We start from the raw sequence: 56913 nt of genomic DNA, 5'->3' as shown, positions 1-56913 counted from the left end.
CCGATGATGGTGTCGACGGTGAAGTAGAAGTCAGCGCCGAGCTTGTCCATCTTGTTGACGAAGCAGATGCGCGGAACGTTGTACTTGTCAGCCTGGCGCCAGACAGTCTCGGACTGCGGCTCCACGCCTTCCTTGCCGTCGAACACAGCAACCGCACCGTCGAGGACGCGCAAGGAGCGCTCAACCTCGACCGTGAAGTCGACGTGTCCGGGGGTGTCAATGATGTTGATCTGGTTGTTTTCCCAGAAGCAGGTCACGGCGGCAGACGTGATGGTGATGCCGCGTTCCTTTTCCTGTTCCATCCAGTCAGTCGTCGAAGCGCCGTCGTGCGTTTCGCCGATCTTGTGGTTCACACCCGTGTAGAACAGGATGCGCTCGGTAGTGGTGGTCTTGCCGGCATCGATGTGGGCCATGATGCCGATGTTGCGGACCTTGCTAAGGTCGGTAAGCACGTCCTGTGCCACGGTGTCTCCCTTTCGGATGGACTGCACGTTCGCCGCCGGCTCTGTTGAGCCGGCGGCGTCCGGGAAGTATTACCAGCGGTAGTGTGCGAAGGCCTTGTTGGACTCGGCCATCTTGTGGGTGTCTTCGCGACGCTTCACAGCGGCACCGAGACCGTTGGAGGCATCCAGGATCTCGTTCTGGAGGCGCTCGGTCATCGTCTTCTCGCGGCGGGCCTTGGAGTAGCCAACGAGCCAGCGGAGGGCGAGGGCGGTGGAGCGGCCCGGCTTTACTTCAACCGGAACCTGGTAGGTGGCGCCACCGACACGGCGGGAGCGGACCTCGAGGGAAGGCTTGACGTTCTCCATGGCCTTCTTGAGGGCTGCAACCGGGTCGCCGCCGGACTTGGCACGGGCGCCTTCGAGGGCACCGTAAACGATGCGCTCTGCGGTGGACTTCTTGCCGTCAACCAGCACCTTGTTGATGAGCTGGGTGACCAGCGGGGAGCCGTAAACGGGATCTAGAACTAGCGGCCGCTTGGGGGCCGGACCCTTGCGAGGCATATTACTTCTTCTCCATCTTTGCGCCGTAGCGGCTACGAGCCTGCTTACGGTTCTTGACACCCTGGGTATCGAGGGCACCACGGACGATCTTGTAGCGGACACCCGGAAGGTCCTTAACCCGGCCGCCACGTACGAGCACAATGGAGTGCTCCTGGAGGTTGTGGCCTACACCGGGGATGTAAGCGGTGACTTCAACGCCACCGTTGAGGCGCACACGTGCAACCTTACGAAGGGCCGAGTTCGGCTTCTTCGGGGTGGTGGTGTAGACGCGGGTGCAAACACCGCGGCGCATCGGGCTGCCGTTAAGCGCGGGGGCCTTGGTCTTCTTGACCTTAGGCGTGCGGCCCTTGCGGACCAGCTGGTTAATCGTAGGCACTCTCGTGTTCTCCGTTTTATCCGGAGCGGCCGTTGGCGGCCGCTCTCTTGTCGCTGCGCCCCGCCGCTCGAGCCTTGAAATTCTGTCCAGAGCAGCAGAGGCGAAGCCTTAATAGTCGGACCGCACGCCGGGACCAACGGACTTCCATCCTGGACTGCCCCTAGGCATGCGAAAATGTGGCATACGTTGCACAAGAACCCTGCAAACCGGAAACGTCGTCCTGGTCCAGCCTCTCGGCTGCAACCGGCGCACTCATCCACTGCCACAATAACAATTAGTCTCTACTCTAACACGGACGGGTCCCAGCCCTTAATCGGCGGGGTTTACAGCGGGAAGGGCCCCGCCTTAAACAGCCCGCCTTAAGCAGCCCCGCCTTAAACAACAACGGGGTCACCTTGAGCCCAATCCATCAGGTGGATTGGGCCGTAGGTGACCCCGCGTTGCTTCACGAAGGGTTAGCGGAAGTCGCTGCCCAGGTCGTAGTCATCCAGCGGGATGGCGTGGAACTCAGGAGCTCCGTCGCCGCCCAGGGAATCGTAGGAGAAGTCGCTGAAGGCGCTGGGGCCGGTGAAGAGATTGGCCTTTGCTTCCTCAGTCGGCTCCACCGTGATCTCGGTGTAGCGCGGGAGACCCGTGCCGGCCGGGATGAGCTTGCCGATGATGACGTTCTCCTTGAGGCCGAGCAGCGGATCGCTCTTGCCTTCCATGGCCGCCTGCGTCAGGACGCGGGTGGTCTCCTGGAAGGAAGCTGCGGACAGCCAGGACTCGGTCGCCAGGGACGCCTTCGTGATGCCCATGAGCTCGGGACGGCCGGAGGCCGGCGTCTTGCCCTCGGAGACAACGCGGCGGTTGGCATCCTCGAAGCGGCTGCGCTCGGCGAGCTCGCCGGGCAGCAGATCCGAATCGCCGGACTCGATGACCGTGACGCGGCGCAGCATCTGGCGGACGATAACCTCGACGTGCTTGTCGTGGATACCGATGCCCTGGCTGCGGTACACGCCCTGGACCTCGTCCACCAGGAACTTCTGCGCGGCGCGGGGGCCCATGATGCGCAGAACCTGCTTGGGGTCGACCGGGCCGTTGATGAGCTTCTGTCCGACGCTGACGTGCTCGCCGTCTTCGATCAGAAGACGTGAACGGCGCAGCACCGGGTAGGCGATCTCTTCGGATCCGTCATCCGGGGTGATGACCAGGCGCATCTGGCGCTCGGACTCTTCGATGGTGATGCGGCCGGCTGCTTCAGCAATCGGTGCGACACCCTTCGGAGTACGGGCTTCGAAGAGCTCCTGGATGCGGGGCAGACCCTGGGTGATGTCGTCGCCACCACTGGAGGAAACAGCACCACCCGTGTGGAACGTACGCATGGTCAGCTGGGTGCCCGGCTCACCGATGGACTGTGCGGCGATGATGCCCACTGCCTCACCGATGTCGACGGTCTTGCCGGTGGCCAGCGAACGGCCGTAGCACAGGGCGCAGGTGCCGACGCTGGACTCACAGGTGAGTACGGAGCGGACCTTGACCTCGGTGATGCCGGCTGCGAACAGTTCGGCAATGACGACGTCGCCGCAGTCGGTGCCGCCGGCAGCCAGGATCTTGCCCTTGGAGTCAACGACATCCACGGCCAGGGTACGGGCGTACGCGCTGTTCTCGACGTTCTCGTCCAGGACCAGTTCACCGTTGGCGTCAGCCACGGCGATGGCCGTGACCAGGCCGCGCTCGGTGCCGCAGTCCTCTTCACGGACAATGACGTCCTGCGAGACGTCCACCAGGCGACGGGTCAGGTAACCCGAGTTGGCGGTACGCAGCGCGGTGTCAGCCAGACCCTTACGGGCACCGTGCGTGGCGATGAAGTATTCCAGCACCGACAGGCCCTCACGGTAGGAGGACTTGATCGGACGCGGGATGATCTCACCCTTAGGGTTGGCCACCAGGCCACGGATACCCGCGATCTGCCGGACCTGCATCCAGTTACCACGGGCACCGGAGGACACCATGCGGTTGATGGTGTTCATCGGGGACAGGCTGTCACGCATCGCCTGGGCGATCTCGTTCGTTGCCTTGTTCCAGATCTCGATCAGTTCCTGGCGACGCTCGTCGTCGTCGATCAGGCCCTTGTCGTACTGGCCCTGGATCTTGGCAGCCATGGTCTCATAGCCGGCGAGGATCCGCGGCTTGTCCTTGGGCACCTCGATGTCGGAGATGGCGACGGTGACGCCGGACCGGGTGGCCCAGTAGAAACCGGCGTCCTTCAGGTTGTCCAGCGTTGCCGCTGTGATCACCTTCGGGTAGCGCTCGGCGAGGTCGTTGACGATCGTGGACAGCTCGCCCTTGTCCGCAACGTTCTCAACCCACGGGTAGTCTGCGGGCAGGGTCTCGTTGAACAGGACCTGGCCCAGGGAGGTCTGGACGAGCACGGTCTGACCCGGCTCGTAGCCTTCCGGGGCTTCCCAGCCGGGGTAAGGGACGAAGCCCTCAAGCCGGATCTTGACCTGGGAGTTCAGGTGCAGTTCGTGCAGGTCGTACGCCATGATGGCTTCCGCGACGGAGGAGAAGATCCGGCCCTCGCCAGCTGAACCGACACGCTTGGTGGTCAGGTGGTAGAGGCCGATGATCATATCCTGCGAAGGCAGCGTCACCGGGCGGCCGTCGGACGGCTTCAGGATGTTGTTCGAGGACAGCATCAGGATGCGGGCCTCAGCCTGGGCTTCGGGGCTCAGCGGCAGGTGGACTGCCATCTGGTCGCCGTCGAAGTCAGCGTTGAAGGCGCCACAGACCAGCGGGTGAAGCTGGATTGCCTTACCTTCAACAAGCTGGGGTTCGAACGCCTGGATGCCGAGACGGTGCAGGGTAGGTGCACGGTTCAGCAGCACGGGGTGCTCGGTGATGATCTCTTCGAGGACATCCCAGACCTGCGGGCGGTAACGCTCGACCATACGCTTGGCCGACTTGATGTTCTGTGCGTGGTTGAGGTCAACCAGGCGCTTCATCACGAACGGCTTGAAGAGCTCCAGGGCCATCTGCTTCGGCAGACCGCACTGGTGCAGCTTCAGCTGCGGGCCGACGACGATCACCGAACGGCCGGAGTAGTCAACGCGCTTACCCAGGAGGTTCTGGCGGAAACGTCCCTGCTTGCCCTTGAGCATGTCGCTCAGGGACTTCAGCGGACGGTTGCCCGGTCCGGTGACCGGACGGCCGCGGCGGCCGTTGTCGAAGAGGCTGTCAACAGCTTCCTGAAGCATGCGCTTCTCGTTGTTGACGATGATCTCCGGAGCACCCAGGTCAAGCAGGCGCTTGAGCCGGTTGTTGCGGTTGATCACGCGGCGGTAGAGGTCGTTGAGGTCGGAGGTCGCGAAGCGGCCACCGTCCAGCTGGACCATCGGGCGCAGTTCCGGCGGGATCACCGGGACGGCGTCCAGCACCATGCCGAGCGGGCTGTTGGTGGTCGTCAGGAAAGCGTTGACAACCTTGAGCCGCTTCAGGGCGCGGGTCTTGCGCTGGCCCTTGCCGTTGGCGATGATGTCGCGCAGCATGTCCGACTCGGCCTGCATGTCGAAGTTCTCAAGACGCTTCTTGATGGCCTCGGCACCCATGGAGCCTTCGAAGTACATGCCGTAGCGGTCGCGCAGTTCCCGGTACAGGCCTTCGTCACCTTCGAGGTCGGCGACCTTCAGGTTCTTGAAGCGGTCCCAGACCTGCTCGAGGCGCTCGATTTCCGCATCCGCGCGCTTGCGGACGTTGGCCATCTGGCGGTCAGCGGAGTCGCGGGCCTTCTTCTTGTCGGCAGCCTTGGCGCCTTCGCCTTCGAGACGGGCGAGCTCGTTCTCCAGGTCGCGGGCGATCGTGGCGATGTCCGAGTCGCGGTTGTCGATCAGCTGCTTCTTCTCGATGTCGTGCTCAACCTGGAGGTTGGGCAGTTCTTCGTGGCGGCTGTCGGCGTCGACGCTCGTGATCATGTAGGCGGCGAAGTAGATGACCTTTTCGAGGTCCTTCGGTGCCAGGTCAAGGAGGTAGCCCAGGCGGGACGGAACACCCTTGAAGTACCAGATGTGCGTGACCGGGGCGGCCAGCTCGATGTGGCCCATGCGCTCACGGCGGACCTTTGCACGGGTGACCTCAACGCCACACCGCTCGCAGATGATGCCCTTGAAGCGCACGCGCTTGTACTTACCGCAGTAGCATTCCCAGTCGCGGGACGGGCCGAAGATCTTCTCGCAGAAGAGGCCGTCCTTCTCAGGCTTGAGCGTGCGGTAGTTGATGGTTTCCGGCTTCTTAACCTCGCCGTAAGACCAGCCACGGATGTCTTCCGCGGTGGCGAGGCCGATCTGCATGAGGCCGAAGGAGGATTCGCTGGACATATGGTCCCTGTTCTCTCTTGTTCTCTAAATTCTGAAGTCTTGGGTTACGGGAAGAGGGAGGAATCCGGGAAAGGCAGCGCGGCGGCGCCGTCTGCCTTTCCCGGGCCCCTGCTAAACCTCTTCTACGGAACTGGGCTCTGCACGAGACAGATCGATGCCCAGTTCTTCCGCAGCCGTGAAGACTGCGTCATCAGAGTCACGCATTTCAATTGTGGTTCCGTCCGTGGAAAGCACTTCCACGTTCAGGCACAGCGACTGCATTTCCTTGATCAAGACCTTGAAGGACTCAGGAACGCCCGGCTCCGGGATGTTCTCGCCCTTGACTATGGCTTCGTAGACCTTCACACGACCATGGATGTCATCCGACTTGATCGTGAGGAGTTCCTGGAGCGTGTAGGCGGCGCCGTAAGCCTCTAGCGCCCACACTTCCATTTCACCGAAGCGCTGGCCACCGAACTGTGCCTTACCACCCAGCGGCTGCTGCGTGATCATGGAGTACGGGCCGGTGGAGCGTGCGTGGATCTTGTCGTCCACCAGGTGGTGGAGCTTCAGGATGTACATGTAGCCGACCGAGATCGGATCCGGGAACGGCTCGCCGGAGCGGCCGTCAAACAGGCGGGTCTTGCCTGAGGAGTTGATCAGGCGGACGCCGTCGCGGGTGACGTTGGTGGAATCGAGGAGACCAGTGATTTCCTCTTCACGCGCACCGTCGAAGACCGGCGTTGCAACAGTGGTCGAGCCACTCTCGCGCGGCAGGTTCGGCAGCTGCTTGACCCATTCGGGCTCGCCCTCGATCTTCCAGCCGGTCTTGGCAACCCAGCCGAGGTGCGTTTCCAGCACCTGGCCGACGTTCATACGGCCCGGAACACCCAGCGGGTTCAGGACGATATCAACGGGGGTACCGTCGGCAAGGAAGGGCATGTCCTCGATCGGAAGGATCTTGGAGATAACACCCTTGTTGCCGTGACGGCCGGCGAGCTTGTCGCCGTCGGTGATCTTGCGCTTGGCAGCGACGTACACGCGGACCAGCTGGTTGACGCCCGGGGGCAGCTCGTCGTCGTTGTCGCGGTCGAAGACGCGGACACCGATCACGGTGCCGGACTCGCCGTGCGGAACCTTCAGGGAGGTGTCGCGCACTTCGCGGGACTTCTCACCGAAGATGGCGCGCAGCAGGCGCTCTTCCGGGGTCAGCTCGGTCTCGCCCTTGGGAGTGACCTTGCCGACCAGGATGTCGCCGGCTTCAACCTCGGCGCCGATGTGGATGATGCCACGCTCGTCCAGGCCTGCCAGGACTTCCTCGGACACGTTCGGGATGTCACGGGTGATTTCCTCGGCACCAAGCTTGGTGTCGCGGGCATCGATCTCGTGCTCCTCGATGTGGATGGAGGAAAGAACGTCCTCAGCCACGATCCGCTGGGACAGGATGATGGCATCCTCGAAGTTGTGGCCTTCCCATGACATGAATGCCACGAGCAGGTTTTTACCGAGGGCAAGTTCGCCCTGGTCCGTTGCCGGGCCGTCAGCGATGATGCCGCCGACCTCCAGGCGCTGGCCTTCGCTCACCAGAACGCGGTGGTTGTAGCAGTTGCCCTGGTTGGAACGGGCGAACTTGTTGATCCGGTAGTTGGTTTCCGTACCGTCGTCGTTGAGCATGATGACCAGCTCAGCGGAGACCTCGGTGACCACGCCTGCCTTCTTCGCGATGACAACGTCACCGGCGTCGACTGCAGCTGCGCGCTCCATGCCGGTACCGACGAACGGTGCCTCGGAGCGGACAAGCGGCACGGCCTGGCGCTGCATGTTGGCACCCATGAGGGCGCGGTTAGCATCGTCATGCTCGAGGAACGGGATCAGGGCGGTGGCCACGGACACCATCTGGCGCGGGGAGACGTCCATGAACTCGACCTCGGCGGCGGGAACCAGCACGGGCTCGCCTCCACCACCACGGGCACGGACGAGGACGGTCTCTTCGGCGAACTTCTTGTTCCCGTCCAGCGGAGCGTTGGCCTGCGCGATCAGGACCTCGGCCTCGTCGTCGGCCGTGAGGTACTGGACCTCATCGGACACGACGCCCTCGGACACGAGACGGTAAGGCGTCTCGATGAACCCGAACGGGTTGATGCGTCCATAGGAAGCCAACGAACCGATCAGGCCAATGTTCGGGCCTTCAGGAGTTTCGATGGGGCACATACGTCCGTAGTGGGACGGGTGAACGTCCCGGACTTCCATGCCTGCACGGTCACGGGACAGACCACCCGGGCCAAGCGCAGAAAGACGGCGCTTGTGGGTCAGACCCGAGAGCGGGTTGTTCTGGTCCATGAACTGTGACAGCTGGGACGTTCCGAAGAACTCCTTGATGGCTGCCACAACGGGACGGATGTTGATCAGCGTCTGCGGCGTGATGGCCTCGACGTCCTGGGTCGTCATACGCTCGCGGACAACGCGCTCCATCCGGGACAGGCCGGTGCGGACCTGGTTCTCGATGAGCTCGCCGACGGCGCGGATGCGGCGGTTGCCGAAGTGGTCGATGTCATCGATCTCAACGCGCAGCTCGTGGTCCTGGCCGTCGCGCTTGCCCGTGAGGGTCTTCTCGCCGGCGTGCAGTGCAACCAGGAACTTGATCATGGCGACGATGTCTTCAACGTGCAGGACAGACGCTTCCTTGTCACCAAGGGAGCGGTCGATGCCGAGCTTGCGGTTGATCTTGTAACGGCCGACCTTGGCCAGATCGTAGCGCTTGGAGTTGAAGTACAGGTTGTCCAGCAGGGACTGGGCAGCCTCGACGGTGGGCGGCTCGCCCGGTCGCAGCTTCCGGTAGATGTCCAGCAAGGCGTCTTCGCGGGTTTCGGTGGCGTCCTTCTCCAGCGTTGCGCGCATGGAGTCGTACTGGCCGAACTCTTCGAGAATCTGGCCTTCGGTCCAACCGAGGGCCTTCAGCAGCACCGTGACGGACTGCTTGCGCTTGCGGTCGAGGCGAACGCCGACCTGGTCGCGCTTGTCGATCTCAAGTTCGAACCAGGCGCCGCGGGACGGGATGATCTTCGCGGTGAAGATGTCCTTGTCACTGGTCTTGTCCGCGGTGCGCTCGAAATAAGCGCCCGGGGAACGGACCAGCTGGGAGACAACAACACGCTCGGTGCCGTTGACGACGAAGGTACCCTTTTCGGTCATCAGCGGGAAGTCACCCATGAACACGGTCTGCTGCTTGATTTCGCCCGTGTTGTTGTTCATGAATTCGGCCTTGACGTACAGCGGCGCCGAGTACGTAGCGTCCCGGTCCTTGCACTCAGCCATGGTGTACTTCGGATCAGCGAACTCCGGCTCGGAGAAGCTCAGGGACATGGTGCCCTGGAAGTCCTCGATCGGGGAGATCTCTTCAAAGATGTCAGAAAGACCGGAGGAGGTGGCGACGCTGAGGTCGCCTTCTTCGGTGGCCTTCGCTACGCGGGCCTGCCAGCGTTCATTTCCGACCAGCCAGTCGAAGCTGTCCGTTTGCAGGGCAAGCAGATTCGGAACATCAAGAGGTTCGTGAATCTTAGCGAATGAGAGCCGCCGGGTTGCACCGTCGGTGCTTTCGGCATTGATAGCGGTTGCAGCGTTGTTTACATTAGAGGTGCTCGAGGCGACCAAGAGGGATCCTTCCACAGACCTTCAGGCGTTTTCAGATCTCCCCCGCTATGCACCCTGCGGAATGACTCCGCAGTGCTACCAGTCCGGTTCCGCTATATGACCCGGGACCCGCGCTGTCCATATTGGTGCACGTGGTAGACGGCACATTGATGGCGCAGCTGCCAGGCTAAGCCCACCGCTATATGAAGGCTGAAGGTAAACAGGGAAGACGCAAATATCTACGATACGGCAAAGCAACCTACTTGTCTACCCCACTTCCGTTCCGATTGCAAGCACTGCCGTGCGGACCGCTTCCTTGGGCCTGCTCGAGTTCGCCGGCTTTCGAGGCCGCGCATGCCGGCGCCTGCCCGCGCCTGCCCGCGCCTGCCCGGCCAATGGCGGCAGGCTCAAGGCCGGGAATGGATCAGTGACGGGGCTCACGATAACCTAGGCATACATCGTTAATGATCGGAAGAGAAAACAATGAGCAACTCCGCGGACAACAATGATGTTGTCATCCTTGCCGCCGCCCGCACGCCCCAGGGCCGTCTCAACGGCCAGCTGGCGAGCTTCACGGCCGTAGAGCTCGGCGCCCACGCCATCCGGTCAGCCCTGGCGGCCAGCGGGGTGAAGGCCGACCAAGTGGACGCCGTGGTCATGGGCCAAGTGCTCCAGGCCGGAGCAGGCCAGAATCCTGCCCGCCAGAGCGCCATCGCGGCCGGCATCGGCTGGAACGTCCCCACCGTCACCATCAACAAGGTCTGCCTCTCGGGCCTCACCGCAGTGATTGACGCAGCCCGGATGATCCGCAGCGGCGACGCCACCGTCGTCGTCGCCGGCGGCCAGGAGTCCATGACCCGGGCCCCGCACATCCTGCCGGGTTCCCGGCAGGGCTGGACCTACGGCACTGTCCAGGCGCTGGACGTCGCCGCCCACGACGGCCTGACGGATGCCTTTGACGGCCAATCCATGGGTTTGTCGACGGAGAGCAAGAACCTCACCCTCGGCATCGACCGTGCCTCCCAGGACGAGGTCGCGGCCAGCTCGCACCAGCGCGCCGCCAGGGCAGCGAAGGACGGGCTGTTTGACGGCGAGATTGCGCCGATCAGCGTCAAGCAGCGCAAGGGCGATCCGGTGGTCGTGGCCAAGGACGAGGGCATCCGCCCTGACACCACCGCCGAGTCCCTCGCGGGCCTGCGCGCCGCGTTCGTCACGGACGGAACGATCACCGCGGGCAACTCTTCTCCCCTCTCCGACGGTGCCGCTGCCCTCGTGCTCTCGTCGCGGAGATTCGCCGAGGACAACGGGCTGGAGTACCTTGCCGTGGTCGGCAAGCCCGGACAGGTGGCCGGGCCCGATAACTCGTTGCACTCCCAGCCCTCCACTGCGATCAGGAGCGCACTGGACAAGGCCGGCTGGTCCACCGCGGACCTGGACTTCATCGAGATCAACGAGGCGTTCGGCTCCGTGGCGGTCCAGTCACTCAAGGACCTGGACTACCCGTTGGAGAAGTGCAACATCCACGGCGGCGCCATCGCGCTGGGACACCCGATCGGCGCCTCCGGTGCCCGGCTCGCCCTGCACGCAGCGCACGAACTGAAGCGCCGGGGCAGCGGCAAGGCTGCCGTTTCGCTGTGCGGCGGAGGCGGCCAGGGCGAAGCCCTCCTGCTCTACCGCGACTGAGCCGGCCGTGACGGACAAAGAGCCGGCCGGCGCCGTCGAACTCCGGTCCGACGGCGGTGCTGGCGCGTCCGGTGTCGGCCGGGAGCGCTTCCTGGCCGACGCCGCGGCGCGCGGGCTTGAGGTCCGGGTGGTCGAGCGCCTCGCCGCAAACAGCCTCGAGGAGGCGGCGCAGATTCTGGGGATCCAGCCGGTGGACATCGTAAAATCGCTCGTCGTCAAACACAAGGACGGCAGCTTCCTGTTCGCCCTGATTCCCGGCGACCGGCAGATTTCCTGGCCCAAGCTCCGGGCCTTGGTGGGCGTCAACAAGTTGTCGCTGCCGACGGCGGACGTCGCCCTGGCGGCCACGGGCTACGCGCGCGGAACCATCACGCCGCTCGGCAGCACTGCAGCGTGGCCGGTATACGCCGACCGGACCATCACGGGCCGGCGCATTTCGATGGGTGCCGGGGAGCACGGCTACAGCGCCTTCGTCGACGCCGACGCCCTGACGGCGGCCCTGGGCGCCGTCGTCGCGGACATCTCCGAGCCTAACTAGTCCTCATTTTCGTTACTTCGTCGGGGGTTGAGGCCTAGTCTTCGCGCCCGGGAGGACATGTCCAGTGTTCGCCCCGGGGGCCGGGCATGACCGGAATATGTCCATCCGCCGGCCCCGGCGCGGGGCATGTCCTGATCCGGGGGCACGTGCAGTGGCTCAGCTGGGGGCGTCGGGCCACTTCCCCGGGAGGACATGTCCAGTCTTCGCCCCGGGGACAGGGCATAACCGGAATATGTCCATCCGCCGGCCCCGGCGCGGGGCATGTCCTGATCCGGGGGCACGTGCGGTGGCTCTACTGGGGGCGTCGGGCCACTTCCCCGGGAGGACATGTCCAGTGTTCGCCCCGGGGGCCGGGCATGACCGGAATATGTCCATCCGCCGGCCCCGGCGCGGGGCATGTCCTGATCCGGGGGCACGTGCAGTGGCTCAGCTGGGGGCGTCGGGCCACTTCCCCGGGAGGACATGTCCAGTGTTCGCCCCGGGGACAGGGCATGACCGGAATATGTCCATCCGCCGGCCCCGGCGCGGGGCATGTCCTGATCCGGTGGTCATTTTCGCTTAGGCCGTCGGGGTCAGGCTGCCGGTGCGTGCTCGTGGCTGCTCAGGCGTAGCAGCTGGCCGCTTACAGTTGAGGCCGGTGGTGTATTCCGGTCGACCCGGCCGGCTGGTCGAGGACCTTGAAACCGCCGCCGGTGATGGCCTGGCGCGACACCGCCTGCGGCCTCTACCTCAACGACCCCACCGCCTGGACCTGACCCCCGATGAACTAACGAATAAGCCCACTGGCGCTGGCGGGCTAACTCCTCCGGCCCAACGGACAACGCGGGGTCACTTTGCGCCCATCCCGGTGCCGGGATGGGCGCAAAGTGACCCCGCGTTGCTGCCCGGAACGCAGGAAACCCCGCCCACCGGAGTGGACGGGGTTTCCCTGAACAGACTGGGAACGGGACGTTTCCGCCCACTCCCGGAGCAGCGTGTTACTTGAGGGTAACGCGGGCGCCAGCTTCTTCGAGCTGTGCAACAGCCTTCTCGGCAGCTTCCTTGGTGACGCCTTCGACAATAGCCTTGGGAGCGCTGTCAACCAGGTCCTTGGCTTCCTTGAGGCCCAGGGAAGTGATTGCGCGAACTTCCTTGATGACTGCAATCTTCTTGTCGCCCGGGTGTTCCAGGATGACGTCGAATGCCGTCTGCTCTTCTTCTTCTGCAGCACCACCGGCAGCGGGGCCAGCAACGGCAACGGCAGCGGCGGTAACTTCGAAGGTCTCTTCGAAGAGCTTTACGAACTCAGAGAGCTCGATGATGGTCAGTTCCTTGAAAGCTTCAATGAGCTCTTCGTTGGTGAGCTTCGCCATGGTGTGGCGTCCTTCCTATAGTGGTGTTCGGCGGCCCTGGGGCATGCCATCACACCGGAGTCTGATGTGAAAGAGAGTTAGTTCTCTTCGGGGGCTGCGGCTTCGGCCGGAGCCTCAGCTGCTGCATCTGCTGCCGGAGCGTCAGCGTCGGCCGGGGCTTCTTCAGCGGCAGGCGCCTCGGCTTCTGCCGGCGCGCCGTTCTCTTCTTCAAGCTTGAGGCGCAGGGCGTCGATGATGCGGACAGCGGCGGCAGCAGGAGCCTTGAGGATGCCTGCAACCTTGGCGAGCTGCAGCTCGCGGGACTCGAGTGCTGCCAGGGCAGCGACTTCGCTGGCGTTCAGTGCCTTGCCCTCGAAGTAACCGGTCTTGATAACCAGCTGCTTGTTGGTCTTGGCAAAATCCGTCAGGCTCTTGGCAGCGGCAACTGCGTCACCCTTGATGAACGCGATTGCAGTGGGGCCGGCGAGCTGACCGTCGAATGCTTCGACACCAGCTTCCTTGGCTGCAATGGCGGTCAGGGTGTTCTTGACGACCGAGAACTTGGTGTCCTGGCCGAGAGAGACACGCAGCTGCTTGAGCTGTGCAACGGTGAGCCCGCGGTATTCGGTCAGGACAGCGGCGTTCGATTCCTTGAAATCGTTAGTGATCTCAGCTACTGCTGAAACCTTGCTAGGCGTTGCCATAACCCTCCTTCCGGGGATAGTGCCGGTGATTCCCGGTCCCCGCTCAACAGAGCTAAAACTAAAAAACGCCCCGCGCAGATGCACGGGGCTTGTCTCGACGCGGTCAATGACTGCGGAGCTTTGCTTCGTTCACCTGCGCCGGCCGCCCTATGTTCAGGGTCCTTCGTCTGGAGATCCACTGGCTCTCCCCGGCGCGACTGCAGAAGTGAGTCTTGCTTGGGAGAGTGGATTTCCAACAACCGACGGTCTTTGGTCCTCCAAGCGTACGGGACGCGGTGCGTGTGCTGCAAATCGGGGCGCAACAGGTTCAGCCGCCCGGTGTTCAGCTGATGCTTGGCCCGAAGTCCGGCAGTTCTTTTTGCCAGATCCCCGTCACGCCCGCAGTGGTGAAGCCGAGCTGCTGGTTGACCTTGAGCAGGTACCGGTTTTCCGGGGCGTTCCAGGTGTAGAGGACCCTGGCGTCCGGGAATTGTTCGGTGAGCCGTTCCATGTTGGCAACCTTGATCAGCAGGCCGAGCTTATTGCCGCGGTGCTCCTGCAGGACCACCGTGTCATCCTGGAACACGACGTCGGGGCGCAGCCCGAGGACGCTGATGGTGGTCAGGCCAACGAGCTCACCGCTGGCGATGTGTTCGACGGCGGTGACTACCGTCCGGCGGCCCTGCGCGATGGCGACTTCTTCGGCCTCGCGGAGGATGCCGCCGTCGAACACCATGTCTTCAGCTTCGGCGCCCGGCACCCCGTCCTCGCCCGCCCGGTTTTCCAGCGCCGCCACGGCTTCGAGCCACTGGTCCGGGCACCGGTCCGTCCAGTGGTGCAGGCAGTAGCGGCCCCCGTTGGCTTCCTCGGCCTCGGCCTCCAGCTCGGCGACGAGCATGCTGTCCAGCGGAAGGGCGCAGGAACTGAACTGTTCGATGTGCTGCAGGGTGTAGCCGGTGTGCCGGGCGAACTCCACCTCGCGGCTGCCCAGCGGAACGAAGCCGAGGCCGCTGCCGGGCACGAGCTGCCCGGCCTCGCTGTCGCCCAGCGACGCACCCGGATGGTTGGTGTCGATCAGGATGGTGTGCCGGCCCTCGTCGCGGGCGAAGTGTTCCGCGGCCTCGAGCAGTTGCCGGCCCACGCCCTGGCCCTGGAACTCCGGCAGGATGTCGAGAGTGAATTCGGCGAGGTCGAGGTTGTCCGCAAGCGGCAGCGCGATGTCGACGGTCCCGACGATCTCGCCGCCGATCCTGGCCACGAGGATCACCTGGCGTTCATAGGGGTCCGCCATTTCGAGCAACTTTTCCTGCGGGGCGTACGCGAGGTCGTCGCTCCCCCAGGTCTGCATGCGCACCTTGCGGCCCACTTCGATGGCGGCCAGGAAGTCGGCCGCGTCCGGCCCGTCCACGGAGTCCGGGATCCACAGCTGCTCAATCCGCACATCGTTTGCCATAGAGGACATCATCTCAGCCGTTCTGCCATCCACTACGGGTGCCGGAAACCCGGCTTAGCCCGGGCTTCAACCGCCAGCATATGCCGGTTTGGTCCGCCGTTCCATGGGTTGCTTCCTGCGCCTCTGACCGGCGTCACTCGCGGGGCCCGCGGCCGTCCGGGCCGGCGGCCGCGACGACCCGCTGCCATTCGCCGTCGTACCCCGCGGGCCGGAAGCCGAGCGCGATGTTGATCGCCAGCATGTGGTCGTTTTCCTCGGCGTTGAACGTGATCACGCGTTCCACTCCCGGGTACTCGGACCGGAGCCGGCGCAGGTTACGGATCTTGACCAGCAGGCCCAGCCGGTGCCCGCGGTGGCTGGCTGCCACCAGGGTGTCGTCCTGATCGGCCAGCCACGGTTTCATCGGCGAGAGCTGCAGTACCGAGTACGCGGCCAGTTCCCCGCTGCCGCGGTGCCTCGCGGCCGCCACGAGGGTGGTCAGGCCGGCCCGCTTCCAGGTGTCTTCGACGTGACGGACCCGTGCCACGTCCCACCGCTCCGGGTCATAGCTGAGCTCTCCGGTGGGCGCGTCCGTGCTCATCTTGGACATCAGCACGGCCAGCTGCTCGGCACGACCGTCCGGGCAGCGGTCTGTCCAGGACTCCAGCTCATACTCGTCCCCCGCCCTGGTTAGCGCCTCCCGCTCCAGGCCATCCCAGGTGGCGGCGTGTTGCGGCACGTCCAAGGCACTGAAGCGCTCCACCTGCTCCAGGCGGTAGCCGGCCTTCACCGCAAAGCGGACGCCCCGCGCCTCAGCGGGCAGCGCTCCGGATCCGGTGGCGGGCCTCAGCACGGCCGGCCCGTCGACGTCGAAATCGGCGGGGTGCTCCGTGAAGCTCTGCAGGATAGTGCGTCCCTCCGCGAGGGCCAGTTCCTCTGCGTGCCGGAGTAAGGTCCTGCCGATCCCCCGGCCGCAAAACTCCTTGAGTACTTCGACGTGGATCAGGGCGCTGCCGAGGTTTTCCTGCTGTTCACACCGGACCCACGACCGGCCCACCATCCGGTCGTCCTGCCGCACGAAAAAGAGCCGGATCTGCCGGTAGGAGTGGTCCCGCCAGAAGTGGAGCCGGGCCGCGGGCGGTGTTGCGCGGTCCAGGTTGCCCCACGCGGCGAGCGTCATGGCGTCGCACAGTTCCCCGAGTTCCAGGAAATCGCCGGCGTCGGCGGAATCCACGGCGGCCGGGAGGACGAGGGGTTCGATGAGGTACGGCGCAGTCGTCACCGGGCCAGCCTAACCGGCTCACTGAATGCAAGAAAGACCGCCCCGCGGATGCGGGACGGTCTTTTCTGCTGCTTACTGTAAGACAGGTGAGGCTTAGACCTCGGTCAGGACCTTGGTGACGTTGGGGTCAACCGAGATGCCCGGGCCAAACGTGGTGGCGACGGTAGCCTTCTGGATGTAGCGTCCCTTGGAAGCGGACGGCTTGAGGCGAAGGACCTCTTCCAGAGCGGCTGCGTAGTTCTCGGCCAGCTTCATGGCGTCGAACGAAACCTTGCCGATGATGAAGTGCAGGTTCGAGTGCTTGTCGACGCGGAAGTCGATCTTGCCGCCCTTGATGTCGTTGACGGCCTTGGCGACGTCAGCGGTCACGGTGCCAGTCTTCGGGTTCGGCATCAGGTTACGAGGACCCAGGACCTTACCGAGGCGGCCAACCTTGCCCATGAGGTCAGGGGTGGCGACGGCAGCGTCGAAGTCGGTCCAGCCGGCTGCGATCTTTTCGATCAGGTCATCGGAACCAACGAAGTCGGCGCCGGCAGCGATTGCTGCCTCGGCCTTGTCGCCCGTCGCGAAGACGAGGACGCGGGCGACCTTACCCGTGCCGTGCGGCAGGATAACGGTGCCGCGGACCATCTGGTCGGCCTTGCGAGGGTCAACGCCCAGGCGGAAAGCAACCTCAACGGTGGCGTCGAACTTGGACGGGTTGGTGTCCTTGGCCAGCGTCACTGCCTCGAACGGCGCGTAGAACTTCTCCGCGTCGATCTTGGCGGCGGCTGCCTCATATGCTTTGCTGCGCTTTGCCATGCTGCTTATTCTCCTTGTGCAGTTGTGGTCTGCGGACCGCGCTGGGCCCTGCCACAGTCGGATTTCCGGCTGTTTTATCCGGACCGGATTTCCGACATTTCAATGTTTAGGTGGTGCCGGTTGCCCGGCGGTGCTGGACGGCGTCGACGCCGGTTGCCCGGTTCCGGTGCCGCATCAGCGGAAAGGCAATCAGCCTTCGACGGTGATACCCATGGAGCGGGCGGTGCCGGCGATGATCTTCGCGGCGCCTTCCAGGCTGGTGGCGTTGAGGTCTTCCATCTTGGTGGTGGCGATCTCGTTGACCTGGGCCTGGGTCAGCTTGGCAACCTTGACGGTGTGCGGGGTGGGTGAACCCTTGGCAACGCCTGCAGCCTTCTTGATGAGTTCCGCGGCTGGCGGGGTCTTGGTGATGAACGTGAATGAACGGTCCTCGTAGACCGTGATTTCAACCGGAATAACGTTGCCGCGCTGGGCTTCCGTCGCAGCGTTGTACGCCTTGCAGAATTCCATGATGTTGACACCGTGCTGGCCAAGCGCAGGACCGATCGGCGGGGCCGGGTTAGCGGCACCTGCCTGGATCTGCAGCTTGATGAGGCCGGTGACCTTCTTCTTGGGAGCCAATGTAGGGTCCTTCTCTCAATTACGTCCTGGGACACAGGAGCGTGCCTCAGGTTGGTGGCCGCCATGGCGAGGCGGCCGGCCGCCTCGGGCTGCTAAGCGGGCAGTCCGGTGCGAATTCTGTGCGGAAAGCTAGATCTTGCTGACCTGGTTGAACGCCAGGGTGACCGGGGTCTCGCGCTCGAAGATGGAGACCAGCACCACGAGGGTCTGGGAATCCACCTTGATCTCGGAGATCGTGGCAGGAAGGGTCTCGAAGGGGCCCTCCTTGACGATGACCGACTCGCCGACCTCGAAGTCGACGTCGACGTGCGCGGCGGCGTGCTTGACGGGTTTGCCCTTCTCGGCCTGCTCTTCTTCGAAGACCGGGGCGAGCATGGAGAAGACCTCGTCGAGGCGCAGCGGAACCGGGTTGTGGGCGTTCCCCACGAAGCCGGTAACACCGGGCGTGTGGCGGACGGCGCCCCAGGAGGCATCTGTCAGATCCATGCGGACCAGGACGTAGCCGGGGATGCGGACACGGTTGATAACCTTGCGCTGGGCGTTCTTGATCTCAACGACTTCCTCCATCGGAACCTGGATTTCGAAGATGTAATCTTCCATGTCCAGGGTCTGGATGCGGGTCTCAAGGTTTGCCTTGACGCGGTTTTCGTAACCTGCGTAGGAGTGGATGACGTACCAGTCACCCTCCTGGCGGCGCAGCTTGGCCTTGAACTCATCGGCCGGGTCCACCTCGGCGGCAGCAGCGGCGGCAACCAGAACGTCGCCGGACTCGTCTGCTTCTTCGTCGGTTGCTTCCGCGCCGGACTCGCCTGCTTCGTCGTCGGTCTCTGCGTCGCCGGACTCGTCTGCTTCTTCGTCGCCGGTTGCTTCCTCGCCGGACTCGCCGGCTTCTTCATCGGCTACAGCCTCGTCGGCGACGTCGGATTCGGGCGCAGCAGACACAGCCTCGGACTCTTCCCCGGCTTCCACCGCGGCGTCCTGGCTCTTATCCAGCTCAGTCTCGGTTACCTCGAGCTCCTGCTCAGACACTTGGTCTCCTGCTTCCTCATTGCCTAACATGCCTATTTAAATGACTCAATTCCGCACACTCCGCGGACGCTCCCGTTACCCGGGAAATTCCACGCAGTCTGCGGACCGGTCGCGTCAGCGGTCCGTGGCGCCCTTACCGCCGAAGACCCAGCTCACTCCGGTCCCGAAGGCCAGGTCCAGCAGGGTGACGATGAGCATCATGATGACCACGAACACCAGCACCACGAGCGTGTAGTTGATCAGTTCCTTGCGGGTCGGTGCGACGACCTTCTTCAGTTCGCCGATTACCTGGCGGACGAAGAGCGCAATGCGAGCGAAGAAGCCAGCCCTGGCGGCATTCTTGGCGGGGCGGCCCTTGGAGCTGCTGGCAGCTGTTTCGGTCACCTGGTCCTCACTCATCCTCGCAATGTCGGATACCCGGCTCTAAACTGAACCATGGTTGCTGCGCCTGCTCCGGTTCACCCGGAACAGCTTGCGCAGGGCAGACAGGACTCGAACCTGCAACCTGCGGTTTTGGAGACCGCTGCGCTACCAATTGCGCCACTACCCTATGGATCGAAAACCCATCCGACTGCGCTTACCCCAGACTTTCCTGAGGCGCAGACCATCATCGTGTTTTCAACACCGGAGAACCAGTCTACGCAACAACTGCGCCTACGTCGAACCGGGCTCTTCCGGACACCCTGGCGTGTCTGCGAAAAGCGCCTGACTCACCTGCAGTCACACTTCCACGCCGTCACCCCGGGCGATCCGCTGAACAGCATAGAGTAGATTTCGTCGAATCCCACAAGCAGCCCTCCAGCTCCAAGCGAAGAATGGACCCGCCATGCCTGCCGCCCGCATTTCACAGCGCATTTCCGCCATTGCCGAATCCGCCACACTGGCCGTCGATGCCAAGGCGAAGGCGCTGAAGGCGGCCGGCCGGCCGGTCATCGGCTTCGGCGCCGGGGAACCCGATTTCCCGACCCCCGGCTACATTGTGCAGGCCGCGATCGACGCCGCCAGCCAGCCGAAGTACCACCGCTACTCCCCTGCCGCCGGGTTGCCCGAGCTGAAGCAGGCCATCGCGGACAAGACCTTCCGGGATTCCGGCTACAAGGCCGAGGCTTCCCAGGTGCTGGTCACAAACGGCGGCAAACAGGCGGTCTACAACACCTTCGCTACCCTGCTGGATCCGGGCGACGAGGTCATTGTCCCGACGCCGTTCTGGACCACTTATCCGGAGGCCATCCGTCTTGCCGGCGGCGTGCCCGTCGAGGTGTTCGCCGGGCCGGAACAGGACTATCTGGTCACCGTGGAGCAGCTGGACGCCGCCCTCACGGACCGCACCAAGATCCTCCTCTTCGTCTCCCCGTCCAACCCCACCGGTGCCGTGTACTCGCCCGAGCAGGTCAGGGCAATCGGCCAGTGGGCTGCCTCCAAGGGACTGTGGGTGGTCACCGACGAGATCTACGAGCACCTGACCTACGACGGCGTGCCCTTCACCTCGATCGCCACTGCCGTCCCGGAACTGGGCGACAAGGTGGTCATCCTCAACGGCGTGGCCAAGACCTACGCCATGACCGGCTGGCGGGTGGGCTGGATGATCGGCCCGGCCGACGTCATCAAGGCCGCCACGAACCTGCAGTCGCACGCCACGTCCAACGTCTCGAACATCCCGCAGGTTGCGGCCCTCGCGGCGGTCTCCGGCCCGCTGACCGCCGTCGACGAGATGAAACTCGCTTTCGACCGCCGCCGCAAGGCTATTGTCGCGGGCCTGAACGCCATCGAGGGCGTTGAGTGTCCGACGCCGAAGGGTGCGTTCTACGTCTACGCGGACGTCCGCGCCCTGCTGGGCAAGGAATTCCCGTCCGCCAACGGACCGGTCCGGCCCGCGACGTCCGCCGAGCTGGCCGCGCTGATCCTGGACGAGGTCGAGGTTGCAGTGGTTCCGGGCGAGGCGTTCGGCCCCTCCGGCTACCTCCGCCTGTCCTACGCCCTGGGTGACGAGGACCTGGCCACCGGCGTCGCCCGTCTGCAGGACTTCCTCGGCAAGGCCAAATAGGATCCTCCGGGTCAGAGGAGGCGGCGTTCGGCCGCCCAGCGGGTCAGTTCGTGCCGGCTGGAGAGCTGGAGTTTGCGCAGCACCGCCGAGACGTGGGTTTCGACCGTCTTGATCGAGATGAACAGCTCCTTGGCGACTTCCTTGTAGCTGTAGCCGCGGGCAATCAGCCGCATCACCTCGAGTTCCCGGCCGGAGAGCCGGTCCAATTCGTCGTCGGCGATGTCCGCGGGTGCGGTGCCGAAGGCGTCCAGGACGAAGCCCGCGAGCCGGGGCGAAAAGACGGCGTCGCCCCCGGCGACCCGGCGGACGGCGTCGGAAATTTCCGCGCCGGAAATGGTCTTGGTGACATAGCCGCGCGCGCCCGCCCGGATGACCGAGACGACGTCTTCCGCCGCGTCGGAAACACTCAGGGCCAGGAACCGCGTGCTGCCCAGCAGCGGGACGGAGCCGGCAATCACCTCCCGGCCGCCGCCGCCGAGACCGCCGGGCAGGTGGACGTCCAGCAGCACGACGTCGGGGCGCACCGCGGCGATGACCGCAATGGCTTCGTCGACCGTTCCGGCTTCCCCCGCGACGACGATGGCGGTGTCCAGGTCGGCCTTGAGACCGGACCGGAAGATGGCGTGGTCATCCACGATGACGACACGGATTGCCCGGGGCGCCCCTCCTGTATCTGCGTTGCTCACAGTTTTACCTCTCCGTTGTCGGCGGTGGCCGTGCTGGCGGCCGTGGCGGCGGGCAGTGGCAGCCGGAGCCGGACCTCGGTGCCGTCCGGGTTGCTGCTGATGGCGGCGGTGCCGCCGTGCCTGATCATCCGGCCGATGATCGATTCGCGGACGCCGAGCCGGTCGGCGGGGACCGAATCCGGATCGAACCCGGGCCCGCGGTCCTTCACAAAGACTTCCGCGGCGCCGTCGGTCACTTCCAGGTAGACGGACACGGCGCCTCCGCCGTGGCGGGCAGCGTTGAGCATGGCCTCGCGGGCTGCCTGCACCAGGGCCTCGTGCCGTTCAGTCATGGCGCAGTCCCCCACACTCACGACTTCGACGGCGTGGCCCAGCGCATCTTCCACGTCCGCCGCGGCCACCTTGATGCCTTCCGACAGTTGCCCGGCTTCCTTGCCCGGGTCCCGGTACAGCCAGCCCCTCAGCTCGCGTTCCTGGGCGCGGGCGAGCCGCACGACGTCGTGCTCGTTGCCGGCGCGCCGCTGGATCAGCGCCAAAGTCTGGAGCACCGAGTCGTGCAGGTGGGCGGCGATCTCGGCCCGTTCCGTGGCTCGGACGCGGCCGGCGCGTTCCGCCTCGAGGTCGCGCCAGAACTTCAGCCCCCAGGGCAGTAGCACCAGGGCCACACCGCCGAGCACCGCGACGGAGGCCAGCAAAGCCAGCCAGGTCTGCTCCCACGAACCCGAGCCGGAGACCATCACCAGGACACCGGCCACTACCAGCGCGAGTCCGGCCGCGAGCCGGGCCCAGCCGCCGGCCTGGTCGGCCTTGGTCTTGTCCACGAGTCCCGCCCGGCGGGTCTCGTCCAATTGCATCCAGGCGATGGCGGCGCCGCCCAGAATGGCGGCCACCGGGATAAGGGTCCCCAGCGGAACATCCAGTCCGAGCAGCCGGGCGATCAGGATTCCCGCGGCCAGCAGCAGGCCGGATCCAAGCAGGATCTCCTTTCCGTACGGCATGCTCCGGACCCGGTTCGGCCAACGCCCCATAGCCGCAGTGGACGCAGCGGCCGCAGCGGCCGGGCCCCGGGTCGGTGCCGGAGCGTCCTGCGCCCCAGGGTCCCCCGCGAAGAAGGGGCCCGTGGACTGCGACGGCAAATCCGGGGGTGCCCCGTAGCCTGCAGGCGCGGGGCCCTGGTAAGCACCCGGGTAAGGGTCGACAAACGGCGCGCTCACCGCCGGGGCAATGGGCGACGCCGGAAGGCGGGCATTGCGCTTGGCGCTTTCGTCCGCCGTGGGGACCATGATCCAGAGCCAGGCGTAGAACGCGACGCCGGCGCCGCCGGCGAGCGCCGCGACCACCATGCCGATCCGGACCATCCGCACCGGCCAGCCCAAGTGATTGGCGAGGCCCGCGCACACGCCGGCAATCACACGGTCGCCGCCGCGGACCAGCGGCGGGCGGGGAACGGCGGTTGTCATGCATCAATCCAAGCACGGATCAGGGTTCCCCGGACCGGTTTTCGCCCCCGACCAGGGATGACTCAGGGACAGTTCAGGGTATCCCCCAGTAGAGCGGAAACGCCGCGAACGGGAGGATCGAAGTATGAATCCGCACACTCCGCACCCCGATGAAAGCCAGGACCCGTCCAGCCCCGCGGCGGGCAGTGGACCCTCCGAAGCCTCTTCCGCCGCCTCGGAGACTCCGGCCTCCCCTCCGGCCGGCACTTCCCCGACCATCCCGTTGGATTTTCCGGCGGACGCCGGCGCCCAGAGCGCACCGGACGTTCCGCGCAGCGGTCCCACTCCGGAGGCCCCGCCCTTGTACCCGCCCTACTACGGCGCCACACCTCCGCCGGCCGGTACCCAGTCGCAGTCTTTTTTCGACTGGGTCCGGAGCCAGGGAATCCACCGCGGACGTGACCGCTGGGTAGGTGGCGTTGCCAACGGCATCGCGCAGCGGCTCGGCGTCGACCCGCTGATCGTCCGCGGCATCTTCATTGTCCTGGCCATTTTCGCGGGCGTCGGCGTGCTCCTTTACGGTCTCGCCTGGGCTCTGCTGCCCGAACCCGACGGTCGGATCCACGTGCAAGAGGCCGCCGCAGGCCGGTGGAGCGGCGGGATGACCGGCGCACTGATCACCACGCTCATCGGCCTGCCCGGCCTGGGCAGCGGCGTCTGGGGCTGGGACCGCCACGACTTCGGCGGTTTCATCTGGACCGTCGTCTGGCTGGGCGGCATCGGCTACCTCATCTACTACCTGGCCCGACGCCATAAGACCCGGAACGGAACAGACGGTATATCCTCGCGCGCCCATCCCGGCGGCCCGGCAAGCCATGCAGCCCCGGCCGGCCAGCCCAGCTACGGCCAGTCCGGGTATGACCAGTCAACGGTGCCCGGCCCGGCCTGGGGCGCACCGCCGCCGTCCGGCCCGACGCCCCCACCCGGTGGCGGTTACCGCCCCGGCCCCGGCGGGGATCCTGTCCCCCCGGCCAAGCCCCGCAACCTTGGCCCCGGCGCCCCGGCCGTGGCAGTAACGGCCGGGCTCGCCCTCCTCGTCGGCGGCGGCCTCAAGGCGCTCGACGCCGCCCACGTGATCGGCCTCGGCGACTCAAGCAACGCCGTCGTGTGGGCAAGCGGGGCGGCTGTCCTGGGCCTCGGGATCCTCGTCGCAGGGCTCCGCGGACGCACCTCTGGCATCCTCGGGTTCTTCGCCGTGGTGGCCTTGATCATCGGCGGCATCTTCAACGTGGTCCCGAACGGCGACAGGTTCCGCTTCCAGAACGCCGACTGGTCCCCGGCCAGCATCGAGCAGGCGCGGGGCGGGTTTGAGATCACCGGCGGCAGGGGCACCGTTGACCTCACCAGGCTGGCACTCAACCCGCCGCTGGGCTCCGACGTCGTCGTCCCCGTCGACGTCACGGCGAGCAATGTGACCGTGATCATCCCGCAGACCGTGCCCGTGCAGATCCAGGCCGACATGACTATGGGCAACCTCAACGAGGGCGGCCGGAGCCACGGCGGCATGACCACCCAGCAGAACGACTACAACACGGGCCAGCCCGGGGCGCGGCTGATCCTCAGGATCTCCGGCACCGTGAGTAACGTGACGATCCAGGAAGGAAACTGACATGAGCAGCTATGAATCAGCGGCAGGCAAGTCGACAAGCAGCGCCGCGGGCAGCGTGCCGACCACTGCGCTGCAGCCGGCAGAGTCGGAACCGCGGAACGGTTCCCCGGCCCGCGTCGGGACCATCGTCTGGGGGCTGATCGTGCTGGCCCTCGCCGCGCTGATCATCGTCTCCAGGCTTGGTTTGGTGGCCCTGAACGGCACCTATGTCTTGATCGGCCTGATGATCGGAGCCGGGGCCGCACTCGTGATAGGCGGGCTGCTCTCAGCCCGCGGACGTGACAAAGATTCATCAACAGGGAAGTCTTGAACCATGGATAAATTCTTCAGCACCGTCAGGGGCCTTGGCCTGAAACGTGGTCCGCAGCGCTGGTTGGGCGGGGTCTGCGGCGGGATCGCCGCCAAACTGAACGTCGACGTGGCGTTCGTCCGGATCGCATTCCTGCTTTTCGCCCTGCTCCCCGGCCCCGCTTTCGTCTTCTACCTCGCGGCGTGGCTGATCCTTCCGGACCAGCGGAACGCAATCGTGCTCGAGTCCTTCCTCGAGAAGCGCTCGACCCGGCCCTGAGGTCGTCCGCTGAGCCGGGCCCGGTAGCCGGACCCGGTAGCCGGACCGATCCCGAAGTGCCACTTCCAGTGCCCCCGCCTTAACGGTGGGGGCACTTCGCCGTAGTAACCGTTTGTGTCCTGCCCCACATCCGCCATTAGACTCTAGGGTGAGCTCAGCGTGGCGCTCTGCCTGTATACCTTCGAACCAGGATTTGAGCAGAGACATGAAAATTGGAATCCTCACCAGCGGCGGAGACTGCCCCGGGCTGAACGCCGTCATCCGTGGCGCCGTCCTGAAGGGCATCGCCGTCCACGGCCACGAATTCGTGGGATTCCTGGACGGCTGGCGCGGCGTCGTCGAGGGTGACATCATCGACATCCCCCGGACCCTGGTCCGCGGCATCGCCAAGCAGGGCGGGACCATCCTTGGCACCTCCCGCACCAACCCCTTCGAAAACAACGGCGGCCCCGAGGTCATCAAGGCCAACATGGACCGCCTCGGTATCGACGCCATCATCGCCATCGGCGGCGAAGGAACCCTGGCAGCGGCCAAGCGGCTCACGGATGCCGGGCTGAAGATCGTGGGAGTCCCCAAGACGGTCGACAACGACCTCGACGCCACGGACTACACCTTCGGCTTCGACACCGCCGTGGAGATCGCCACCGAGGCGATCGACCGCTTGCGCACCACGGGAGAATCCCACCACCGCTGCATGATCGCCGAGGTCATGGGCCGCCACGTGGGCTGGATCGCGCTGCACGCCGGCATGGCCTCCGGTGCCCACGCCATCCTGATCCCGGAGCAGAAAGCCTCGATGCAGCAGATCGCGGACTGGGTCCAATCTGCCCACGACCGTGGCCGCGCTCCCCTCGTGGTCGTGGCGGAGGGCTTCGTCCCGGACGGCCAGGAGACGCCGCACTCCGAACGCGGCATGGACACCTTCGGCCGGCCCCGTCTGGGCGGCATCGCCGAACGCCTCGCCCCCGAACTCGAGGCCCTGACGGGCATCGAGACCCGCGCCACCGTCCTCGGCCACATCCAGCGCGGCGGTGTCCCGACGGCGTTCGACCGCGTGCTGGCCACCCGCCTGGGCATGGCTGCCATCGACTCGGTAGTGGAAGGGCGCTGGGGAACCATGGTGTCCCTCAACGGCACCGACATAGTCCACGTGGCCTTCGACGCCGCCCTCGGCAACCTGAAGACCGTCCCGCAGGACCGTTATGACGAGGCTGCTGTCCTCTTCGGCTGAGCCGTGTCCGGCTGCGAGGGATTCGTGACGGCCTCCCGGCCGCGCCGCCGGTGCTGCCGCCGGTAGGTAGGGTTGAGTCATGAGTCTTGAGCCCGGTTCCGCTGACATTATCCATCTCGCGTGGGCGCGCCACCTGGGATTCGCCGACGCCGACCTCGCCGCTTCCGCCGGCGAACGCCTCACCCGGGCGGACGAGTCCCGCCGCACGGTCGACTTCGTCCGCCTGTTCGGCGCCTCCGCCCTGGTGGGGCCGCACTGGGTACTGGATGCCGCCGTCGGGATTTCCGATGAGGAACTCGCCCAGCACGTCACCCTCCTCACCCTTACCCGGCCGCATGGCGGCCACGGCCTGGGCGCGGCAGCACTCTTTTTCGCGGACGAATTGCCCCTGCTGCAGCCCGCCGAGGAGCTCACCGTCTCGCACGGGAACCCGGACGCCGTGGAGCTGGAAGGCCGCTGCCCGCCGGACGACGTCAACGAGGTGCGGTTGTCCGAGCTGCCGCACCGCTACACGATCATGCGCGACGACGACGGCCGGTCCGTTCCCGTCGCGTGCGGGGCGTACGCGGAGTGGGAGGGGATCCTCGCCGACGTCCGCGTCCTGGTGGATCCGGAGTGGCGCCGCCGGGGCCTGGGCTCGCTGGCGGCCTCGATCGCCGCCCACGAGGCGCTCGCCTCCGGCCTGACGCTCCAATGGCGCTCCGACGTCAGCAACAAGGGCTCCCTCGCCATCGCCCGGAGCGTGGGCTTTGCCGCCGGCGGCATCCAGACCAGCGTGCTGCTGGGCTGATCCGGATGCCGGCTGACGTCAGCGCCGCCTGGCCGCGGACTGCTCACCGGCTGAGGCCTGCGCCGGCGAGGACCCGGGGGCGCCGCCCCAGCCGTGCGTCGGCTGGGGTTTGGCGAAGAACAGCGCCACCGCGGCACCGAGCAGGATGACCGCCGCGGGCAGCAGGATGGACTGGCCCATCGCCGTCGAGAAGCCCTCGTGCAAAGCCGCCGGCAGGGTGCCGCCAAACGACATCGGGCTGGCGTCCCCGGACCCTCCCGGAGCTGCCGGGAGCTCCGCCGCGAGCCGGGCCTGGATCAGCACCGCGATGGCGGCGCTGCCAAGGACCGCGCCGATCTGGCGCGTGGTGTTGTAGACGCCGGCGCCGGCTCCCGCCTGCCGGGGCGGCAGGTTCCGGGTGGCGGTGGTGCTCAGCGGCGCCCAGATCCCGGCGTTGGCGAAGCCGAGCACGGCGCTGGGCAGCAGGAACAGCCAGATCGGCGTATCCGGGTGCATCAGGGCTGCGTTCCAGAACAGCGCCACGGACATCAGCAGCAGGCCTGACGCGGTGATGTATTTCGGGTTGACCCGGTCGATGATCTTGCCGACGACGGGGGCGAGGCCGCCCGAGATCAGCGCCATCGGGACCATCATGAGCGCGGACTGGGTCGGGGTCAGGCCGCGGACGATCTGGTAGTAGAAGATCAGCGGCAGGGTGAAGGCCGTCACCGTGAAACCGACCGTGGTGATGCCGATGTTCGCCAGGGAGAAGTTGCGGTCCTTGAAGAGTGAGAGCGGCAGCAGCGGCTCACCCTTGTTGTACCGCTGCCACTCCACGAAGGCCGCCAGGACCACCAGGCCGGCGATGATGAGCCCCCCGACCGTGATGGGTCCGGTGATGGTCCCCCAGTTGTAGGTCTCGCCCTCCTGGATCCCGAAAACCAGCAGGAAGAGCCCGACGGCGCTGAGCAGCACGCCGGGGATGTCGAACTTGTGCGGGTGGGTGCTGAGGGCCGGAACGTAGCGCAGGGCCAGGATGAAGCCGACGATGCCCACGGGGATGTTGATGAAGAAGATCCATTCCCAGCCGAGGCCGTCCACGAGGACACCGCCGAGGATCGGTCCCACCAGGGTGGCGACGCCGGCTGTGGCGCCCCAGATGCCCATCGCGGCCCCGCGGCGGTCCGGCGGGAAGATCCGGGTGATGACAGCCATGGTCTGCGGTGTCATCAGCGCTGCGCCGAAGCCCTGGAGCACCCGGGCCTCGATGAGTGTCTGGACGTCGCCGGACAGACCGCACCAGAGCGAGGCCAGCGTGAAGACCACGAGCCCCGTCAGGTAGAGCTTTTTCGGGCCGAAGCGGTCACCCAGCCGGCCGGTGATGAGCAGCGGCACGGCGTAGGCGAGCAGGTAGGCGCTGGTCACCCAGATCACCGCGTTGATGTCAGCGTTCAGGCCTTCCATGATCTTGGGGTTGGCCACCGAGACGATGGTCGTGTCGATCAGGATCATGAAGAAGCCGATCACCAGGGACCAGAGTGCCGGCCACGGCCTGGCTACGTTTTCCATGGATTCCTTAAGTGCTGATGGGTGGGTTGATAAGAATGCGGAAGGGGCGGACCCGCTTCCGGAAGGGGCTACCAGTGCAACTGTCCGCCACCGAGCTGGTCCTGGAGGTTCCGGATCCAGCCGATCTCGGCGCGCAGCATGGTCTGCTGGTACGCCAGGTCGATCCAGTACTTGCGCTCGACGCCTTTCGCCTGGACCCGTTCCTCCGCGGCGACGAGGAAGTTCAACTGCCCCTGCAGGTCCGCCAGACGCAGGCCGAGCAGTTCAACCACGACGCCGGCCGGCAGGTTGTACGCCTCCGAGATGGCCAGCGGGAACGAAGGGTACTCGTTGACAGGCTTGGCGAGCATGTCCTGGAGCCTTTGGATCAGGGCTTCCCGGCCCGCCTCGGAGATCTCATAGGTGGTGCGTTCGGGACGGTTGCCCTCACGGTCGGTGCCCGTGGCCTCGACCAGCCCCTGCTCTTCCAGCCGTCCGACAGCATGGTAGAGCGTTCCCGGGCGGACCTTGACGAGCCGGTCTTCGTGCCGGGCCATCAGGAGCTGGTACATCTCGTAGGGATGCATCGGCTCCTCCACCAGCAGGGAGAGTGCGGCGACGCCCAGGGCCGTCAGAGGCGTGGCTCGGGCCATGGTGCAGGGTCCTTCAGTGCAGGGTCCATCAGCGCAGGGTCCATCAGCGCAGTCCTTCAAAGCAGCGGCTATTCCACAAGAACTATTCCACAGGGAGTATTAGGACGCAAGATGCCCCGGAAGCCGCCCGGCGCGTGCTCAGCCGAGCAGCGCGATAATGTCCGTGCGCGCGAACATCTGCGCGGCGGCCCGCGCGGAGGGCGTGCCCGCATCGGGATCGGCTCCCGCCTCCACGAGCGCCTCCACGACATCGGAGTAGCCCTTGAACACGGCTCCGGCGAGGGGCGTCTGGCCACGGTCGTTGGCGGCATTGGCGTCACCGCCGTGCTGCAGGATCAGCCGGACGGTGCCGGCATGGCCGTGGTAGGCCGCCAGCATCAGCAGGGAGTCCCCGCCGGAGTTGGTCAGTGTTGCGGGCGCCCCCGCGGCGAAGTAGCTGCCGAGGAGCGCATTGTCCCCGTCCCGGGCCGCATCGAAGAGCTTATGGGCCAGGGCGAGCGTCTCGTCATCCGGCGCGGCGGTCCCGCCTGTCACCGGGTCCCCCTCAGGAATCCGGTCTGCCGTCCGACGACCTGGCCGGCGTCCGGAGCCACTATGACTTCCTGCGCCGCGGTGTAGGGCTCGTCGCCGTCGAGGACGGTCAGGACTTCCTCCGGTGCCACGGAGCGCTTGATGACGGCGAGGGCCACCGGCCCCATTTCGTAGTGCTGCGCCACGGAGGTCACGGTGCCGATCCTGCGGTCACCCACGCGGACCTCGCTGCCGGCGGCGGGCAGGGTGTGTTGCGAGCCGTCGAGCTGCAGGAAGACCAGCCGGCGCGGCGGGTGTCCCAGGTTGTGGACGCGGGCCACGGTTTCCTGGCCCTTGTAGCAGCCCTTGTTCAGGTGCACGGCGGTGCGGAGCAGGTCGAGTTCGTGCGGGATGGTCTTGTCATCGGTTTCGGCACCCCAGCGGGGCCGCCACGCGGCGATGCGCAGCGCCTCGGCTGCCCAGACGCCGGCAAGCGGCCGTTCTCCCACTGTGGCTCCGAGCTCCGTTGCGGGGACGAGGTATTCGAACCAGGGACGTTCCAGCCCGGGATGGGCGTCCTCGCCCACGACGGCGTAGGAGTAGCCGCCGGTGCCGACGTGCGGCCAGGGATCCTCCCAGACCTGCAGCCCGGACCACTCCGGGACCGGGCGGGTGGCGCCCAGCACGGCCCAGTCCGCCGAAACGTCCGTGATCTCGACCCGGAGCATGAACTTCATCCGGTTGAGCCATTCGGCCAGCGGCGCGGCCTCGGCCGCCTCCACGATCAGCCAGGTGGTCGCGCCGTCGTCCACCACGTGCGCGTCGAATTCAATCCTGCCCTGCACGCTGAGAAGCAGCAGTTCGGTGGACTGGCCGGCCGGCAGGCTGGTCACCTGTTGGGAGGACAGGGTGTTGAGCCAGCTCAGCCGGTCCGGCCCGCTCACCGTGACCACCCCGCGCTGGGAGAGATCGACGACGGCGGTGCCGGCGGCCAGCGCCCGCTGCTCGCGCAGCGGCTCACCGTAGTGGGAGGCGACGCCCGCGTCAGCGCCGCCGGCTTCGACCGCGCCCGGGCGCGACAACAATGGGCTCGTGTAAGTCATATCTAGTAGAAGTCCTCAGGGTCTAGCGGTATTCCGGATTTTCGAAGTCGTAACGGGTACCGGCCTTCCAGGCCTCGGGCAGGTTCCCGTAGGCCGGGATGCCGCCGGCGTCCTTGAGCATCCGGGCCAGGTGCAGCAGGTTCCACGTCATGAAGGTGGTGTTGCGGTTAGTGAAGTCGCTTTCCGGGCCGCCGGAGCCTTCGTCGAGGTAGCTCGGCCCGGGCCCGACGGCGCCGATCCAGCCGGCGTCGGCCTGCGGGGGAATGGTGAAGCCGATGTGCTGGAGGCTGTAGAGGACGTTCATGGCGCAGTGCTTGATGCCGTCCTCGTTGCCGGTGATGAGGCAGCCTCCCGCCTTGGGGTAGAAGGCCCACTGGCCCTTCTCGTTCAGCTGGCCCGAGTGCGCGTAGAGGCGTTCGATCAGCTTCTTGGTCTGCGAGGAGTTGTCGCCCAGCCAGATGGGTCCGGCTATGACGACGATGTCTGCTTCCCGGACGGCGGGGTAGAGCTCGGGCCATTCATCGCTCTGCCAGCCGTGCTCGCGCATGTCCGGATACACGCCGCTGGCGATGTCGTGATCCACCGTGCGGATCACCCGGGTGGTGACGCCCTGCTTCTCCATGATCCGGCGGCTGATGTCGATCAGGCCCTGGGTGTTGGAGGTCTCCGGCGACTTCTTGAGCGTGCCGTTGAAGTACACGGCTTTGAGATCGCTGTAGCTCTTCTTGCCCACGGGGGTGGCTACTTCTTCAGTCACTGCCTTGCTCCCTGCGTTCGTTGCGGACAACTGAAAATCAGTGAGACCTCAAACGCTCCTGGCAGAGCCGTCAGCTGAGTTTGTCGAGGATGGCGGAGGCGTGTGCCTCCAGCCCGCCACCCGGCGTCGAACCCTTGCCGGTCGCCACGTCCCAGCGCCACAGCAGCTTGCCGTCCACGAGTCCGAAGATCCGGGTGGCGGCAGTGTATTCCTTCGAATGGCTTCCGCGCATCACCATGTCGGTGCTCAGCTGGATCTGGGGGCCCTTGATCTGGCCGTAGTACAGCTCGGAGATCCCGCCGGGGTGGGCGACGGAGACTGAAATGTCGAAGCCTCCGTCGCTGTTGCGCAGGGCCTCGACCTCGTCGGCGCTCTTGAGGACCGGGACAATGTCACCCGGAGTCAGGCCTGGCCCGCTGTCCTCTTCGCGCTGCTTGCGCTCGAGGGCCCAAAAGCCGGTTTCCACAGCCAGCGGACGCAACCTGGTGCCCTCGTCGTCGGTCAGCCAGCTCTCGGCCCGGTACTGGAGGTACGGCAGGCCGTTGTGGGTGAAGGAGACGTGCTGCAGGAAGTGCTCGGAGTCCTCGTCCCCGGCGCCAAGGCGGCCGGGGCCCTCCCACTCACCAATGAGCCAGGACAGGGGAACGATTTCGGGTGTCAGATCTGTAGGTATTTCAATAGGCACGGTGGCTACCTCTGGAAACTACGGCTTCTGGACGGGTCTTAGCTTCTGGCTGTCTACTTCTGGCCTGTGAAGAGGCGGTACACCACAAAGCCGGCGAACCAAGCCATGGAAAGGCTGGCGATGCCAAGCAGAACAAGGAAAAAGATCTCAAATGCAAGTACGGACATGATGTCATCCTAACGCGTTAGTAGATGAGTAGTTTGTCTATGAAGTATGCCAGCGAGCCGACGGCGGAGACCGGCCCCAGACCCATCCCCAGGGCCGCCGGGAGGTTGAGCGCTTCGCCGCGGAGGACCACCAGGCGGCGGAAACTCACCAGCACGGACCCCACGACGACGCCGACGAGGGCAGCCGGCAGGACGGCGATATCGGAAAACACCAGCCCGGCGAGCGGGCCGGCCAGTCCCGCTCCGATGATACCCAGCGGCGCGACGATCCTGTCCGGCCAGCGGATCAGGCCCGCCATCAAGGCAATTGCGGCGCTGATGGCCGCGACGAGGAGCATTTCCCGGACCCCGTTGAAGCGGGAGCACGCGATCCAGCCCGCTCCGAGACAGGACAACAGGACGCCGGCACAGGAACCGAGCGTGGATTCAAGCCGCTGGGCCTGGCCGGTGCCGCGGAGCAGCTGCATCACGAAGATGGCCATGACGCCGGCGGCCAGGAAGGACGGGGTCCAGTTCAGGAAGCCCGGGGCGGGAAGGTAGGTGGCTGCGACGGCGGACCCCACGCCCGGCAGTCCTATCAGGGCGGCCAGGGTTTTCTTGGCGGGGATGCCCAGGAAGTGGGGCCAGCCGATGCCGACGCCGGCCGCGGTGAGCGATGCGACGGCGAGCAGGGCAACCGGTGAGGAGTAGGCGCCGCCGATGATGGCTGCGAGACCGGCCAGGCCGATGATTCCTATGCTCCATGTCTTCACTGACTACCCGCCAATGCCGTACCTTCGCTCACTGCGGACCCCAATTCGAGCTGATCGCCATCTTCAAGGCTGCGCGCCCTGACGGATCAATCCTGCCTTATGTGAACGTTTTATGTCGCAAAAGGACCCGCGCCAGGTGACGGGACCGTGTGTGGAAAGAGGCCGTTGGGTATACTCGATTTCAGCTACAGACGCCCAACGATGCGCGGACACCCCTTGGAGGAACCATGTCGCACATCCTGCTCCTGACGAACAGCACCGGCTCATCGGTGGACGTCCTGCCTGCGCTGGAACTACTGAACCACCGCGTCCACATCCTTCCGGCCGAACCCACCGCACTGCTGGATACCGACCCCTGTGACATCGTCCTGCTGGACGCCCGCAAGGACCTGGTCGGCGCCCGCTCCCTCACCCAGCTCCTCAAGGCCACCGGCTTGAGCGCGCCGCTGGTGTTGATTCTCACGGAGGGCGGCATGGCCGCTGTGTCCTCGGCCTGGGCCGTGGACGACATCCTGCTGGAGTCCGCCGGACCGGCCGAGGTGGAAGCCCGCATCCGGCTGGGCGTCGCACGCGCCGTGCCGGATCAGGACGACACCCCGACGGAGATCCGCGCCGCCGGCGTCGTGATTGATGAGGCCAGCTACACCGCCCGCGTCAACGGGGCGGCACTGAACCTGACGTTCAAGGAATTTGAGCTGCTCAAGTACCTCGCGCAGCACCCGGGCCGGGTCTTCACCCGGGCGCAGCTGCTGACCGAAGTGTGGGGCTACGACTACTACGGTGGCACCCGCACGGTGGACGTCCATGTCCGGCGGCTGAGGGCCAAGCTCGGCGCCGACCATGAGAACCTCATCAGCACCGTCCGCAACGTCGGCTACCGCCTGACCCTGGTCCGTCATCCGGAAGAGGAACTAAGCGAGGCCTGAGCACCGGCCGCGCAGTTCCACCGGACCTGACACGAGACAAATGGAAAGCCCCGGACTCTGTGGAGTCCGGGGCTTTCTGCTATGTGAGTGGAGGACATACGGGTCGAACGTATCGAGGCCACCCCAGTGGTGGATCCCCCTCGCAACCGGACTGGCTCTTTGTGCTGCGGACCGCCGGATGAGTTAACGACTATACGTAACAGGTCCGGAAACAACAAAATCGGCCCCGCCGAGGCCCAGCGTATAGCCTTGCACCATGAGTCCTGCGCATCCGGAAAACTGGCCCGTCTTCGTCGCCAAGGGAGCTGCGGAGGAGCAGCTCCTGAGGGACGTCAAAGCCCTCGCGGCTGCCGCAGAGGAATCCGACGGCAATCCGCCGCTGTCCGAACAAACGCTTGTGACGCTCAGTGCCGCGGACACCGGCAAGACCGCAGGTACAAATACAGTGCTGACGCTCGCCCTGTACGCCCCCGATGATTCGGGCGATGAAAAGCCCGACCCCGCAACAGCGCAGGACCTGGCGGGCTTCGCCGTCGTCGTCGAGGAGCCGGACGGCACCGGGGTGCTGGAAGTCGCCGTCCACCCGAGCTACCGCAATCAGGGCGTGGCGGACCGGCTCGTGCGCGAGCTCAGGAACACCCGCGGTTTTGCCGGCCTCAAGGCCTGGTCGCATGGAAACCATGAGGCGGCGGCGGAACTGGCGGCGCGCTATGGCTACGGCCCGTTCCGCGAACTGTGGAAGATGCGACTGACCACGGCGGCGGCGGAGCTGCCCGACGTCGCCCTGCCGGAAGGCGTCACGGTGCGGGCGTTCGTTCCGGGCCGGGACGAGGACGCCTGGCTGGCGGCGAACCGGGCCGCGTTCGCGCACCACCCGGAGCAGGGGAACATGACGCGCGCCGACCTGGACGCGCGGATGGCCGAAGCGTGGTTTGACCCCGCCGGCTTCCTGCTTGCCGAGGACTCCGGGGGGCGGCTGCTCGGCTTCCACTGGACCAAGGTGCACCCCCGGCACGGCGGGCATCCTGCGATCGGCGAGGTGTACGTCGTCGGCGTCACGCCGGCCGCGCAGGGCACCGGACTCGGCAAGGCTCTGACCGTCGCCGGCATCAGGCACCTGCAGCAGCAGGGCCTGCACGCGGTGATGCTCTATGTCGACGCCGACAACATCCCTGCCGTCTCGCTGTACCGGCGGCTGGGCTTCACCCGCTGGGACGTCGACGTCATGTATGCCCCGCTTGACGGGCGCTAGTTGCGCCGTTCCTCCAGCCGTTCCTCCCGCCCTTAATCCAGTCGGCGGACATGCGGCCGGCCGGGGCCGAAATCTGGGCTCGGCGGAATCTGATTGCTTGTAAGGTTGAAGCTAAATCGCGCCAGTATTTAGGAGAGACCATGCAACGGGATTCTGCCCGGACCGCCACGTCTGAAGAAAAGGTGCGTCCCGTACGTGCCCGTTTCGGCTCCTCCGAAGTGCCGGCCTCCCGCGCCACCCAGGACCGGATCGATATTCCCGAGTTCGCACCGAACCTGGAACCGGAGGGCGACATCAGCCCCGACCGCTTCCTGGACCGCGAATTGAGCTGGCTCGCCTTCAACTCCCGTGTCCTGGAACTGGCCGAAGACCCGAATCTGTACCTGCTGGAGCGGGTCGGCTTCCTGTCCATCTTCGCGTCGAACCTGGACGAGTTCTTCATGGTCCGCGTCGCCGGCTTGAAGCGCCGGATCGCCACCGGACTCGCCGTGACCTCCCCCGCAGGGCTGAGCCCCATGCAGGTCCTGGAGCAGATCGGTGAAGCCGCCCACCGGCTGCAGCAGCGCCACGCCCGGGTCTACGCGGAACAGATCCGCCCCGCCCTGGCCTACGAACACATCCACCTCATGCACTGGGAGGAACTGGATTCCCAGGCCCAGGACCAGCTCAGCGCCATGTTCGCCGAGAAGGTCTTCCCGATCCTGACGCCGCTGGCTGTGGACCCGGCCCACCCCTTCCCCTACATTTCCGGACTCTCGCTCAACCTGGCCGTGGTGGTCCGCAACCCGGTCAGCGACAAGGAGCTCTTCGCCCGCGTCAAGGTCCCGGACCAGCTGCCCCGGCTGATCTCCATTGACGGTCCGCGCGCGGGTTCCATTCCCGGGCGGGTGGCCCGCTTCATCGCCCTCGAGGAAGTCATCGCCGTCCACCTGGACCAGCTGTTCGCCGGCATGGAGGTACTCGAGCACCACACCTTCCGCGTCACGCGCAACGAAGACGTCGAAGTGGAAGAGGACGACGCCGAGAACCTGCTACAGGCGCTGGAGAAGGAACTCCTGCGCCGCCGTTTCGGGCCTCCCGTCCGGCTCGAGGTCACCAACGACATCAACCCGAACATCCGGGCCCTGTTGATCCGCGAGCTGGGCGTCGAGGAATCCGAGGTCTACTCTGTTCCGGCCCCGCTGGACCTGCGCGGCCTCTCCGTCATTGCCGGAATCGACCGTGCGGACCTGCATTACCCGAAGCACGTCCCGCACACCTCGCGGTACCTCAACGAATCGGAGACCTCCAAGGCGGCCAATGTCTTCGCGGCCATGCGGCGCCGGGACATCCTCCTGCACCACCCGTACGATTCCTTCTCCACCTCCGTCCAGGCGTTCCTGGAGCAGGCCGCCTCGGACCCGAAGGTCCAGGCCATCAAGCAGACGCTGTACCGCACCTCGGGCGACTCCCCCATCGTCGATGCGCTGATCGACGCCGCCGAAGCCGGCAAGCAGGTCCTGGCCCTCGTGGAAATCAAGGCCCGTTTCGACGAACAGGCCAACATCTCCTGGGCCCGGAAACTGGAACAGGCCGGCGTCCATGTGGTCTACGGCATCGTGGGACTCAAGACGCACTGCAAGCTGTCCCTGGTGGTGCGCCAGGAAGTGGACGGCCTGCGCCGCTACTGCCACATCGGCACCGGCAACTACCACCCGCGCACTGCCCGCTACTACGAGGATCTGGGGCTGCTGACGGCAAACGAGCAGGTGGGCGAAGACCTTTCCAAGCTCTTCAACCAGCTCTCCGGCTACGCGCCCAAGTCCACCTTCAAGCGGCTCCTGGTGGCACCGCGTTCGGTGCGGTCCGGGCTCATTGACCGGATCGAAACCGAAATCCGCAATGCCAGGGCAGGCCTCCCTGCCCGCGTCCAGATCAAGGTCAACTCGATGGTGGACGAGGCCATCATCGATTCCCTGTACCGGGCGTCCCAGGCCGGTGTCCCGGTGGACGTCATTGTCCGCGGTATATGCTCGCTGCGCCCGGGCGTCCCCGGTCTCAGCGAGAACATCACGGTCCGCTCCATCCTCGGCCGGTTCCTCGAACACTCCCGCGTCTTTGCGTTCGCCAACGCCGGCGCCCCGGTGGTCTACATCGGTTCGGCCGACATGATGCACCGCAACCTGGACCGCCGCGTGGAGGCCCTCGTGCAGCTCACCAGCGGGGACGACACGACGTATGTCCTGGACATGCTCCGCCGCTACATGGATCCCGGGACGGCCAGCTGGCATCTGGACAGCCGGGGAGAGTGGGAGCGCCACCATCTCAGCGAGGACGGCCAAAATCTGGAGGACGTCCAGTCCTGGCTGCTCGCATCCCGCTCGCGGCAGCGCTCGGCAGGCCTTCGGTAGGGCTGTGGCGTTGAGTAGCGATTCACTGGTTGCGGACCAGACGGACCACCCGGGCGAAGCGATTGCGGTCACCGCCGCCGGCGCCATCCCCTGGCGCCTTAATTCGGCGACGAAGGACCAGCTCGAAGTCCTGCTGATCCACCGTCCACGGTATGACGACTGGTCCTGGCCCAAGGGCAAGATCGATCCCGGCGAGACGGTGCCGGAGTGCGCCAGCCGCGAGGTGCAGGAGGAAATCGGGCTCAGCGCCCCGCTGGGGATCCCGCTGCCTCCCATCCACTACCACGTGCCCGCCGGGCTGAAGGTGGTCCACTACTGGGCCGTCGACGTCGACGGCGCGAGGATCGTGCCCGACGGCAAGGAAGTGGACAGCGTGATGTGGTGCTCCCCGGAGAGGGCCGCGCGCCTGCTGAGCAATCCCAGCGACGTCACCCCGCTCGAACATCTGGTGGCGGCCCATGACCGCGGCGAACTGGCGACGTGGCCGCTGCTGGTGGTGCGCCATGCCAAGGCCAAACCGCGTTCCTCCTGGACCAAGGCCGAGGGAGAGCGCCCGCTGGCCGCCACCGGCTTGCGGCAGGCCCAGGCGGTGGGGCGGCTCCTGCAGGCGTGGAAACCCTCACGGATCGTCTCGAGCCCCTGGCTTCGGTGTGTGGCCACCATCGCGCCGTACGCCAAGGCCGCGGATGCCAAGGTGAAGCTCAACGAGTCGCTCACCGAACACCGGCACGGCCGCAGCCCGCACAAGACGGCCGCCGTCGTGGCAGCCCTGTTCGACAAACAGCGGCCCGTGGCCCTGTGCACCCACCGCCCGGCGCTGCCGACCGTCTTCAAGCAGCTCGAAAAACACATGAACTCGCGCCTCCGGGACAAGCTGCCGTCCGCGGACCCCTTTCTGGCCCCGGGCGAGATCATCGTGTGCCACGTGGCGCACGGCAGCAAGAACAAGATCGTGGCCGTGGAACGGTTCCGGCCCTTCGACGACTGAGGCCCCGATCCGTCGTGCGACGCCGCACTGCTCGCCGTCGTGCGGACGAGACTTGGCGGGCAACACGAATGAGCGGAGCCCGGCGGATCAGTAGACTGGGACGGTGAGCATTCCAACGCCCTATGAAGACCTGCTGCGCGATGTCCTGGAACACGGCACGCACAAATCGGACCGTACCGGGACCGGCACGCTCAGCGTGTTCGGCCGCCAGCTCCGCTTCGATCTGAGCAAGAGCTTCCCCCTGATCACCACCAAACGTGTGCATTTCAAGTCCGTCGCCGTGGAACTGCTCTGGTTCCTGCGCGGGGACACGAACGTGAAATGGATGCAGGACCAGGGCGTCACCATCTGGAACGAATGGGCCGACGCCGACGGTGAACTCGGCCCGGTCTACGGCGTCCAGTGGCGGAGCTGGCCCACCCCCGACGGCGGCCACATCGACCAGATCGCCGCACTCATCGAGAACCTCAAGTCCAACCCGGACTCACGCCGGCACATCGTCTCGGCCTGGAATGTGGCCGAGCTCAAGGACATGGCCCTGCCGCCATGCCACGCCTTCTTCCAGTTCTACGTCGCCGACGGGAAACTCTCCTGCCAGCTGTACCAGCGCTCGGCGGACACCTTCCTGGGGGTGCCGTTCAACATCGCATCCTACGCCCTGCTGACCTGCATGATCGCCCAGCAGACCGGGCTGGAACCGGGCGAGTTCGTCTGGACCGGCGGCGATGTCCACATTTACGACAACCACATGGACCAGGTCCTCAAGCAGCTCGCCCGGGAACCCTACGACTCCCCGCAGCTCAAGATCACCCGTAAACCGGACTCCATCTTCGACTACACCCTCGATGACTTCGAAGTGGTCGGATACCAGCACCACCCGACGATTAAGGCCCCGATAGCCGTATGAGCAACGAAGCCAGCCCCGAGGCGCAGCCCACCAACTTCACCGAGGAACTCGCCGCCTCCCTCACCGGCCTCGGCGTGGTGTGGGCCCAGACCAGCACCGGAGCCATCGGCAGGGACGGCGGCATGCCGTGGCACCTGCCGGAGGATCTGAAGCACTTCAGCCGGCTCACCGCGGGCCACCCGGTCATCATGGGCCGCAAGACCTGGGAATCCTTCCCGGACAAGTACCGCCCGCTGCCCGGCAGGACCAACATCGTCATCACCCGGCAGGAAGGCTGGGGCGGCACAGCCGCGGCCGAGGGCGCCATCGCCGTCAAATCCCTCGACGACGCGCTGCTGGAATCGCAGTTCGCACCCGGCCACGAGATGGTCTGGATCATCGGCGGCGGGGAGATCTTCGCGCAGTCTGCGGACCTTGCGGACGTCGCCGTCGTGACCACGATCGACTCCGCCACCGAGGGAGATACTTTCGCCCCCGAGCTCGGCTACGACTGGACGGCCGGCGCGTCCTTGCCCGCCGACGGCTGGCTGACCGCGGACAACGGGACCCGCTACCGCGTCACCCTCTGGCGCCGGACGGAGGCCTAGGAATGCCGAAGAAACCCGAAACCCTCTTTGTCCTCGGCTACATGCTGCTGCCCCTGCTGGCGCTGCTCTCCGCCATCGTGGGACTGACCATGATCCTGGGCGGCAACAAGATCACAGGGGCGATCGTGCTCGTCGTGGTCACCCAGCTCTTCGCCTTCGGCGCGGTCTATGCCCTGCGGAAGCGAAAATCGGCTCTGCTGGCCGAGCCCGACGGCGAATAGCGGCCTCCGCGTCGATCGCGACGGCGTCCACGGCTTACCGGGTGACGTAACCGACTGCGCCCTGCCGGCCGCAAAGTCTAAACTGGGCCAATGACTACAGCAGCTACTCCGTCCGTTGGACTGGTCGGTTGGCGTGGCATGGTCGGTTCCGTCCTGATGCAGCGTATGCAGGACGAGGGCGACTTCGCCAACATCAACCCGGTATTTTTCTCCACCTCGAACGCCGGAGGTGCCGCCCCGGCCGTTGCCGGTGCTGCCGCGGGCGCGGCCGGCAAGCTCGAGGACGCGTTCGACGTCGAGACGCTGGCTAAGCTGCCGATTATCGTCACCGCCCAGGGCGGCGATTACACCAAGCAGGTCCACGGCGAGCTCCGCAGCCGCGGCTGGGACGGCCTCTGGATCGACGCCGCCTCCACCCTGCGGATGAACGACGACTCCATCATCGTGCTGGACCCGATCAACCGCGACGTGATCGACGCCGGCCTCTCCGGCGGCGTGAAGGACTACATCGGCGGCAACTGCACCGTCTCCTGCATGCTCATGGGCCTGGGCGGGCTGTTCAAGAACGGCCTCGTCGAATGGGGCACCTCGATGACCTACCAGGCGGCGTCCGGCGGCGGCGCCCGGCACATGCGCGAACTCCTCAGCCAGTTCGGCACGCTCAACGCCGAGGTCAGCAGCGAACTGGACGACCCGGCGTCGGCCATCCTGGAGATCGACCGCAAGGTCCTGGCACACCAGCGCACCGACATCGACGCCAGCCAGTTCGGCGTGCCGCTGGCCGGCTCGCTGATCCCGTGGATCGACGCGGACCTCGGCAACGGCCAGTCCAAGGAGGAGTGGAAGGCGGGGGTGGAGACCAACAAGATCCTCGGCACGTCCGGCGAGAACCACATCATCATGGACGGGCTGTGCATCCGGATCGGCGCCATGCGCTCACACTCGCAGGCCCTGACGCTCAAGCTCCGCGAGGACCTCTCCGTCGCCGAGATCGAGAAGCTCCTGGACGCTGACAATGAGTGGGCCACCGTGGTGCCGAACACCAAGGAAGCCTCGATGGCCGATCTCACTCCGGTGGCGGCGTCCGGCACCCTGGACATCCCGGTGGGCCGCATCCGCAAGCTCGAGATGGGTCCGCAGTACATCAGCGCCTTCACGGTCGGCGACCAGCTGCTGTGGGGCGCCGCCGAACCGCTGCGCCGCATGCTCAACATCGCCACCGGCACGCTCTAGCTCCGGTCAACTCCGAGAAATTTCCGGTACTTCGTGGCCTGCAGCTCAAAGGACTTTTGGACCGCAGGCCGCAGTCCGTTAATCCCGTCAAAGGGCTCAGGCACGACGCCGGCCCCCGCGCCGTTCCGTGCCGCCGCCCACGTGCCGACCACCTCGCCGCCTGCCACGATGGTCCGCTTGAACATCCCGTTGCCGCCGGGCACGATCTTGTTCGAATGCTCCGCCGGGAGCACCAGCGACCGGTCCGCGTAACCCAGCAGGAACTCATCAAAGCCCGGCAGCGCCAGCACCGAGCGTGCCCCGGGGACGGCGCCGTCGAGCAGCGCCGCCGTCTCCGGCGACAGCCAGTAGCTCTTCGCTTCAAACTCCAGCTCCACCAGCTCGTCCTTCACGGCGGCGAGGGCGGCGCGGACCTCGGTCAGCGGGACGCCCGCCCACCAGGAAAAATCACGTTCCGTGGCGGGTCCGTGGCTGCGCAGGTAACGCAGCAGCAGCTCGGCGATGCCCTCCTGGCGGCCCAGTGAACGCGACTCCTTGATCCACTCGTCGAAGGCGACCACCCGCTGCTGGTTGCCGGCCGGCGGCCCCTGCACCAGCCATCCCCGCTGGCAGAGGATCCCCAGCAGATGGATGCCCCGCTGGCCCGCCGCCGACTGGCCGGCATCTTCAAAGGCCTGGAACAGCTCGGCCCGGGTCGCGGAGCCGCCGCCGGACACGAGCCCAAGCGCGGCCTCACGCACCACCTCCGCGTCCGCTGCCGTGATCTCCAGCTCCCTGTGCCGTCCCGCCATCCCCCGGATGAGCCGCTCGGATGTGATCGCCAGCATCCACTTCAGGTCTTCGGGAGCCAGCAGGTGCAGGGCAGGGCTAGTGCAAAGTCGTGGGTAGTGGGTTGATTCTGGCGAGTTTGAGGGCTCGTTTGGCGTCTCTGGCGGTGTGTCGGGTGGCTTTGGCGATGTTGGTGATTTTCGCTATCCGGTAGAGGCTGATGATGAGGTTTCGCAGGGACGCCATGAGCCGGGGAGCATTGCCGGACCTGACCATGGACTTGTCTTCCAGGAAGACCACGTCACGGACCCAGTGGAGCCGGTTCTCGATGGTCCAGTGACCTTGCACAAGCGTGTTGAGCTCGGCGGCGCTGGTGGTCTCCAGCGGCAGGGACGTGATGATGTACACCGTCTCAGCACTCCACTTTTTACCCTTGAGTTTCCGGGACCTGCGGGTGATCTGGGCTGCCTGGGCGGCATGCGGAAAGAGGATGCCGGCATCGATGGTGACGACCTTGATCGCCCGGGAACCGGCGCGGCCATGGCCGCGGTGCCGCTGCCTGTTGCCAACCGGGACGTCCTCCCACGGCAGTTCTTTCAATTGCCGTTGCAGGGCACACTGGTTGCCTTTCACGGTGAGCACGTAATGGGCTCCGCGGCCATGGAGGTATTCCGCGTGGGAGCGTTGGGTATGCATCGCGTCGGCCGTGACCACCACGTCCTTGAGGTTCGTGATGGTGTTCAGAAGGTCCTCGAAGCGGGTGATTTCATTAGTCTTGATGCCGACGTCAACCTGTCCCAGAACGGTGCCGGCTCCGTGGTCAACGGCGGCCATCAAGTGGACCCGGTCACCGCCACCGTTCTTCGCCCCGCGGACTTCCTTCCCATCCACGGCAATGGCCTGTGGTTTCACTTGGCCCATGACCCAGGCGCCCAGGGCGGTGTCGAAGGCATCTCCGTCCACCCGGGCCAGCACCCGCTGGATGGTCGTCACATGCGGGACACTGACGCCGGCCCTGGCCAAGGGTTTGCGTCCCGTGTCGGCGGCCCACTCAGCGATCTCGGCAAACGACTTCGCCCCGGCAAGCATGGCGCAAACCGCCAAAATCAGGATTCCCGCCAGCCCGTACCTGATGCCCCGGCGCTTCCGAGGATCCGGAACGGAAGCAAGGACTTCCCGCATCGTCCCCGGCGTCAGCGATGACTTCACCGGCTCCGGAATGACCTCCAACTGGCGGGCAATGGTATTGATAGGGGAAGATGGCATGAAGGAACTCCTGGTACACAGTGATCTAGACAATCACCCTGTTTAACAGGAGTTCCCCTACTTTAAAAGCACGCACTGGGCGCGTGTCACCGCCAGCCTGCCGGACCCACCCCACGACTTTGCATTAGCCCTGAGGTGCAGGGTGCCGCGCATCGGCCAGGAGCGGACAATCTCACCCCGATCCAGCGCGCCGCGGACCTCGCCCAGGCGGGCACCGGGGACCCGCTGCCCGACGGCCCAGAGCGCGGCCGGCAGGTCCTGCGCCTGCATCGCGGTCATCCACCGGACGGCGTCCGGGACAGTTCCAAGCCCCGGGCCGGTCAGCCCCTGTGAGGCCAGGCGGAGCCGGCCCATGGTCCCCCGGCTCAGCCGGGCGCGCACCACTGCTGTCATGGACCCATCGTAGGCCGTTGCCTCCGCACCGGCCGTTCCCAGCCGCCTTCCAGCAGGACTGCCTACGCTTGGTACATGACCATGAGTGAGATGTGGCCGCTGTTGCGGCCCCTGTGCAGGAAGCTTGCCCTGCTGGGCTGGGCCTCTAGCGCGGCCGGAATGGCTGCCGGCCTGGCCGTCGCGATCGCCAGCGGCACCCGCCTCTCCCCCATGATGAGCACCATGCAGCTTGTCGCCAGCGTGTGTATGGCCGTCTCCGTGGCCGCCTTCGTCACGGCCGCCGCGCTGCAGCGGCGCGCCGAAGCCCGGCGCACCGCCGAGCCGCGGGACGCGGAACTCCGGCTCGAGACCGGGGCGGAGCTACCAGCCACGGTGCAGAGCTTCCTGCTGGGCTCCCTGGCCCTGCTCGCCGGGGCCGTCGTCTTCGCCTGCGCCGGTCTGCTGCTCCGGAGCGGACCCAGCGCGCAGTCCGTGGCGTTCTGCCAGGTTTTCCTGCTGGGCGCCGCGGCGTCGGGCTTCACCTTCATGCTGTTCAGCAAGGTTTCCCGGCTCAGCAAGGTTTCCCCGCGCGGCCGCCGGAGCTAAGCGGCAACTGTGCCGGCGGCAGACGCCGTTTCCTAGAGCTCCACGCCGATCAGCAGCGGTTCCGGGTGCAGTTCAATGCCGAAGCGTTCGACGACGCCGCGCCGCACCTCCCGCGCGATTGCCAGCATGTCCTCGGTCCGCGCGCCGCCCCGGTTGGTGATGGCCAGGGTGTGCTTCGTGGACAGCGAAGCACGGCCGCCCGAGACGCTGCCGGCGTCGAGCCCGAAGCCTTTGCCGTACCCGGCCTGGTCGATCAGCCAGGCAGCCGAGAGCTTCGTCAGCCCGTCCGTTCCGCCCGGATACCGGGGAGCGTCTGCCGGCAATTGCGCAGCCGACTCCGCCGGCACGATCGGGTTCGTGAAGAACGAACCGGTGGAATAGGTATCCCGGTCCGAAGGATCCGAGACCATGCCCTTGGAGGCCCTTAGCCGGAGCACCTCGCGCCGGACGTCATTCGAGTACGCCCGGCGGCCCGCCTCGACGCCGAGGGTCCGGGCGAGTTCGGCGTACCGGACCGGGGCGCTCATCCGGCCCAGCGGAAGCTGGAACTCCACCGTGAGAACCACGAAGCGCGGGGAGCCGTTGACGGTGGTCTGCTTGAGGACGGAATCGCGGTAGCCGAACTTCAGCTCCGAATTCGTGAAGGTCCGGACGGCGTTGCGTTCCCGGTCCCAGGTGCGCACGGCGGCGATCGTCTGGGAGACGTCGGAACCGTAGGCCCCGACATTCTGCACGGGCGTGGCGCCGGTGGCGCCCGGAATACCGGCCAGCGCCTCGATGCCGGACCAGGCGTGCAGCACGGCGTGCTCCACGAGCGCGTCCCAGTTGTGGCCGGCCTGGACCACGACGGCCACCCCGCCACAGGAATCCTCGGCGTTGACGGTGAACCCGTCCGAAGCGATCTTCAGGACGGTCCCGGGGAACCCGTCGTCGGACACGAGCAGGTTGGAACCCCCGCCGATGATCAGCAGCGGCTCGCCGGCGGCGTCGGCCGAGCGGACGGCGTCGATGATTTCGGCCTCAGTGCGGGCCTCGATGAAGTTGCCGGCGGGGCCGCCGACGGCAGCCGTGGTCAGGGCGGAAAGCAGTGTCTGGGTCACCTCACCAGCCTAGCCGGGAACGGCGGCTCCCCGGCAAGCGGGCCGGCGGTGCCCGGCAGGCTAACTGAGCTTTCGCGCCACCGGGGAGAGCAGGAAGCTGACCACGAGCATCACCATCACGGCCAGCAGCGAGTGAAGGATGCCGACGTGTTCCGCCAGCAGGCCCAGCAGCGGGGGCCCGCAGAGGAATGCTCCGTAGCCGATCGTGGACACGACCGAGACACGGGCGGCGGCCTTGACGGGATCGTCGGCTGCGGCGGACATGCCCACCGGGAATCCCAGCGAGGCGCCAAGTCCCCAGATCGCCAGGGCCACGTAGGCCAGCCACGGAACCGGGGCGAAGACGAACAGACCCAGGCCCAGCACGGCCAGGGCGGCGCACCAGCGCATCACCGGGACGCGGCCGAAGCGGTCCAGGACCAGCGTGCCGGCGAAGCGGCCCACGGTCATGAAGGTGACGAACAGCCCGTACCCGGCGGCGCCGGCGGCATCCGACTGGCCATGGCCGTCTGCGAGCGCCAGGGCCACCCAGTCGCCCGCCGCCCCTTCGGCAAGGGCCAGCCCCAGCACCAGCACGCCCAGCAGGAGGGTCCGGCGGTCCCGCCAGGCCTGGCCGATCTGGCGTCTGTTGTCCAGCGGCTGCTCGGGGGCCGCGTCCGTCTGCCGGACGATGGGGATGGGCCCGGTGGAGGGATCCTCGAACGTATCTGTCCCGGATGCCTTGAAGGGGCGTTCCGGCTCGACCGGAGTGATGTCTGCACGGAACCAGGCAGCGGCAGTTGCCACCGAGCCGGCCACCACGAGCCCGCCCGCTGCCAGATGCCAGAACACCGGGATGCCGGCACCGGCAGCCCAGGCACCCAGCCCGGCTCCTGCCACTGTTCCCAGGCTGAAGGAACCGTGCAGCCGGGGCATGATGTGCCGCCGGACAGCGCGTTCCACCGCGGCGCCTTCGACATTGGACGCGGTGTTCCAGCTGGCGGTGCCCAGCCCGATGATCGCCAGTCCCGCGGCGACCACCACCGGGCTGGCGAGCACGGAGGTGCCGAAGCCTGCCAGTATCAGCCCGAACCCGACCATGATGCTGCCGATCCGGATGGTGCGCTTGGAGCCGAGCCGAAGGACAATCAGGCCCGAGGCGGACACGGACAGGAAAGACCCCGCCGTCATGCAGAGCAGGAGCAGCCCAATAGTGCCTGGAGTCAGGTCCAGGCCGTCACGGATGGCCGGCAGCCGGGACACCCAGGTGGAAAACGCGATTCCGCTGGCCCCGTAGGCCACCACCACAGCGTTCCGCCAGTGCGTGATCTCGGCAGCCGGGACCAAGACATCCTTGGTCACGGCAGTATCTTGGTCACGATCTTGGCCACGCCAGCCTGACGACGGCCTGGGCCTTCACCAGCACCTTCTGGCCGCCCGAGACGACGGTGAGGTCCACGCGGGCGGTGCCCGCGCCGGCGTCGAGCGCTCCGATGGCGCCGCTGACCTCGATCACGGCACCGGGCTCCGGGGTCCCCGTGGTGTCGGCCACCGGGACGGGCTTGGTGAAGCGGGTCTGGAAATCGACGACGGCGGCGGGGTCGCCGGCCCAGTCGGTGACCAGCTGGACGGCCGCACCCATGGTGAACATGCCGTGCGCAATCACGCCGGGCAGCCCGACGCCGGTGGCGAAGGCCTCGTTCCAGTGGATCGGATTGAAGTCACCGGAGGCGCCGGCATACTTCACCAGGTCAGTGCGGGTGACCTCGATGCTGCGGCTGCCGATGCCCTGGCCGACCGTGAGGCTTGCAAGGGTGGGGGTGGTTGCCGTGCTCATGCCCTGTTTCTTGTTCGCTGGATTCTTGTTCACTATTGTCCCTCTCCGCGGACCAGGATGGACGAGGTGGCGGTGGCGACGGCCTCGCGGGAGTCATCGCCGGTCGCGACTGCGTCTGCACCTGCGGCAAGTGCGAAGATTTCCGAGCGGGTGGTGATCATGGCGCCGCCGCCCATGGCGCGGACGCCGTCGACGTGCAGTTCCGCGATCAGCCGGTCCCCGGCCACGATCGGACGGTGGTGGATGAAGCGCTGGTCCGCGTGGACCACACGGGAGAAGTCGATGCCGGAGTCGGGATCCTCGATCAGCTGGGCGTCGGCGCGCTGGGCGACGATGATCGCGAAGGTCGGCGGCGCCACGAGGTCGCTGTGGCCCAGCGCCGTGGCCGCGTCCACATCGAAGTGGGCGGGGTGGGTGGCTTTTACCGCACGCGCGAACTCGCGGATCTTCTCGCGGCCTACCTCGTACACCTCTGCGGCAGGGTAGCTGCGGCCCTGCAGATCCGGATTGATAGTCATGGATCCAGCCTAGCGCCACGCAGCCAGCCGGCCTCCCGTGTGACACCGGGCGGGCCGGGCCTCACCGTGCGGTATGATGAAAACATCAATTCATCAATCCGCGTACTGGCGCATGCCGGGCCGCGGTGCCGAGAGCGCAGGCCAGCCATGATTTCCGCAGCGCAGACCCCCTTGTACGAGATCAAGGCGAAACTGTTCAAAGCCCTCGCCCATCCGGCCCGGATCCGGGTGCTTGAACTGCTGGCGGCCGCCCCGGACACCGCGGCGCCGGTCAGCTACCTGCTCGCCGAGACCGGGCTGGAGGCCTCGCACCTCTCGCAGCATCTGGCCACGCTCCGCCGGCACGGCGTGGTGACCTCGGCCCGGTCCGCCAATGCGGTGACCTACCGGCTCGCCCATCCGAAGATCTCGGAACTGCTGGCCATTGCCCGGATCTTCCTGCTGGACAGCCTGGCCGATTCGAACGAACAGCTACGGCTGGCGCAGGAGCTTCCGGGCGGCCATCTCCAGGGTTCCGCGTCGTGAGCGCCGCCCGAGCGCTGCTCAGCAGGTTACTGCCCTCCCGCCGCGACTACGACGGGCTGCGTTCGACCTGGAAGACGGACCTGCTCGCCGGCAGCACGGTGGGCATCGTGGCGCTGCCGCTGGCGCTGGCCTTCGGCGTGAACTCCGGCGTGGGCGCCGAGGCCGGCCTGATCACCGCGGTGGTGGCCGGCCTCGTGGCCGCCGTCATGGGCGGTTCGAACGTCCAGGTCTCCGGGCCTACGGGCGCCATGGTGGTGGTGCTGGCCCCGGTGGTGGCCTCCCACGGCGCCGGCAGCATCGCCCTCGTCTCGCTGATGGCCGGGCTGCTGGTGATCATGCTGGGGATCAGCGGGCTGGGCCGGGCCGTGGCCTTCATCCCGTGGCCGGTAGTTGAGGGCTTCACCCTTGGCATCGCCGCGATCATTTTCCTCCAGCAGGTCCCTCTGGCTACCGGAACCGAGGCGACGCCAGGCCGTAACACCCTGCTCGCGGCCATCGAGAGCGCGTCCCGGGCCACCGGGCCCACCGTCATCCAGACGCTGGCCGTGGTGGCGGGTGTCGCTGCCGTGATGTTCCTGCTGCCGAAGCTGAGCAAGTCCCTTCCTGCGAGCTTGATCGCCGTGCTGCTGGCCACCGTGGCCGCTGAAGTGCTGCAACTGGACATCCCGCGGATCGGCGCCCTACCGCATTCGCTGCCCGCGCCGTCGCCGCCCTCCTTCGATCCGGCGGCGCTTGGCGGACTGCTGATGCCCGCGGTCTCGATTGCGGCGCTGGCCGCGATCGAATCCCTGCTCTCGGCCCGGGTGGCCGCCGGCATGGTCGGCCCGGACGGCAGGCCTACCGGGGCGTACAGCCCGGACCGGGAGCTTACGGGACAGGGCCTTGCCTCCGTGGCGGCAGGATTCTTCGGTGGCATGCCCGCCACCGGCGCCATCGCGCGCACCGCCGTCAACGTCCGCTCCGGCGCCAAGACCCGGCTGTCCGCGATAGTGCACGCGTTGGTGCTGCTGGCCATCATCTATCTGGCGGCCGGGCTGGTCGGCCGGATCCCGCTGGCGGTCCTTGCCGGCATCCTGATGGTCACGGCGACACGCATGGTCTCACGGCACACCGTGACCGCCATCCTGCGCTCCACGCGCGCCGACGCCGCCGTCTTCGTCATCACCGCCCTCATCACCGTGGCCTTCGACCTGATCATCGCCATCCAGATCGGGCTCGCCGCCGCGGCAGTATTCACGCTGCGGAAATTCGCCTCGCTCAGCGGAGTGAAGCGCGAGGAGATTCCCGGGGCAGCCGAGGAAGGCGACGGGCACATCGCCATCTTCCGGCTGGACGGAGCCATGTTCTTCGGCGCCGCGGAACGGGTGCTGCAGGAGATCAGCCAGGTCAAGGACATCCAGGTGGCCATCATCCGGCTCTCCCAGGTGCGGATGCTGGACGCCACCGGCGCCCACACGCTCGTGGAGGTGATTTCGGCGCTGGAGCTGCGGGGCGTCACGGTGCTCCTGAAGGGCGTCCAGCCGGAGCACCTGGAGCTCGTGACCAACGTCGGCGTGATCCGCTCGCTGCGGCACCACAAGCACCTGTTCACGAGCCTGCCGGCGGCCGTGGACCACGCGCGCAGCCACGTCCGGCGGAACGCAGCCGTCAGCGCTTGAGGTTCTTCCGGATGGTCTGGCCGCGGACCACAATCCCCGCGATGTGCAGGATCAGGCCGAGGCCGATGACGGGCAGCGAGGCCACGGCCAGGCCCTGGTTATCGGAACTGTTGCCCACAATATTCAGGATGATGCCGAGGGCAATCAGGCCCATGGCGCTGAAAACGAGCATCTTGTAGGTGGTTGTCGCGGAGGCCCAGAATTCGTTCAGCACCGCCCCAGTCTACCGGGCAGGGGGCCCGGCGTTTCGAGCCGCAACCTCAGAACAACGACTCCTGCACCGCCGGGACGTCCGAGCCGTGGTCACCGAGTTCGATCACCCGTGCCTTGAGCTGCCCCAGGTTCACCACGAATTCCAGCTCGCTGCCGTCCAGTGCCGCGACCGCAATACTGCCGCTCAGCGAGTCGATCCGGAACCCGTGGGCGTCCGCGCTGAGCTCATGCGGATAAGCGTGCCGGGCAGCCGGCGCGCATGCGGCGTCCGACAGCACCGGCCGCACCCACGTCTCGTCCACCACCTCGAAGCCGTCAATGCCGGCGCCGGTCAGCAGGAGGCGGGTTTCCGCGGCCAGCCGGTTGTTGAGCGCCTCGAGCTCGACGGCGGCTGCCGGCGCCACGAGCGCGGCGGCCTTGGCGGCCGAGCGGACCTGCTGCGGCAGTCCGGCGTCGCGGGTGACCAGATCCTCGAGGATCCGGACCACCCTTCCGTCGTCGGCGCGGGCCACATAGCGGGCGACGACGGCGCCCTGCTCGGCGAGCCGGTTCCATTTCCGCAGGTGCGAGGCGGTGCCGACCTTGCTGGCCCCGTTCGCGAAGGTGGCGACGTAGAGCCAGTGCTGCTGCATCAGGTACGCGCGCAGCCCCGGCGGGACCCGCCCGCCGCGGTGGAAGTCGTGGATGAGCCGCGAATCGTCCAGGACGAAGCAGCGCCCGCACTGGCTGCCTTTGACGGCGGCGGCGCGGGCGGGGCACAGGATGTGGTCCCGCTCCGCGGGACCGTGCACCAAGTGGTGCCCAAGGCAGGACTTCCCTGCGGCGGCGAGCCGGAAACCGAGGCGGGTGCCGGCGTCGAGCGCCAGCGCGGTGAAGGTGCCGGAGGGGTCCTGCAGCCGCAGCACCGGCTGTCCGCCGTCGGACTGTTCAGATCCCGGCCCGGGAACGGGCGGCGGACCATCCCAAAAGACCCCGTGGACCAGATAACGGGTATCGGTCACGGGGTCTCCCAGCTTGGTACGGGTGCGGCTACAGCGCCGGCTGCACCCCAAAGGCTACCGCGAGCTTCATGATCTTCTCGGCGCGGCCCAGGCGCGGCAGGTCGGAACCGTCGCGGATGACCCGGCCGCTGGCCTCGAAGTCGGCCATGAAGTCCGTGGCCCAGGCGACGTCGGACGGCGTCGGGCTGATGACCTCGTTGATGACGTTGGTCTGGTCGATGGCGAGGCAGAGCTTGCCGGTCATGCCCATCATCACGGTGATCCCGGTCTGTTCGCGCAGGATCGGGTGGTTTGTTCCCACCGTGGGGCCGTCGATGGGACCCGGCAGGTTGCCGACACGGCTGGCCACCACGAGCTTGGCGCGCGGGTAGGCCATGGCCTCGGGGGTGGCTGCCATGCCCGTGTCGCGGCGGAAGTCGCCGGAACCGAAGGCCAGCCGGAACGCGCCCTGGGCCTTGGCGATGCGGTTGGCTTCCTCGATCCCGACGGCGGACTCGACGAGCGGAATCACCGGGGTCTTGCCGTCCATGCGGTGAAAGCTTTCGGTGACCTGGTCCGCGGACTCGGTCTTCGCCAGCATGACCCCGAGCAGGCCGGGCGTGCCGCGGAGGCCGGCGAGGTCATCGGCCCAGAAAGCGCTCGTGGCGTCGTTGATCCGGACCCAGGCGTTGCCGCCGCCGGCGAGCCAGTCCACCACGTGCGCGCGGGCGGCGTCCTTCTGCGAAGGGTCCACGGCATCCTCGATATCAAGGATGATGGCGTCCGCACGGGAGACGGCGGACTGGTCGAAGAGCTCGGGTTTCATCGCGTTGACCAGGAGCCACGAGCGGGCGATTTCTGCTGGAACGTTGCGTTGAGGCCGGACGGTCCCGGCTGCGGTGGTAGAGGTCATGTCTCTACGCTATCCGCATCCGGGCCCCTCCAGCCAAGTATTCCGGCCCCGCGGGGTATCCATTACGACCAAAATCACAAACCTTACCCAAGTAGCTTGCAGTTGTTGTCGTTCTGGGCGCCCAAAACGACAACAACTGCGAGCTAGTCGGGAGGGCCGGATGGACCAGCCCGACGGCGTCCATTTAGGGGATGTTGCTGCCCCGCGCCGTGACCCAGAGCCGGTACCACTCGGCCCGGCTCATGCCTGCGGCCACTTCGGCCGCGTCCGCGCAGGCCCGGATGCGGTCCGGCTTGGCGGTGCCGATCACCGGCGATATCCCCGCCGGGTGTTTCATCAGCCAGCCCAGCAGGATCGACTCCCCCGTCGTGTACTTTTCCCCGGCCAGCTGCGCCACCAGGGCGGTGGTGGCGACCTCCGCTGCGGTCGGCAAGGCGGCCGGCGCCCCGGTGTACAGGCCGCGGGCCAGCGCGCCGTAGGCCTGCAGGGTGACCCCCTGCCGGACGCAGTGCTCCACGGTGCCGTGCGGGAAGCTGTAGTCGGTGCCCTCCGCGTGGTTGACCAACACGGTGCTTTCCAGCCAGGCCCGTTTCAGCAGGCTCATTTCCAGCTGGTTGGCCACCACCGGGGCCTCCAGCCGGTCCTGCAGCACCTCGATCTGCGGCCCGGACATGTTGGACACGCCCACGGCGCGCACCTTGCCCTCGGCCATCAGCTGCCCGACGGCGGAGGCCACCTCGGCCGGGTCCATCAGCGGATCGGGGCGTTGCAGCATCAGTATGTCCACGTAGTCCGTGCGGAGCCGGGCCAGGCTTTCGTTGACCCGTGCCAGGATGCCGTCCCGGCTGAGGTCGTAGTGCGTCTCCAGGCCCTGTTCGTTGAGCCGGATCCCGCACTTGGTCTGCAGCCGAATGCGTTCCCGCAGCCCGGGCGTCCGGGCCAGCACCTCACCGAACACTGCCTCGGCCTTGCCGTTGCGGTAGATGTCGGCGTGGTCGAACAGTGTGATGCCGGCATTCAGGGCGGCGTCCACGGCGGCAGCAGCCTCGTCCACGTCCGCAGACGAGTACGGCTCCGCCGACCAGCTGCCGCCGAGGCCCATGCAGCCGTAGATCAGTTCCTGGAAAGTGATCAGCTCCTGGGCAGGGACCGGCTCCTGGGCGGGGACCGGCTCCTGGGCGGGCAACATGCTGTTTTCGGGGCCTCCGGACGCGTGGCTCACCGCAGCCAGACGGTGGTGCTGGCCGGCAGCAGGCCACCGTCGAGCGGTCCGCTGCTGAGCAGCACCTGGCCGGCCGGCAGTTCCACCGGTTCGTCGCCGAAGTTGGTCACCGTCTGCCAGCCGCCCGGGCGGCTGAAGTGCAGGACGTCGGCGTTGCCGGTTTCGAGCCATTCCAGTTCTTCCGAGGTATGCAGTTCGCGGCGCAGCTTGAGGGCCTTGCGGTAGAACTCCAGGGTGGATCCTTCCACGCCGTCCTCGGCAGCGACGGCGTAGCGGCCGAACCAGGCCGGCTGCGGCAGGTGCGCCCCGCCGTCGCCGAAGCCGAAGGAGCTGCCCTCCGCGGCCCAGGGCAGCGGCACGCGGCAGCCGTCACGGCCGATCTCGACTCCCTTGTTGCGGAAGAAGGTGGGGTCCTGGCGCTCGGAGTCGGGGATCTCGCCGACTTCCTGCAGGCCCAGTTCCTCGCCCTGGTACAGGTAGGCGGAGCCGGGCAGGGCGAGCATCAGCTGGGTCGCCGCGCGGGCGCGGCGGAGGCCGAGTTCGACGTCGAGCTCCTCGGCCGGGGCGCCGGCCAGCAGCCAGCCCTTGCCGTCCTGACCCTTGGCGTGCTTGCCGCCGGCCTTGGGCAGGCCGTAGCGGGTGGCGTGCCGGACGACGTCGTGGTTGGAGAAGACCCACGTGGATGATGCCCCGGACTCGGTGGCTTCGGCGAGGTTCCGGGTGATGATTTCGCGGAAGTCGTCGGGGTCGAAATCGGCCTGCAGGAGGTCGAAGTTGAAGGCCTGGCCCAGGCCCTGCGGGCTGGCGTAGCGGGCACGGCGGCTGGCGTGGACCCAGGCCTCGGCGACGGCGGTGCGCGGCGGGTTGTACTCGTTGAAGACCTCGCGCCATTCAACGTAGATCTCGTGGACTTCGTCGCGGTCCCAGAACGGGTGCGAGCCGTCGTCGAACCCGTCGGCGGCGCCACTCTCCGGGCCCAGCTCAATCCTGGACAGTAGCGGCTCGGTGAGGTCCTTGGTGAGGGCGTGCGCCACGTCCACGCGGAAGCCGTCCACGCCACGGTCGGACCAGAAGCGCAGGGTCTTGAGGAAGTCATCGCGGATCTCGCGGTTGGACCAGTTCAGGTCCGGCTGTTCCGTGGCGAAGATGTGCATGTACCACTGGCCGGGGGTGCCGTCCGGTTCCGTGATGCGTTCCCAGGCGGGCCCGCCGAAGACTGACTCCCAGTCCGAGGGCGCAACCTCGCCGTTCTGCCCAAGCCCATCCCGGAAGATGTAGCGGTCCCGGGCAGCAGAACCCTTGGGAGCCGCGAGGGCCTCCTGGAACCACACGTGCCGGTTGGAGGAGTGGTTCGGGACGATGTCCGCGATGAGCTTGATGCCGGCGGCGTGCAGCGCGGCGGACATCACATCGAAGTCCGCCAGCGTGCCGAGCTTGGGGTCCACGTCGCGGTAGTCGTCGACGTCATAGCCGCCGTCGGCGAGGGCGGAGGGGTAGAACGGGCTCAGCCAGACGGCGTCGATCCCGAGTTCCTTGAGGTACGGGACCTTGGCCGTGATGCCCTTGATGTCGCCCAGGCCGTCACCGTTGGAGTCGGAGAAGCTGCGCGGGTAGATCTGGTATACGGACGCCTGGCGCCACCAGTTGGGATCGGCAGCAAGGTCGGAACCGGACAGGGTTGCCAGCGTGGCGGTGGTGGTCAAGAGAGAGATTCCTTCGGGGCTCGGGACAGGATTCTGGTATTTTAGATACAAGGTAAATCTATTGCCTGAACAATTATGGGTCCGGATCCAGGGGAGGTCAAGATTTGATGCCGCAGGCAGCCGCCGCCACGCCCCAGCTCTTGCGCCGGGTCAACGCCCAGGCGGTACTGGGCTGTGTCCGCAGCATCGACGTGGCCACCGGCACCGAGCTGATGGCCCGGACCGGGCTCACCAGGGCGTCCGTGATTGCCGTCTGCGAGGACCTGATCCGGCGCGGCTGGATCCGCGAGCTGGACACCCCCCAGCGGGACGAGGTCTCGCCCGGCACCCCCAGGAAGGGCCGGCCGGCCCGGCGCTTCGAACTCAACCACCAGGCGGGCTACGTCCTCGGCATCGACATCGGCGCTGCCACCACGACGGCTGCCGTGGCGGACCTCCGCGGCACGGTCGTGGGGCGCTCCAGTGAGAGCTTCAGGGCCACAGACATCCCCGCGGAGGAGCGGATTGGCGTCGTGGACCGGGCCTGCCGGCAGGCGCTGGCGGCCGCGGGGACGGATCCCGCCAAGGTCCTGGCGGCCGGGGCCGGTATCGCGGCCCCAGTGGACCGCGACGGCAACGTCCTGGTGAACCAGCACTTCTGGAGCCTGTTCGACGTCGGGCTCCGCTCCGCCTTCAAGGAGCTGCACGGGTGGACTGTCCTGCTGGAGAACGACGCCAACCTCGCCGCGCTCGGCGAACGCTGGCGCGGTTCCGGCACGGGCGTGGACGACCTCGTGGTGCTCCTGGCTGGCGAGCGGCTCGGTGCGGGCGTGATGGAGTCCGGCCGGCTGCTGCATGGCCGGGGCGGCGCGGCCGGCGAAATGGGCTACCTGGACATGGTCGAGGGCGTGGGCTCCAGCGACGGCATCGCCAGCCTGGCACGGCAGTGGTCCGCGGCCGGCGGCGGGCCGTCAGCCGGAGGCACTCAGGGAGGCGCGGCCAGCGCCCGTCGGGTCTTCGAGGATGCCCGCGCCGGGGATCCCGCGGCGCTGCAGATCCTGGACCGGATCTCGGAGCGGATGGCGCGGGTCATTGCCTCGATAGCCAGCCTGATCAACCCGGAGCAGGTGGTGATCGGGGGTGCCGTAGCCGAGTCGGCCGGGGCGCTGCTGCCCGGCATCAACGCCCTGCTCCCCCGCTTCACCGCGACCCCGCCGCGCGTCACGGTCTCCCCGCTGGGCGATGCGATCGTCACGATGGGCGCCATCCGGCACGCCCTGGACTATGTGGAGGAGAATGCCCTGGAGCTGGAGTTTCCTGCGCCGGCGTGATCGCTCCAGGGCTCACGCCTGGTCTACTCCGGCCGGGGCGCGGGCCGGGACTACTCCGGCATGATCATGGTGCGCAGGTCCAGCTGGCGCAGCACCCGGTCCGCGACCTCAGGG

52 protein-coding genes, 1 tRNA gene and 3 pseudogenes (2 of these 56 cut by a window edge) are annotated in these 56913 nt (G+C 66.7%); 20 read left to right on the top strand and 36 right to left on the bottom strand.

Translation table 11 applies throughout. The annotated features are described in order from the left end of the window. The 5 genes from fusA to rpoB form a co-directional block, all read right to left on the bottom strand. Positions 1-464, bottom strand: partial view of an elongation factor G gene (fusA, locus tag ACVWZ8_RS12775; RefSeq protein ID WP_426978984.1) — the 5' portion only. 1651 nt of this gene lie to the left of the window's left edge; only the first 464 of its 2115 coding nucleotides appear in the window; its start codon is at positions 462-464; its stop codon lies off the left edge, out of view. Positions 465-533: 69 nt separating this feature from the next. Then, complete coding sequence (gene rpsG, locus ACVWZ8_RS12770) at positions 534-1004, bottom strand: 30S ribosomal protein S7 (protein ID WP_011692813.1); 471 nt, start codon at positions 1002-1004, stop codon at positions 534-536. A 1-nt stretch (position 1005) separates the two neighbouring features. Further along, entirely contained in the window at positions 1006-1380 is a 375-nt protein-coding gene (gene rpsL, locus ACVWZ8_RS12765) for a 30S ribosomal protein S12 (protein ID WP_011692814.1), read from the bottom strand. Positions 1381-1835: 455 nt separating this feature from the next. Further along, positions 1836-5735 carry a DNA-directed RNA polymerase subunit beta' gene (locus ACVWZ8_RS12760; RefSeq protein ID WP_426978986.1) on the bottom strand — a complete coding sequence of 1300 codons (3900 nt, stop codon included), beginning with the start codon at positions 5733-5735 and terminating at the stop codon, positions 1836-1838. Between the two features lie 111 nt (positions 5736-5846). Beyond that, entirely contained in the window at positions 5847-9365 is a 3519-nt protein-coding gene (gene rpoB / locus ACVWZ8_RS12755) for a DNA-directed RNA polymerase subunit beta (protein ID WP_426978988.1), read from the bottom strand. A 462-nt stretch (positions 9366-9827) separates the two neighbouring features. On the opposite strand from rpoB, the gene ACVWZ8_RS12750 reads away from it, so the two are divergent. Both ACVWZ8_RS12750 and ACVWZ8_RS12745 read left to right on the top strand, forming a co-directional pair. Then, positions 9828-11027 (top strand): acetyl-CoA C-acetyltransferase, encoded by a 1200-nt coding sequence (locus tag ACVWZ8_RS12750; protein WP_456504827.1) that lies wholly within the window; start codon positions 9828-9830, stop codon positions 11025-11027. A 91-nt stretch (positions 11028-11118) separates the two neighbouring features. Next, positions 11119-11565: an aminoacyl-tRNA deacylase gene (locus ACVWZ8_RS12745; protein WP_456505946.1), complete on the top strand. Its 447-nt coding sequence runs from the start codon at positions 11119-11121 to the stop codon at positions 11563-11565. Positions 11566-12542: 977 nt separating this feature from the next. Here the strand turns inward: ACVWZ8_RS12745 and rplL are convergent. The 9 genes from rplL to ACVWZ8_RS12700 form a co-directional block, all read right to left on the bottom strand. Further along, the gene (rplL, locus tag ACVWZ8_RS12740) at positions 12543-12917 is read right to left on the bottom strand and encodes a 50S ribosomal protein L7/L12 (protein WP_426978992.1); all 375 of its coding nucleotides are present in this window, start codon (positions 12915-12917) and stop codon (positions 12543-12545) included. Positions 12918-12994: 77 nt separating this feature from the next. Beyond that, a complete protein-coding gene (gene rplJ / locus ACVWZ8_RS12735) occupies positions 12995-13600 on the bottom strand; it encodes a 50S ribosomal protein L10 (protein ID WP_426978994.1) in 606 nt (201 codons plus the stop codon). 322 nt (positions 13601-13922) lie between these two features. Continuing rightward, on the bottom strand, positions 13923-15032 hold the full coding sequence (locus ACVWZ8_RS12730; RefSeq protein WP_426978995.1) for a GNAT family N-acetyltransferase: 1110 nt from the start codon (positions 15030-15032) through the stop codon (positions 13923-13925). Between the two features lie 133 nt (positions 15033-15165). Further along, positions 15166-16293 carry a GNAT family N-acetyltransferase gene (locus ACVWZ8_RS12725; RefSeq protein ID WP_426978997.1) on the bottom strand — a complete coding sequence of 376 codons (1128 nt, stop codon included), beginning with the start codon at positions 16291-16293 and terminating at the stop codon, positions 15166-15168. Positions 16294-16386: 93 nt separating this feature from the next. Next, positions 16387-17094 carry a 50S ribosomal protein L1 gene (gene rplA / locus ACVWZ8_RS12720; RefSeq protein ID WP_354240704.1) on the bottom strand — a complete coding sequence of 236 codons (708 nt, stop codon included), beginning with the start codon at positions 17092-17094 and terminating at the stop codon, positions 16387-16389. 189 nt (positions 17095-17283) lie between these two features. Continuing rightward, a complete protein-coding gene (gene rplK, locus ACVWZ8_RS12715) occupies positions 17284-17715 on the bottom strand; it encodes a 50S ribosomal protein L11 (protein ID WP_024365990.1) in 432 nt (143 codons plus the stop codon). Positions 17716-17844: 129 nt separating this feature from the next. Next, positions 17845-18744: a transcription termination/antitermination protein NusG gene (gene nusG / locus ACVWZ8_RS12710; RefSeq protein WP_426978998.1), complete on the bottom strand. Its 900-nt coding sequence runs from the start codon at positions 18742-18744 to the stop codon at positions 17845-17847. A gap of 114 nt (positions 18745-18858) precedes the next feature. Continuing rightward, the gene (gene secE / locus ACVWZ8_RS12705; RefSeq protein WP_426979000.1) at positions 18859-19143 is read right to left on the bottom strand and encodes a preprotein translocase subunit SecE; all 285 of its coding nucleotides are present in this window, start codon (positions 19141-19143) and stop codon (positions 18859-18861) included. A gap of 78 nt (positions 19144-19221) precedes the next feature. Beyond that, a tRNA-Trp gene (locus tag ACVWZ8_RS12700) sits at positions 19222-19294 on the bottom strand. Between the two features lie 276 nt (positions 19295-19570). Between ACVWZ8_RS12700 and ACVWZ8_RS12695 the strand changes: the two genes are divergently transcribed. Then, positions 19571-20788 (top strand): pyridoxal phosphate-dependent aminotransferase, encoded by a 1218-nt coding sequence (locus ACVWZ8_RS12695; RefSeq protein ID WP_426979001.1) that lies wholly within the window; start codon positions 19571-19573, stop codon positions 20786-20788. Between the two features lie 11 nt (positions 20789-20799). On the opposite strand, the gene ACVWZ8_RS12690 is transcribed toward ACVWZ8_RS12695, so the two are convergent. Together ACVWZ8_RS12690 and ACVWZ8_RS12685 are read right to left on the bottom strand one after the other, a co-directional pair. Continuing rightward, positions 20800-21474: a LuxR C-terminal-related transcriptional regulator gene (locus ACVWZ8_RS12690; RefSeq protein WP_426979003.1), complete on the bottom strand. Its 675-nt coding sequence runs from the start codon at positions 21472-21474 to the stop codon at positions 20800-20802. Then, positions 21471-22934 carry an ATP-binding protein gene (locus ACVWZ8_RS12685; RefSeq protein WP_426979005.1) on the bottom strand — a complete coding sequence of 488 codons (1464 nt, stop codon included), beginning with the start codon at positions 22932-22934 and terminating at the stop codon, positions 21471-21473. The genes ACVWZ8_RS12690 and ACVWZ8_RS12685 overlap by 4 nt, the downstream gene beginning before the upstream one ends. Before the next feature lie 124 nt (positions 22935-23058). Between ACVWZ8_RS12685 and ACVWZ8_RS12680 the strand changes: the two genes are divergently transcribed. The 5 genes from ACVWZ8_RS12680 to ACVWZ8_RS12660 all read left to right on the top strand — a co-directional run bounded on the left by ACVWZ8_RS12680 (position 23059) and on the right by ACVWZ8_RS12660 (position 27171). Next, a complete protein-coding gene (locus ACVWZ8_RS12680) occupies positions 23059-24582 on the top strand; it encodes a PspC domain-containing protein (RefSeq protein ID WP_456504826.1) in 1524 nt (507 codons plus the stop codon). A 1-nt stretch (position 24583) separates the two neighbouring features. Next, on the top strand, positions 24584-24892 hold the full coding sequence (locus ACVWZ8_RS12675) for a hypothetical protein (protein WP_426979008.1): 309 nt from the start codon (positions 24584-24586) through the stop codon (positions 24890-24892). Between the two features lie 3 nt (positions 24893-24895). Continuing rightward, positions 24896-25150 carry a PspC domain-containing protein gene (locus tag ACVWZ8_RS12670; protein ID WP_426979009.1) on the top strand — a complete coding sequence of 85 codons (255 nt, stop codon included), beginning with the start codon at positions 24896-24898 and terminating at the stop codon, positions 25148-25150. A 205-nt stretch (positions 25151-25355) separates the two neighbouring features. Beyond that, positions 25356-26381: a 6-phosphofructokinase gene (locus ACVWZ8_RS12665; protein ID WP_426979010.1), complete on the top strand. Its 1026-nt coding sequence runs from the start codon at positions 25356-25358 to the stop codon at positions 26379-26381. A gap of 79 nt (positions 26382-26460) precedes the next feature. After that, a complete protein-coding gene (locus ACVWZ8_RS12660) occupies positions 26461-27171 on the top strand; it encodes a GNAT family N-acetyltransferase (RefSeq protein ID WP_456504825.1) in 711 nt (236 codons plus the stop codon). A gap of 18 nt (positions 27172-27189) precedes the next feature. On the opposite strand, the gene ACVWZ8_RS12655 is transcribed toward ACVWZ8_RS12660, so the two are convergent. From ACVWZ8_RS12655 to ACVWZ8_RS12625, 7 genes are all read right to left on the bottom strand, one after another. Then, complete coding sequence (locus tag ACVWZ8_RS12655) at positions 27190-28719, bottom strand: DHA2 family efflux MFS transporter permease subunit (RefSeq protein ID WP_456504824.1); 1530 nt, start codon at positions 28717-28719, stop codon at positions 27190-27192. A gap of 68 nt (positions 28720-28787) precedes the next feature. After that, positions 28788-29351: a PadR family transcriptional regulator gene (locus ACVWZ8_RS12650; protein WP_456504823.1), complete on the bottom strand. Its 564-nt coding sequence runs from the start codon at positions 29349-29351 to the stop codon at positions 28788-28790. A gap of 138 nt (positions 29352-29489) precedes the next feature. Continuing rightward, complete coding sequence (locus ACVWZ8_RS12645; protein ID WP_426979016.1) at positions 29490-29885, bottom strand: ankyrin repeat domain-containing protein; 396 nt, start codon at positions 29883-29885, stop codon at positions 29490-29492. Further along, positions 29882-30964, bottom strand: coding sequence for a CAF17-like 4Fe-4S cluster assembly/insertion protein YgfZ (gene ygfZ, locus ACVWZ8_RS12640; RefSeq protein WP_426979018.1), 1083 nt, complete (start codon positions 30962-30964; stop codon positions 29882-29884). The genes ACVWZ8_RS12645 and ygfZ overlap by 4 nt, the downstream gene beginning before the upstream one ends. Positions 30965-30986: 22 nt before the next feature. Further along, entirely contained in the window at positions 30987-31721 is a 735-nt protein-coding gene (locus ACVWZ8_RS12635) for a flavodoxin family protein (protein ID WP_456504822.1), read from the bottom strand. A gap of 70 nt (positions 31722-31791) precedes the next feature. Then, positions 31792-32406: a nitrobindin family protein gene (locus ACVWZ8_RS12630; protein WP_426979022.1), complete on the bottom strand. Its 615-nt coding sequence runs from the start codon at positions 32404-32406 to the stop codon at positions 31792-31794. A 184-nt stretch (positions 32407-32590) separates the two neighbouring features. After that, positions 32591-33325 carry a permease gene (locus ACVWZ8_RS12625; protein WP_426979024.1) on the bottom strand — a complete coding sequence of 245 codons (735 nt, stop codon included), beginning with the start codon at positions 33323-33325 and terminating at the stop codon, positions 32591-32593. 227 nt (positions 33326-33552) lie between these two features. Between ACVWZ8_RS12625 and ACVWZ8_RS12620 the strand changes: the two genes are divergently transcribed. From ACVWZ8_RS12620 to asd, 8 genes are all read left to right on the top strand, one after another. Continuing rightward, a complete protein-coding gene (locus ACVWZ8_RS12620) occupies positions 33553-34251 on the top strand; it encodes a winged helix-turn-helix transcriptional regulator (RefSeq protein ID WP_426979025.1) in 699 nt (232 codons plus the stop codon). Between the two features lie 256 nt (positions 34252-34507). Then, positions 34508-35503 (top strand): mycothiol synthase, encoded by a 996-nt coding sequence (gene mshD, locus ACVWZ8_RS12615; protein WP_426979027.1) that lies wholly within the window; start codon positions 34508-34510, stop codon positions 35501-35503. 140 nt (positions 35504-35643) lie between these two features. After that, positions 35644-37893, top strand: coding sequence for an RNA degradosome polyphosphate kinase (locus tag ACVWZ8_RS12610; RefSeq protein WP_456504821.1), 2250 nt, complete (start codon positions 35644-35646; stop codon positions 37891-37893). A 10-nt stretch (positions 37894-37903) separates the two neighbouring features. Continuing rightward, complete coding sequence (locus ACVWZ8_RS12605; protein WP_426979029.1) at positions 37904-38881, top strand: NUDIX hydrolase; 978 nt, start codon at positions 37904-37906, stop codon at positions 38879-38881. A 103-nt stretch (positions 38882-38984) separates the two neighbouring features. After that, positions 38985-39788 (top strand): thymidylate synthase, encoded by an 804-nt coding sequence (locus ACVWZ8_RS12600; RefSeq protein WP_426979030.1) that lies wholly within the window; start codon positions 38985-38987, stop codon positions 39786-39788. Beyond that, on the top strand, positions 39785-40375 hold the full coding sequence (locus tag ACVWZ8_RS12595; RefSeq protein WP_426979031.1) for a dihydrofolate reductase: 591 nt from the start codon (positions 39785-39787) through the stop codon (positions 40373-40375). Before ACVWZ8_RS12600 ends, ACVWZ8_RS12595 begins: the two co-directional genes overlap by 4 nt. A 2-nt stretch (positions 40376-40377) precedes the next feature. Continuing rightward, positions 40378-40596: an NF038396 family protein gene (locus tag ACVWZ8_RS12590; protein ID WP_426979032.1), complete on the top strand. Its 219-nt coding sequence runs from the start codon at positions 40378-40380 to the stop codon at positions 40594-40596. A 90-nt stretch (positions 40597-40686) separates the two neighbouring features. Continuing rightward, entirely contained in the window at positions 40687-41829 is a 1143-nt protein-coding gene (asd, locus tag ACVWZ8_RS12585; protein ID WP_426979033.1) for an aspartate-semialdehyde dehydrogenase, read from the top strand. Here asd and ACVWZ8_RS12580 read toward each other — a convergent pair. The 3 genes and pseudogenes from ACVWZ8_RS12580 to ACVWZ8_RS12570 all read right to left on the bottom strand — a co-directional run. Beyond that, positions 41826-42689, bottom strand: a pseudogene (locus tag ACVWZ8_RS12580) (winged helix DNA-binding domain-containing protein); the annotation flags it as partial. The gene asd and the pseudogene ACVWZ8_RS12580 overlap by 4 nt on opposite strands. A 7-nt stretch (positions 42690-42696) precedes the next feature. Further along, complete coding sequence (locus ACVWZ8_RS12575) at positions 42697-43863, bottom strand: ISAs1 family transposase (protein ID WP_456504820.1); 1167 nt, start codon at positions 43861-43863, stop codon at positions 42697-42699. Positions 43864-43989: 126 nt separating this feature from the next. Next, positions 43990-44256 (bottom strand): annotated as a pseudogene (locus ACVWZ8_RS12570) (DNA glycosylase AlkZ-like family protein); the annotation flags it as partial. A 75-nt stretch (positions 44257-44331) separates the two neighbouring features. Here ACVWZ8_RS12570 and ACVWZ8_RS12565 point away from each other — a divergent pair. Continuing rightward, positions 44332-44841 (top strand): hypothetical protein, encoded by a 510-nt coding sequence (locus ACVWZ8_RS12565; protein WP_456504819.1) that lies wholly within the window; start codon positions 44332-44334, stop codon positions 44839-44841. Between the two features lie 32 nt (positions 44842-44873). Here the strand turns inward: ACVWZ8_RS12565 and ACVWZ8_RS12560 are convergent, their stop codons facing one another. From ACVWZ8_RS12560 to ACVWZ8_RS12545, 4 genes are read right to left on the bottom strand one after another with little or no spacing between them, the layout of a single operon-like run. After that, on the bottom strand, positions 44874-45941 hold the full coding sequence (locus ACVWZ8_RS12560; protein WP_426979036.1) for a UDP-N-acetylmuramate dehydrogenase: 1068 nt from the start codon (positions 45939-45941) through the stop codon (positions 44874-44876). A gap of 60 nt (positions 45942-46001) precedes the next feature. Further along, the gene (locus ACVWZ8_RS12555) at positions 46002-47282 is read right to left on the bottom strand and encodes an MFS transporter (RefSeq protein ID WP_426979037.1); all 1281 of its coding nucleotides are present in this window, start codon (positions 47280-47282) and stop codon (positions 46002-46004) included. A 13-nt stretch (positions 47283-47295) separates the two neighbouring features. Further along, entirely contained in the window at positions 47296-47757 is a 462-nt protein-coding gene (locus ACVWZ8_RS12550) for a MaoC family dehydratase (RefSeq protein WP_456504818.1), read from the bottom strand. A gap of 32 nt (positions 47758-47789) precedes the next feature. Further along, entirely contained in the window at positions 47790-48275 is a 486-nt protein-coding gene (locus ACVWZ8_RS12545) for an FAS1-like dehydratase domain-containing protein (protein ID WP_426979039.1), read from the bottom strand. 147 nt (positions 48276-48422) lie between these two features. On the opposite strand from ACVWZ8_RS12545, the gene ACVWZ8_RS12540 reads away from it, so the two are divergent. Together ACVWZ8_RS12540 and ACVWZ8_RS12535 are read left to right on the top strand one after the other, a co-directional pair. After that, a complete protein-coding gene (locus ACVWZ8_RS12540; RefSeq protein ID WP_456504817.1) occupies positions 48423-48800 on the top strand; it encodes an ArsR/SmtB family transcription factor in 378 nt (125 codons plus the stop codon). After that, positions 48797-50458, top strand: coding sequence for a SulP family inorganic anion transporter (locus ACVWZ8_RS12535; protein WP_456504816.1), 1662 nt, complete (start codon positions 48797-48799; stop codon positions 50456-50458). The genes ACVWZ8_RS12540 and ACVWZ8_RS12535 overlap by 4 nt, the downstream gene beginning before the upstream one ends. On the opposite strand, the gene ACVWZ8_RS12530 is transcribed toward ACVWZ8_RS12535, so the two are convergent. The 5 genes from ACVWZ8_RS12530 to ACVWZ8_RS12510 form a co-directional block, all read right to left on the bottom strand. Beyond that, positions 50448-50672, bottom strand: a complete 225-nt coding sequence (locus ACVWZ8_RS12530) for a DUF3188 domain-containing protein (RefSeq protein ID WP_426979042.1) — start codon at positions 50670-50672, stop codon at positions 50448-50450. The genes ACVWZ8_RS12535 and ACVWZ8_RS12530 overlap by 11 nt on opposite strands. A 46-nt stretch (positions 50673-50718) precedes the next feature. Next, positions 50719-51672, bottom strand: a complete 954-nt coding sequence (locus ACVWZ8_RS12525; RefSeq protein WP_456504815.1) for a DUF2797 domain-containing protein — start codon at positions 51670-51672, stop codon at positions 50719-50721. A 28-nt stretch (positions 51673-51700) separates the two neighbouring features. Beyond that, positions 51701-52564, bottom strand: a complete 864-nt coding sequence (locus ACVWZ8_RS12520) for an HpcH/HpaI aldolase/citrate lyase family protein (protein WP_426979044.1) — start codon at positions 52562-52564, stop codon at positions 51701-51703. Positions 52565-52748: 184 nt separating this feature from the next. After that, positions 52749-53786 (bottom strand): aldo/keto reductase, encoded by a 1038-nt coding sequence (locus ACVWZ8_RS12515; RefSeq protein ID WP_456504814.1) that lies wholly within the window; start codon positions 53784-53786, stop codon positions 52749-52751. Further along, positions 53783-55489 carry a glycoside hydrolase family 13 protein gene (locus tag ACVWZ8_RS12510; RefSeq protein WP_456504813.1) on the bottom strand — a complete coding sequence of 569 codons (1707 nt, stop codon included), beginning with the start codon at positions 55487-55489 and terminating at the stop codon, positions 53783-53785. The genes ACVWZ8_RS12515 and ACVWZ8_RS12510 overlap by 4 nt, the downstream gene beginning before the upstream one ends. A 107-nt stretch (positions 55490-55596) precedes the next feature. On the opposite strand from ACVWZ8_RS12510, the gene ACVWZ8_RS12505 reads away from it, so the two are divergent. Further along, complete coding sequence (locus tag ACVWZ8_RS12505; RefSeq protein WP_426979046.1) at positions 55597-56799, top strand: ROK family protein; 1203 nt, start codon at positions 55597-55599, stop codon at positions 56797-56799. A 50-nt stretch (positions 56800-56849) separates the two neighbouring features. Here ACVWZ8_RS12505 and ACVWZ8_RS12500 read toward each other — a convergent pair. After that, a pseudogene (locus ACVWZ8_RS12500) lies at positions 56850-56913 on the bottom strand (Na+/H+ antiporter) (it continues 1506 nt past the right edge of the window).

It is taken from the genome of Arthrobacter sp. UYCu723, from assembly GCF_054059215.1.
Note: the sequence above shows the minus strand (reverse complement) of the source record. Positions and strands in the feature narration are given on the sequence as shown.

Excerpts from the sequence above, each read along its gene's own strand:
- ACVWZ8_RS12750 (WP_456504827.1), top strand. The coding sequence starts at position 9,828 with ATGAGCAACTCCGCGGACAACAATGATGTTGTCATCCTTGCCGCCGCC.
- ACVWZ8_RS12680 (WP_456504826.1), top strand. The coding sequence starts at position 23,059 with ATGAATCCGCACACTCCGCACCCCGATGAAAGCCAGGACCCGTCCAGC.
- ACVWZ8_RS12670 (WP_426979009.1), top strand. The coding sequence starts at position 24,896 with ATGGATAAATTCTTCAGCACCGTCAGGGGCCTTGGCCTGAAACGTGGT.
- ACVWZ8_RS12595 (WP_426979031.1), top strand. The coding sequence starts at position 39,785 with ATGAGCAACGAAGCCAGCCCCGAGGCGCAGCCCACCAACTTCACCGAG.
- rpsG (WP_011692813.1), bottom strand. The coding sequence starts at position 1,004 with ATGCCTCGCAAGGGTCCGGCCCCCAAGCGGCCGCTAGTTCTAGATCCC.
- ACVWZ8_RS12650 (WP_456504823.1), bottom strand. The coding sequence starts at position 29,351 with ATGGCCCGAGCCACGCCTCTGACGGCCCTGGGCGTCGCCGCACTCTCC.
- ACVWZ8_RS12565 (WP_456504819.1), top strand. The coding sequence starts at position 44,332 with ATGACCATGAGTGAGATGTGGCCGCTGTTGCGGCCCCTGTGCAGGAAG.
- rplA (WP_354240704.1), bottom strand. The coding sequence starts at position 17,094 with ATGGCAAAGCGCAGCAAAGCATATGAGGCAGCCGCCGCCAAGATCGAC.
- ACVWZ8_RS12660 (WP_456504825.1), top strand. The coding sequence starts at position 26,461 with ATGAGTCTTGAGCCCGGTTCCGCTGACATTATCCATCTCGCGTGGGCG.
- ACVWZ8_RS12590 (WP_426979032.1), top strand. The coding sequence starts at position 40,378 with ATGCCGAAGAAACCCGAAACCCTCTTTGTCCTCGGCTACATGCTGCTG.
- ACVWZ8_RS12540 (WP_456504817.1), top strand. The coding sequence starts at position 48,423 with ATGATTTCCGCAGCGCAGACCCCCTTGTACGAGATCAAGGCGAAACTG.
- ACVWZ8_RS12730 (WP_426978995.1), bottom strand. The coding sequence starts at position 15,032 with ATGGCAAACGATGTGCGGATTGAGCAGCTGTGGATCCCGGACTCCGTG.
- asd (WP_426979033.1), top strand. The coding sequence starts at position 40,687 with ATGACTACAGCAGCTACTCCGTCCGTTGGACTGGTCGGTTGGCGTGGC.
- ACVWZ8_RS12520 (WP_426979044.1), bottom strand. The coding sequence starts at position 52,564 with ATGACCTCTACCACCGCAGCCGGGACCGTCCGGCCTCAACGCAACGTT.
- ygfZ (WP_426979018.1), bottom strand. The coding sequence starts at position 30,964 with ATGACTTACACGAGCCCATTGTTGTCGCGCCCGGGCGCGGTCGAAGCC.
- ACVWZ8_RS12685 (WP_426979005.1), bottom strand. The coding sequence starts at position 22,934 with ATGACAACCGCCGTTCCCCGCCCGCCGCTGGTCCGCGGCGGCGACCGT.
- rplJ (WP_426978994.1), bottom strand. The coding sequence starts at position 13,600 with ATGGCAACGCCTAGCAAGGTTTCAGCAGTAGCTGAGATCACTAACGAT.
- ACVWZ8_RS12665 (WP_426979010.1), top strand. The coding sequence starts at position 25,356 with ATGAAAATTGGAATCCTCACCAGCGGCGGAGACTGCCCCGGGCTGAAC.
- ACVWZ8_RS12695 (WP_426979001.1), top strand. The coding sequence starts at position 19,571 with ATGCCTGCCGCCCGCATTTCACAGCGCATTTCCGCCATTGCCGAATCC.
- ACVWZ8_RS12760 (WP_426978986.1), bottom strand. The coding sequence starts at position 5,735 with ATGTCCAGCGAATCCTCCTTCGGCCTCATGCAGATCGGCCTCGCCACC.
- ACVWZ8_RS12545 (WP_426979039.1), bottom strand. The coding sequence starts at position 48,275 with ATGACTATCAATCCGGATCTGCAGGGCCGCAGCTACCCTGCCGCAGAG.
- ACVWZ8_RS12655 (WP_456504824.1), bottom strand. The coding sequence starts at position 28,719 with ATGGAAAACGTAGCCAGGCCGTGGCCGGCACTCTGGTCCCTGGTGATC.
- ACVWZ8_RS12550 (WP_456504818.1), bottom strand. The coding sequence starts at position 47,757 with ATGAGCACGGCAACCACCCCCACCCTTGCAAGCCTCACGGTCGGCCAG.
- ACVWZ8_RS12675 (WP_426979008.1), top strand. The coding sequence starts at position 24,584 with ATGAGCAGCTATGAATCAGCGGCAGGCAAGTCGACAAGCAGCGCCGCG.
- ACVWZ8_RS12620 (WP_426979025.1), top strand. The coding sequence starts at position 33,553 with ATGTCGCACATCCTGCTCCTGACGAACAGCACCGGCTCATCGGTGGAC.
- mshD (WP_426979027.1), top strand. The coding sequence starts at position 34,508 with ATGAGTCCTGCGCATCCGGAAAACTGGCCCGTCTTCGTCGCCAAGGGA.
- secE (WP_426979000.1), bottom strand. The coding sequence starts at position 19,143 with ATGAGTGAGGACCAGGTGACCGAAACAGCTGCCAGCAGCTCCAAGGGC.
- rplL (WP_426978992.1), bottom strand. The coding sequence starts at position 12,917 with ATGGCGAAGCTCACCAACGAAGAGCTCATTGAAGCTTTCAAGGAACTG.
- ACVWZ8_RS12575 (WP_456504820.1), bottom strand. The coding sequence starts at position 43,863 with ATGCCATCTTCCCCTATCAATACCATTGCCCGCCAGTTGGAGGTCATT.
- ACVWZ8_RS12505 (WP_426979046.1), top strand. The coding sequence starts at position 55,597 with ATGCCGCAGGCAGCCGCCGCCACGCCCCAGCTCTTGCGCCGGGTCAAC.
- ACVWZ8_RS12610 (WP_456504821.1), top strand. The coding sequence starts at position 35,644 with ATGCAACGGGATTCTGCCCGGACCGCCACGTCTGAAGAAAAGGTGCGT.